This window comes from Dolichospermum compactum NIES-806, assembly GCF_002368115.1.
GTDB lineage: Bacteria > Cyanobacteriota > Cyanobacteriia > Cyanobacteriales > Nostocaceae > Dolichospermum > Dolichospermum compactum.
In genome coordinates this window covers 2843760-2901430 of sequence record NZ_AP018316.1, presented here as the reverse complement: position 1 = coordinate 2901430, position 57671 = coordinate 2843760, and the positions used below count along the sequence as shown (strand labels likewise).

At 38.8% G+C, this 57671-nt stretch carries 60 protein-coding genes and 4 pseudogenes (1 of these 64 only partly in view); 30 read left to right on the top strand and 34 right to left on the bottom strand.

Annotated elements, in window-relative coordinates; all coding sequences use genetic code 11:
- A protein-coding gene (locus CA730_RS13740) for a YaaW family protein (protein WP_096668069.1) crosses the window boundary here: on the bottom strand, positions 1-637 show its 5' portion. Its footprint begins 206 nt before the window's first position; the window shows 637 of its 843 coding nt (coding positions 1-637); it begins with the start codon at positions 635-637; its stop codon lies off the left edge, out of view.
- 240 nt (positions 638-877) lie between these two features.
- Between CA730_RS13740 and CA730_RS24405 the strand changes: the two genes are divergently transcribed.
- Complete coding sequence (locus CA730_RS24405) at positions 878-1024, top strand: hypothetical protein (protein ID WP_157749975.1); 147 nt, start codon at positions 878-880, stop codon at positions 1022-1024.
- Between the two features lie 158 nt (positions 1025-1182).
- Here the strand turns inward: CA730_RS24405 and CA730_RS13735 are convergent.
- From CA730_RS13735 to CA730_RS13700, 9 genes and pseudogenes are all read right to left on the bottom strand, one after another.
- Positions 1183-1740: pseudogene (locus CA730_RS13735) on the bottom strand (mucoidy inhibitor MuiA family protein); the annotation flags it as partial.
- A 125-nt stretch (positions 1741-1865) separates the two neighbouring features.
- Positions 1866-2804 (bottom strand): LysR family transcriptional regulator, encoded by a 939-nt coding sequence (locus tag CA730_RS13730; RefSeq protein WP_096668067.1) that lies wholly within the window; start codon positions 2802-2804, stop codon positions 1866-1868.
- Between the two features lie 116 nt (positions 2805-2920).
- Positions 2921-3046, bottom strand: a complete 126-nt coding sequence (locus CA730_RS26065) for a hypothetical protein (RefSeq protein WP_269076467.1) — start codon at positions 3044-3046, stop codon at positions 2921-2923.
- A 57-nt stretch (positions 3047-3103) separates the two neighbouring features.
- On the bottom strand, positions 3104-3892 hold the full coding sequence (locus tag CA730_RS13725; RefSeq protein WP_096668065.1) for a BMC domain-containing protein: 789 nt from the start codon (positions 3890-3892) through the stop codon (positions 3104-3106).
- 100 nt (positions 3893-3992) lie between these two features.
- On the bottom strand, positions 3993-4802 hold the full coding sequence (locus CA730_RS13720) for a transferase (protein ID WP_096668063.1): 810 nt from the start codon (positions 4800-4802) through the stop codon (positions 3993-3995).
- Positions 4803-4918: 116 nt separating this feature from the next.
- Positions 4919-6574, bottom strand: coding sequence for a ribulose bisphosphate carboxylase small subunit (locus CA730_RS13715; protein WP_096668061.1), 1656 nt, complete (start codon positions 6572-6574; stop codon positions 4919-4921).
- 115 nt (positions 6575-6689) lie between these two features.
- The gene (locus tag CA730_RS13710) at positions 6690-6995 is read right to left on the bottom strand and encodes a EutN/CcmL family microcompartment protein (protein ID WP_015080436.1); all 306 of its coding nucleotides are present in this window, start codon (positions 6993-6995) and stop codon (positions 6690-6692) included.
- Positions 6996-7001: 6 nt separating this feature from the next.
- Positions 7002-7346, bottom strand: coding sequence for a carbon dioxide-concentrating mechanism protein CcmK (locus tag CA730_RS13705; RefSeq protein WP_015080435.1), 345 nt, complete (start codon positions 7344-7346; stop codon positions 7002-7004).
- 93 nt (positions 7347-7439) lie between these two features.
- Positions 7440-7748: a carbon dioxide-concentrating mechanism protein CcmK gene (locus tag CA730_RS13700; protein WP_027401081.1), complete on the bottom strand. Its 309-nt coding sequence runs from the start codon at positions 7746-7748 to the stop codon at positions 7440-7442.
- 656 nt (positions 7749-8404) lie between these two features.
- Here CA730_RS13700 and CA730_RS13695 point away from each other — a divergent pair.
- From CA730_RS13695 to CA730_RS13685, 3 genes are all read left to right on the top strand, one after another.
- Complete coding sequence (locus tag CA730_RS13695) at positions 8405-10261, top strand: NAD(P)H-quinone oxidoreductase subunit F (protein WP_096668059.1); 1857 nt, start codon at positions 8405-8407, stop codon at positions 10259-10261.
- A 131-nt stretch (positions 10262-10392) separates the two neighbouring features.
- Positions 10393-11889, top strand: coding sequence for an NADH-quinone oxidoreductase subunit M (locus CA730_RS13690; RefSeq protein ID WP_096668057.1), 1497 nt, complete (start codon positions 10393-10395; stop codon positions 11887-11889).
- A 77-nt stretch (positions 11890-11966) separates the two neighbouring features.
- Positions 11967-13097, top strand: coding sequence for a CO2 hydration protein (locus tag CA730_RS13685; protein ID WP_096668055.1), 1131 nt, complete (start codon positions 11967-11969; stop codon positions 13095-13097).
- A gap of 136 nt (positions 13098-13233) precedes the next feature.
- Here CA730_RS13685 and CA730_RS13680 read toward each other — a convergent pair whose 3' ends face one another.
- Positions 13234-13812 carry a protein kinase domain-containing protein gene (locus tag CA730_RS13680; protein ID WP_096668053.1) on the bottom strand — a complete coding sequence of 193 codons (579 nt, stop codon included), beginning with the start codon at positions 13810-13812 and terminating at the stop codon, positions 13234-13236.
- 491 nt (positions 13813-14303) lie between these two features.
- Here CA730_RS13680 and CA730_RS13675 point away from each other — a divergent pair, with 491 nt between their 5' ends.
- Positions 14304-15317: an IS701 family transposase gene (locus tag CA730_RS13675; protein ID WP_096665083.1), complete on the top strand. Its 1014-nt coding sequence runs from the start codon at positions 14304-14306 to the stop codon at positions 15315-15317.
- Positions 15318-15512: 195 nt separating this feature from the next.
- Here CA730_RS13675 and CA730_RS13670 read toward each other — a convergent pair whose 3' ends face one another.
- Together CA730_RS13670 and CA730_RS13665 are read right to left on the bottom strand one after the other, a co-directional pair.
- Positions 15513-16886 (bottom strand): DUF2330 domain-containing protein, encoded by a 1374-nt coding sequence (locus CA730_RS13670; RefSeq protein WP_096668051.1) that lies wholly within the window; start codon positions 16884-16886, stop codon positions 15513-15515.
- A gap of 9 nt (positions 16887-16895) precedes the next feature.
- On the bottom strand, positions 16896-17738 hold the full coding sequence (locus CA730_RS13665) for an RnfABCDGE type electron transport complex subunit D (RefSeq protein WP_096668049.1): 843 nt from the start codon (positions 17736-17738) through the stop codon (positions 16896-16898).
- A 102-nt stretch (positions 17739-17840) separates the two neighbouring features.
- Here CA730_RS13665 and CA730_RS13660 point away from each other — a divergent pair, with 102 nt between their 5' ends.
- Positions 17841-18500, top strand: a complete 660-nt coding sequence (locus CA730_RS13660) for a polysaccharide deacetylase family protein (RefSeq protein ID WP_096668047.1) — start codon at positions 17841-17843, stop codon at positions 18498-18500.
- 444 nt (positions 18501-18944) lie between these two features.
- Here the strand turns inward: CA730_RS13660 and CA730_RS13655 are convergent, their stop codons facing one another.
- Entirely contained in the window at positions 18945-19166 is a 222-nt protein-coding gene (locus tag CA730_RS13655; RefSeq protein ID WP_027402377.1) for a type II toxin-antitoxin system HicB family antitoxin, read from the bottom strand.
- A gap of 587 nt (positions 19167-19753) precedes the next feature.
- Between CA730_RS13655 and CA730_RS13650 the strand changes: the two genes are divergently transcribed.
- Both CA730_RS13650 and CA730_RS13645 read left to right on the top strand, forming a co-directional pair.
- Positions 19754-20041, top strand: a complete 288-nt coding sequence (locus CA730_RS13650; RefSeq protein ID WP_096668045.1) for a type II toxin-antitoxin system HigB family toxin — start codon at positions 19754-19756, stop codon at positions 20039-20041.
- Between the two features lie 133 nt (positions 20042-20174).
- Positions 20175-20576: a helix-turn-helix domain-containing protein gene (locus tag CA730_RS13645; protein WP_096668043.1), complete on the top strand. Its 402-nt coding sequence runs from the start codon at positions 20175-20177 to the stop codon at positions 20574-20576.
- 295 nt (positions 20577-20871) lie between these two features.
- On the opposite strand, the gene CA730_RS13640 is transcribed toward CA730_RS13645, so the two are convergent.
- The 3 genes from CA730_RS13640 to serS all read right to left on the bottom strand — a co-directional run bounded on the left by CA730_RS13640 (position 20872) and on the right by serS (position 23896).
- Positions 20872-21465 carry a hypothetical protein gene (locus tag CA730_RS13640; RefSeq protein WP_096668041.1) on the bottom strand — a complete coding sequence of 198 codons (594 nt, stop codon included), beginning with the start codon at positions 21463-21465 and terminating at the stop codon, positions 20872-20874.
- A 264-nt stretch (positions 21466-21729) separates the two neighbouring features.
- Complete coding sequence (locus CA730_RS13635) at positions 21730-22467, bottom strand: hypothetical protein (protein ID WP_096668039.1); 738 nt, start codon at positions 22465-22467, stop codon at positions 21730-21732.
- A 148-nt stretch (positions 22468-22615) separates the two neighbouring features.
- Positions 22616-23896: a serine--tRNA ligase gene (gene serS, locus CA730_RS13630; RefSeq protein WP_096668037.1), complete on the bottom strand. Its 1281-nt coding sequence runs from the start codon at positions 23894-23896 to the stop codon at positions 22616-22618.
- 225 nt (positions 23897-24121) lie between these two features.
- On the opposite strand from serS, the gene CA730_RS13625 reads away from it, so the two are divergent.
- Entirely contained in the window at positions 24122-24703 is a 582-nt protein-coding gene (locus CA730_RS13625; RefSeq protein WP_407919803.1) for a Uma2 family endonuclease, read from the top strand.
- A 20-nt stretch (positions 24704-24723) separates the two neighbouring features.
- Here the strand turns inward: CA730_RS13625 and CA730_RS13620 are convergent, their stop codons facing one another.
- Positions 24724-25296, bottom strand: coding sequence for a DUF3611 family protein (locus tag CA730_RS13620; protein WP_096668033.1), 573 nt, complete (start codon positions 25294-25296; stop codon positions 24724-24726).
- A gap of 122 nt (positions 25297-25418) precedes the next feature.
- Between CA730_RS13620 and CA730_RS13615 the strand changes: the two genes are divergently transcribed.
- Positions 25419-25952: a cofactor assembly of complex C subunit B gene (locus tag CA730_RS13615; RefSeq protein WP_096668031.1), complete on the top strand. Its 534-nt coding sequence runs from the start codon at positions 25419-25421 to the stop codon at positions 25950-25952.
- 461 nt (positions 25953-26413) lie between these two features.
- On the opposite strand, the gene CA730_RS13610 is transcribed toward CA730_RS13615, so the two are convergent.
- Positions 26414-26743: a DUF3155 domain-containing protein gene (locus CA730_RS13610; protein WP_096671524.1), complete on the bottom strand. Its 330-nt coding sequence runs from the start codon at positions 26741-26743 to the stop codon at positions 26414-26416.
- Between the two features lie 300 nt (positions 26744-27043).
- On the opposite strand from CA730_RS13610, the gene CA730_RS13605 reads away from it, so the two are divergent.
- The gene (locus CA730_RS13605; protein WP_096668029.1) at positions 27044-28399 is read left to right on the top strand and encodes a sensor histidine kinase; all 1356 of its coding nucleotides are present in this window, start codon (positions 27044-27046) and stop codon (positions 28397-28399) included.
- A 155-nt stretch (positions 28400-28554) separates the two neighbouring features.
- Here CA730_RS13605 and CA730_RS13600 read toward each other — a convergent pair.
- A pseudogene (locus CA730_RS13600) lies at positions 28555-28857 on the bottom strand (S-layer homology domain-containing protein); the annotation flags it as partial.
- 82 nt (positions 28858-28939) lie between these two features.
- Positions 28940-29620: a conjugal transfer protein TrbI gene (locus CA730_RS13595; protein WP_096668027.1), complete on the bottom strand. Its 681-nt coding sequence runs from the start codon at positions 29618-29620 to the stop codon at positions 28940-28942.
- Positions 29621-30253: 633 nt separating this feature from the next.
- Here CA730_RS13595 and upp point away from each other — a divergent pair.
- From upp to CA730_RS13575, 3 genes are all read left to right on the top strand, one after another.
- Positions 30254-30904, top strand: coding sequence for a uracil phosphoribosyltransferase (gene upp / locus CA730_RS13585; protein WP_096668025.1), 651 nt, complete (start codon positions 30254-30256; stop codon positions 30902-30904).
- A gap of 76 nt (positions 30905-30980) precedes the next feature.
- On the top strand, positions 30981-31316 hold the full coding sequence (locus tag CA730_RS13580) for a hypothetical protein (protein ID WP_096668023.1): 336 nt from the start codon (positions 30981-30983) through the stop codon (positions 31314-31316).
- 102 nt (positions 31317-31418) lie between these two features.
- Positions 31419-31697: a YggT family protein gene (locus tag CA730_RS13575; protein ID WP_027401027.1), complete on the top strand. Its 279-nt coding sequence runs from the start codon at positions 31419-31421 to the stop codon at positions 31695-31697.
- 55 nt (positions 31698-31752) lie between these two features.
- On the opposite strand, the gene CA730_RS13570 is transcribed toward CA730_RS13575, so the two are convergent.
- The 4 genes from CA730_RS13570 to gatB all read right to left on the bottom strand — a co-directional run bounded on the left by CA730_RS13570 (position 31753) and on the right by gatB (position 36916).
- A complete protein-coding gene (locus CA730_RS13570; RefSeq protein ID WP_096668021.1) occupies positions 31753-32184 on the bottom strand; it encodes a hypothetical protein in 432 nt (143 codons plus the stop codon).
- A gap of 868 nt (positions 32185-33052) precedes the next feature.
- A complete protein-coding gene (locus tag CA730_RS13565; RefSeq protein ID WP_096668019.1) occupies positions 33053-33670 on the bottom strand; it encodes a Uma2 family endonuclease in 618 nt (205 codons plus the stop codon).
- Positions 33671-33781: 111 nt separating this feature from the next.
- A complete protein-coding gene (gene argJ, locus CA730_RS13560; protein ID WP_096668017.1) occupies positions 33782-35023 on the bottom strand; it encodes a bifunctional ornithine acetyltransferase/N-acetylglutamate synthase in 1242 nt (413 codons plus the stop codon).
- A gap of 411 nt (positions 35024-35434) precedes the next feature.
- Positions 35435-36916 carry an Asp-tRNA(Asn)/Glu-tRNA(Gln) amidotransferase subunit GatB gene (gene gatB / locus CA730_RS13555; protein ID WP_096668015.1) on the bottom strand — a complete coding sequence of 494 codons (1482 nt, stop codon included), beginning with the start codon at positions 36914-36916 and terminating at the stop codon, positions 35435-35437.
- 470 nt (positions 36917-37386) lie between these two features.
- Between gatB and CA730_RS13550 the strand changes: the two genes are divergently transcribed.
- On the top strand, positions 37387-38487 hold the full coding sequence (locus tag CA730_RS13550) for a serine/threonine-protein kinase (protein WP_096668013.1): 1101 nt from the start codon (positions 37387-37389) through the stop codon (positions 38485-38487).
- A 361-nt stretch (positions 38488-38848) separates the two neighbouring features.
- Here the strand turns inward: CA730_RS13550 and CA730_RS13545 are convergent, their stop codons facing one another.
- The 5 genes from CA730_RS13545 to CA730_RS24395 all read right to left on the bottom strand — a co-directional run bounded on the left by CA730_RS13545 (position 38849) and on the right by CA730_RS24395 (position 40668).
- Positions 38849-39124, bottom strand: a complete 276-nt coding sequence (locus tag CA730_RS13545; protein WP_096668011.1) for a type II toxin-antitoxin system RelE family toxin — start codon at positions 39122-39124, stop codon at positions 38849-38851.
- Positions 39117-39368, bottom strand: coding sequence for a type II toxin-antitoxin system Phd/YefM family antitoxin (locus CA730_RS13540; RefSeq protein WP_096668009.1), 252 nt, complete (start codon positions 39366-39368; stop codon positions 39117-39119). The genes CA730_RS13545 and CA730_RS13540 overlap by 8 nt, the downstream gene beginning before the upstream one ends.
- Positions 39369-39793: 425 nt before the next feature.
- The gene (locus tag CA730_RS13535; RefSeq protein WP_096668007.1) at positions 39794-40189 is read right to left on the bottom strand and encodes a type II toxin-antitoxin system VapC family toxin; all 396 of its coding nucleotides are present in this window, start codon (positions 40187-40189) and stop codon (positions 39794-39796) included.
- A 3-nt stretch (positions 40190-40192) separates the two neighbouring features.
- Complete coding sequence (locus CA730_RS13530; RefSeq protein WP_096668005.1) at positions 40193-40414, bottom strand: antitoxin family protein; 222 nt, start codon at positions 40412-40414, stop codon at positions 40193-40195.
- Between the two features lie 38 nt (positions 40415-40452).
- Positions 40453-40668, bottom strand: coding sequence for a hypothetical protein (locus tag CA730_RS24395; RefSeq protein ID WP_231939834.1), 216 nt, complete (start codon positions 40666-40668; stop codon positions 40453-40455).
- Between the two features lie 129 nt (positions 40669-40797).
- Here CA730_RS24395 and CA730_RS13525 point away from each other — a divergent pair, with 129 nt between their 5' ends.
- From CA730_RS13525 to CA730_RS13515, 3 genes are all read left to right on the top strand, one after another.
- On the top strand, positions 40798-41607 hold the full coding sequence (locus tag CA730_RS13525; RefSeq protein ID WP_096668003.1) for a DUF3800 domain-containing protein: 810 nt from the start codon (positions 40798-40800) through the stop codon (positions 41605-41607).
- Positions 41608-41922: 315 nt separating this feature from the next.
- Positions 41923-42213, top strand: a complete 291-nt coding sequence (locus CA730_RS13520; protein WP_096668001.1) for a hypothetical protein — start codon at positions 41923-41925, stop codon at positions 42211-42213.
- The gene (locus CA730_RS13515; RefSeq protein ID WP_096667999.1) at positions 42210-42650 is read left to right on the top strand and encodes a type II toxin-antitoxin system VapC family toxin; all 441 of its coding nucleotides are present in this window, start codon (positions 42210-42212) and stop codon (positions 42648-42650) included. Before CA730_RS13520 ends, CA730_RS13515 begins: the two co-directional genes overlap by 4 nt.
- A 209-nt stretch (positions 42651-42859) precedes the next feature.
- Here CA730_RS13515 and CA730_RS13510 read toward each other — a convergent pair.
- From CA730_RS13510 to CA730_RS13495, 4 genes and pseudogenes are all read right to left on the bottom strand, one after another.
- Positions 42860-43798 (bottom strand): annotated as a pseudogene (locus CA730_RS13510) (transposase); the annotation flags it as partial.
- A gap of 94 nt (positions 43799-43892) precedes the next feature.
- Entirely contained in the window at positions 43893-45296 is a 1404-nt protein-coding gene (locus CA730_RS13505) for an NAD(P)(+) transhydrogenase (Re/Si-specific) subunit beta (RefSeq protein WP_096667997.1), read from the bottom strand.
- Entirely contained in the window at positions 45293-45586 is a 294-nt protein-coding gene (locus CA730_RS13500) for an NAD(P) transhydrogenase subunit alpha (RefSeq protein WP_096667995.1), read from the bottom strand. Before CA730_RS13500 ends, CA730_RS13505 begins: the two co-directional genes overlap by 4 nt.
- 147 nt (positions 45587-45733) lie before the next feature.
- Positions 45734-46888 carry a Re/Si-specific NAD(P)(+) transhydrogenase subunit alpha gene (locus CA730_RS13495; protein ID WP_096667993.1) on the bottom strand — a complete coding sequence of 385 codons (1155 nt, stop codon included), beginning with the start codon at positions 46886-46888 and terminating at the stop codon, positions 45734-45736.
- Positions 46889-47728: 840 nt separating this feature from the next.
- On the opposite strand from CA730_RS13495, the gene CA730_RS13490 reads away from it, so the two are divergent.
- From CA730_RS13490 to CA730_RS13435, 12 genes and pseudogenes are all read left to right on the top strand, one after another.
- The gene (locus CA730_RS13490; protein ID WP_096667991.1) at positions 47729-48235 is read left to right on the top strand and encodes a DUF2808 domain-containing protein; all 507 of its coding nucleotides are present in this window, start codon (positions 47729-47731) and stop codon (positions 48233-48235) included.
- 188 nt (positions 48236-48423) lie between these two features.
- Complete coding sequence (rpmH, locus tag CA730_RS13485; RefSeq protein WP_015209090.1) at positions 48424-48558, top strand: 50S ribosomal protein L34; 135 nt, start codon at positions 48424-48426, stop codon at positions 48556-48558.
- Positions 48559-48588: 30 nt separating this feature from the next.
- Positions 48589-48978 carry a ribonuclease P protein component gene (rnpA, locus tag CA730_RS13480; protein ID WP_096667990.1) on the top strand — a complete coding sequence of 130 codons (390 nt, stop codon included), beginning with the start codon at positions 48589-48591 and terminating at the stop codon, positions 48976-48978.
- Positions 48965-49351: a PH domain-containing protein gene (locus CA730_RS13475; RefSeq protein ID WP_027401334.1), complete on the top strand. Its 387-nt coding sequence runs from the start codon at positions 48965-48967 to the stop codon at positions 49349-49351. Before rnpA ends, CA730_RS13475 begins: the two co-directional genes overlap by 14 nt.
- Positions 49352-49690: 339 nt before the next feature.
- Complete coding sequence (gene yidC / locus CA730_RS13470) at positions 49691-50836, top strand: membrane protein insertase YidC (protein WP_096667988.1); 1146 nt, start codon at positions 49691-49693, stop codon at positions 50834-50836.
- A gap of 2 nt (positions 50837-50838) precedes the next feature.
- Positions 50839-51354 carry a Jag family protein gene (locus CA730_RS13465; protein WP_096667986.1) on the top strand — a complete coding sequence of 172 codons (516 nt, stop codon included), beginning with the start codon at positions 50839-50841 and terminating at the stop codon, positions 51352-51354.
- An 86-nt stretch (positions 51355-51440) separates the two neighbouring features.
- Entirely contained in the window at positions 51441-51944 is a 504-nt protein-coding gene (locus tag CA730_RS13460) for a YceD family protein (RefSeq protein WP_096667984.1), read from the top strand.
- Positions 51945-52358: 414 nt separating this feature from the next.
- Positions 52359-52652, top strand: coding sequence for a hypothetical protein (locus CA730_RS13455; RefSeq protein WP_231939832.1), 294 nt, complete (start codon positions 52359-52361; stop codon positions 52650-52652).
- A gap of 29 nt (positions 52653-52681) precedes the next feature.
- Entirely contained in the window at positions 52682-53743 is a 1062-nt protein-coding gene (locus tag CA730_RS13450; RefSeq protein ID WP_096666161.1) for an IS4 family transposase, read from the top strand.
- Between the two features lie 11 nt (positions 53744-53754).
- Complete coding sequence (locus CA730_RS13445; protein WP_231939831.1) at positions 53755-54525, top strand: serine/threonine protein kinase; 771 nt, start codon at positions 53755-53757, stop codon at positions 54523-54525.
- A 58-nt stretch (positions 54526-54583) separates the two neighbouring features.
- Positions 54584-55000, top strand: a pseudogene (locus CA730_RS13440) (Uma2 family endonuclease); the annotation flags it as partial.
- A 405-nt stretch (positions 55001-55405) separates the two neighbouring features.
- Positions 55406-57562 carry a polyribonucleotide nucleotidyltransferase gene (locus CA730_RS13435; RefSeq protein WP_096667982.1) on the top strand — a complete coding sequence of 719 codons (2157 nt, stop codon included), beginning with the start codon at positions 55406-55408 and terminating at the stop codon, positions 57560-57562.
- The last annotated feature ends 109 nt before the right edge of the window (positions 57563-57671 follow it).

Below are 57671 nucleotides of genomic sequence, written 5' to 3'. Positions count from 1 at the left end.
TTTGTAAGGCCACATAGTTTTGAAACTGTTTAGTAGCTAATCCTGTACCTGTAATTGCTGCTTCTTTAGCCACTTGATAGGTCGCAAAATGAATAGCAAATTGACGGGCGATTTGTTGCAAAACAAAAGTTTGGATGACAGAAGTTACAGCCAAGGCACTACCACCTTTAAATATTAATCCTAAAGGATCACGTTGCAATGACAATGGTAATGGTTGTTTAAACGTTGATTGTGATAATTGACGTTGGACATTAATAGTTAATTGTTGCTTTTCTGTTTTTGGCAACTTTTTCCAAACCTTTCCTAGTAGATGCAAAAATACTTCTGCTTCTAAATCAATTGTTGTTAAGTCTTGATAATAGTGAATTTTCAAATATTTGCATACTTGAATTAGGGCTTGTCGGTAAGTTACTTTATCAGTACGTCTGCGTAATACAGTGATACCATCAGCCGCTAAAAACCGAAAACGATCTTCTATTGCATCTAACCAAGCTTGATGATCTTGGCTTTGCACTGTCATGGGTTCGGGTGTGTGAACATAATCGAAGGGGTTAAACTTGCGACTAAACAGAATAGCTGTCAAGTCCTGTAGTTCCTCTTCGGTGGCTAATTCCAATACCGCCCTGAGTTCTTCCAATTTCTCTTCCTCTCTTCTGTAGCCAGTAATCTGTACCTTATTCTACTATCTTGTCAATCAAAAATTTCTCAATAGCAACTGAGTTGAGCCTATAGGTTGGCCAAATTTATTAGGACTTACGCATTGACAGGATCAACCAAATATGGGGTATGGGTTTCGGGCATTTTAACGTGATTTTTTGATGATTTTTGAGCGATAGCGAAGCGCTGCTGCAAGCAATTCGCTATTGAGCAAAAGTTAATGTCTAGCGCTAAGGGTATCATAGCTAGAGATATCAAAGTTCCTGACATAAAAAATGCTTTCTTCATCCCCTCCTTCTTAAGAGTTGCTGGTAGAGACTTGGCACAAGAGTTTGATAAAGCTCGTTTGAAAGATAGAGATAATTAACTTAGAGGTTGTTTGAAAACTTTTTCGTGTGGTATCTGACACCCGCAGATCCCCCTAAATCCCCCTTGAAAAGGGGGACTTTGAGGAATTTAGCCCCCCTTACAAAGGGGGGGTGGGGGGATCTCGATTAATTCTGATACTTTGATTTGGGGTGTTTAAATTTTTTGTAAAGCAGTACGGAGTGTTTGTAATTCTTTTTCTAATTCTAACAGTTGCGCTTTACATTCTCCCGCAGCGATCGCATATTCGCAATATTGACTCCCCAAAAAGTTGAGAAAATCCAGTATTTCACTCAAGCTGAGATTTTTTCTCGCTAAACTTTGGGAAAATGTTCCTTCGGTTTTTTCCCGTGACCCCGCAATACAATTAGATTGTAGCAATAAAGCATCTATTTGCGCTTGCAAATGCCGCTTTTGAGTTTCAATTTGTTGAACTTCTCTTGTTAGCTAAGTGGCTTCTTTCCCTATGGGTTCAGTAGTTTGTCGGCGATCGCATCTCACCCCCAACAATTTTAGCACTGCTGTCCCCACACTACTCACTCTCATAGAATCAGTGGCTAGAGTTACTGGCAATGGGGTAATTACTAATTCCTGTTCTTCTCCAGATAAGGAGACCACTGCTCGTCTTGTCACCCAAGCTTGGTAATTATAGACTGTGACGGCGACAATTTGGCTGTCTAAGATTTTCTGCCCAAATGGTGTTCCTGGGTTTACCACTGCCAGTTTACTCCAATACTTAATGATGCTATTGATTATTTTTTAATTGTTACCTATACTTACGTCAAGTCATTGATAACTTTGAGATACATAGCCAACTGATTATGTATCTGTGCCGGCTTGATCTAAAGATTGGTTTCTACCGTATGATCTAATATTAAACCACCTTGCTCAGTAATTTTTTGCGCTGCCTCTAACAGATACTCATAATAGGTATGAGCAATAATAGATAACTGCTTACCGGCGGGATAAACCATATACCAAGTGCGTTTAATGGGGAAATGTTGGACATCTAAAATGCTAAATTCCGCAATGTCTGTGAGTAAAGTATGACGGGATAATACGGATATACCTAGACCACCAGCGATCGCCTGTTTAATCGCTTCATTACTCCCCAACTCCAACTTTACCTTCACCTTGATCTCGTGTTCCTCAAACAGACTTTGGACAGCACTGCGAGTTCCTGAACCCGGTTCCCGCATGATAAACGGTTCTTCTCCCAAACGTTCAATCGGAATATTTTTTTCCTTCGCTAAAGGATGATTCGCAGGTGCAAGAACTACCAAAGGGTTTTCTAAAAATGGCTGGAAATTCACATCAAAGTGTTCAGGAATTTGACTCATAATATACAAGTCATCCAAATTACCCATCATCCGATCTAAAATCAGTTCATGATTTGTAACTTGGAGAGAAATATCAATTCCAGGGTAAAGCTGACAAAAAGGACCCAACAATCTGGGAATAATATACTTAGCAGTCGTAATTACCGCCAGTCTTAGTTGTCCTTGTTTTAATCCCTTTAAATTTGCAATAGTCATTTGAAACTTGTCTATAGTCTCAAAAATTTGCCGACAAGTAGCAAATAATTCTCGTCCCGCTTCCGTCAAGTATAAACGCTTCCCCACCTGCTCAAATAATGGCAAACCCACCGATTTCGTCAACTGTTTGATTTGCATAGATATGGTAGGTTGAGTCAAAAACAACTCTTCCGCAGCGCGTGTAAAACTACCATGTCGGGCAGCAGCCTCGAACACCTTTAACTGGTGTAACGTCGCTTGGTTCAAGCTAATTCTCCTCTGATAACAATTTGTAGATAGGGCTTAGTATCGCGTAACACTAAGGATTTTTTAAGTGTTATTTATACAAAGTTCTGAACCTTAGTATATATAAAAATGTATCTTCAGAGTTGACTGATAGCGTGGCGTAAGCCGTAAAAGTTTTTTCGTGGAGTCCCATCTACTAATTCCATGGGATAGTCAGGATATGCTATCTGTATTTCTTCTAGTTCTTTCACTGTCAAAGACATGATGGTTTTCTCCTGAAATACTACGGAAACACTCTAAAGTCCCTATTCCCTGTGATATTATTCATCATTCCAAATTTCTTCCTTAACTCTCACAGGCAGTTTTGCCAAATCAGGCAACTCTATCGCTTCCACATCCGTTATTTTATCTTTAATATTAATAGGTATATTAACTGGTTGACGTTCTTCCATCCAGCAACTAGCCACAGGCAAAGTTTCTTCCAACTCATCTAACGGACGAGGAATCACCATAACTGCATTTAACTCACCAATGCGTTCCGCTTCAAACATTCCCGCTTCTACTGCTACCGCCACATTAGCCACCGAACCGCGAATAATTGCCGTACACAAACCAGCGCCAATCTTTTCATAGGATGCTAATTGGACATCAGCAGCTTTAAGCATGGCATCACAAGCCCCAACCATAGCGGGAAATCCGCGAGTTTCCACCAACCCAATCGCTTGATTACTCAAACGGCTGTATCCACCACCATCTCCCATAAATCGAGTCAGACGGTTAATAGGTAGAATTATATCTAAATTAGGATAAGGACGCGCAATCACCAAACTAGACACCAACTGTCCAAACTGTTCAGCCGTTTGCACACCAGCTTCCACAGCCAAGCGGACATCAGCAATGCCACCTCGGACAATTGCTGTACAATGACCACTACCAATTTTTTCATAGCCAACTAAGTGGACTCCAGCCGACTTCAACATCATGTCAGCCGTGCCAACTATAGCGGGGAAACTCAGGGTTGATACCATACCCAAAGCAGTATCTTTGAGGCTATCACGGCGAGGCGCTGCGTGAATCGTACTCAAAGCGTGTTGATTATATGTTTCCATTTAAATTTTCCAGGATAAGGTTCGTATAGCGTCTTCAATCACAGAAGAATGAAAACTAGCATTTCAATATGGACTTAAGTTCACACTTCATACTTAACACTTAACCTGAAGAATTGTCAGGGTTTTCGTTACCCAAGGATTGTCTATGGGGAAATAATGTACTCAGCAGCCTATTTATGCTACCTTGTCCATAAATTTGCGTGCCAAAAATATTGTGAGTTTCTAGATCAGACTCACTGGGTTCTAAGTCCTCAGAGCTAGTTTCTGTAGACTCTGGGAGCGGAGTTTCGACGGGGGTCGAATCACCAACCACAGCCGTTTCTGACTCTGGTGGAGACTGGCTTTTCGGTGTAGGTGAAGGTGGAGATACAGGCGTAGATTGGTGTTTAAACTCCAGAAAAGCCGCAACCGAGAGTTGAGTTGAGGAAAATCCTTTTTCCTGTTCCTCTGGTTTTTCTGGTTGAGAATGAGGAGATTCTAGTTTTTCGGCTGATTCTTCTGATTTCTTTGGTTGAGAATTAGTAGATTCGGGTTGTACCGTTGACGGTTCAACAATCTGCCGACTAGTATCTCCCAAAATTGAACCAGAAGGAATAACTTGACTTGGTGCTACGGAACAGTTAAAAACCGTTGTCGCTGCACCAATACAAGCATTAGCCCCAATTTTGCCTTCACCCACCATCAAGAAACCGGCTCCCAGGTTTGCTCCTGCTTCTATTTCTAGAATACCCTCACTTACTTGGAGAATTGACCCCATACCCAGACATACACCAGCGCCAATCACAATCGTACTATTAGTAACTGCTTGCAAAATTACCCCAGGAGCTATTACCGCGCTAGGATGAATAATTACGTCGCCATGAATATGAGCATCAAATCTATAGCCCAGGCGTAGCAGCGATACAGACATGGAATTTATTACCTCGGAAGCCGGAAGTTGTCAGTTGTCAGTTGTCAGTGATTACTTGGAAGAAGGAAGAATGAAGAAAAATTTTCCCCCTGCTCCCTGCTCCCTGCTCCCTGCCTCTATGGACGTTGGATAATTGCTTCTAATACGCGGCGTTTCGCTTTGGGGTCAGTCCCAACTAAACGCACATATTCCCCTGGGTATTCAGAGATGTATCCTTCTAAAGCAGCGATCGCTTCTCTTTCAGATGTAGCCTGAATTTGACCGGCAACTGTCCAAGTACCTGTGCGGAAACGGCGTTGATCTACGTGTTCCACCGCAATTTTTGCCCCACTGGACAATAGTTGGCGCAATTGACCTACTATTTCCGCAGTTAACCGGGTGCTAGTAGCTGTCGCCGTTGCAGTGGCAGAACTTGTACTGGTAAATGATTTTGTGCTACCAGAAGATGCTACTTGTCCGTTTGGTCTTTGGATAATTGCTTCCAATACACGGCGTTTAGCTTTGGCATCAATCCCAATCAAACGTACATATTCACCTTGATGTGTTTCAATACATTCTTCCAAAGCAGCTACAACTGCTTGAGCCGAATTAGATTGAATTGGTTCACAACTGTTCCAAGAACCTGTACGGAAGCGACGCTCATCTACGTGTTCTGTCCCAATTTTGAAACCACCAGCCAAAAGTTGTCGGATTTGATCTACAGTTTCCGCACTCAGTTTGGCACTACCAACAGCATTACCGTTGCCATTACCGTTGTAACTACCAGCAGATGCAGCGGCAGGGGCTTTAAAGCTAGATGTACCAGCAACAACACCTTCAGGACGTTGAACGATTGTTTCTAATACCCGTCTTCTGTTATTATCAATACCAAATAGACGCACATATTCGCCGCTGTGGTCTCTCAAACAAGACTCTACAGCCGCAACAGCTTCACCTAAAGACCGAGTTTCAATTGCTTGACAACTTTGCCAAGAACCTGTACGGAAACGTCTTTGGTCTACGTGTTCTGTCCCAATTTTAAATCCTTGTTCTAGTAGATAACGTAATTGATCTACTGTTTCTGCACCCAAGCTATAGCTCACCACGTCACTACTCCTTTCTAACTCTTCAACTTCAATACTTGTATAAGATTTAGCACCAGGAAGATTAAGTTCATCCCGAATGGGCGCAATACACTTGCTATCCGCAGCACAGTGATAACCAGCCCGTAAAGCCTGATTAATCCCTACTACATGGTGAGCAAATTCTTGATCCTGTGCTTGTACATCAGGCAATCTATCCGCTTGCTGCTGGGTCGTAATTATTGATCCAGAAGCTACGTATTTACCCGGTGGAATTTCCACATCTTGAATTAGGGCGTGCATCATCACAATGCAGCCTGCACCCACCTTGGCATTAAATACCGTAGAACGAAAGCCTATAAAACAACTATCGCCAACGTAAGCAGGTCCATGAATCAGTGCCATGTGGGTAATAGAGGCACTTTTTCCAACCCATACTGAGTATTCCTTGCCATCGTCACCAATGACTCTGCCTTGCTCTAACCCATGAATGACGACACCATCTTGAATATTGGTATTTTCACCAACACTAAAAGGTGTACCTTCATCTGCTCTAATCGCAGTCCCCGGCGCAACAATTACATTTGCACCTATATTGACATCACCAATGAGGTTACAAGAAGAGTGTACAAACGCAGTTTCATGGATTTTTGGTTCTGCTAAACTCCTTGACCATGGGGTTGGGGGTGCCGCCGTGCTGCGGACTACCATTGCGAGATTCCTCCTGAAATAAGCTTTTTGTCAGTGGTCAGTTGTCAGTTGTCAGTTGTCAGTTGTCAGTTTTTACTTTTTCTCTGTTCCCTATCACCTGTCACCTCTTCCCTGACTATCTATACTGGTCTTTTTTGCTGTAAATTACACGATCTTCAACGTAAATGGTGTCTATAATTGCCACTACTGCTGCGTCTAACGGTCGTTGTTCATTACCTGATAATTGACGAGCAGCACTGCCACGACTGACAAGTACCCACTCATCCACTCCTGCCCCTACACTGTTATCGGCGGCTACCTCGTATACTGGCAGGAGATTGCCATTTTCATCTATTAATTGCAACATTAGTAGCTTCACACCCCGCAGACTGGGATCTTTTTGGGTGCTAGTTACTGTGCCACGAACTCTGGCAATTTGCATTATTAATTATGGTCTTCTACCGAAAGGACGGATTGTGTTAACACCTTCCCGGAATTGTTCTACATCTTCGGTATAACGAATGGGGAGGACATATTCCAAGTTTTCGTGGGGACGGGCAATGATGTGGGTGGATAGGACTTGTCCACCGTTGACGCGCTTAACTGATTCTACGCCAGCACCTACGGAAGCTTGAACTTCGGAAACGTCACCACGCACGATAACTGTTACCCGACCACTACCAATTTTTTCATACCCGACTAAGGTAACACGAGCAGCTTTTACCATCGCATCAGCAGCTTCTACTACGGCTGGAAAGCCTAGAGTCTCTACCATTCCTACTGCAATTGACATTTGTTTTTGTCCTTAAATTAAATTTTTACTTGTACCAGATTTAAACTCAAGCAAGCAGCCCTGTTAATGTTTTTCGTTTAAACAGTAATTAGACTAAGCACGGAACTGTTCTACAGCTTCTGTATAACGAATTGGCAAGACATATTCTAGGTTTTCATGAGGACGGGCAATGATGTGGGTAGATACCACTTCACCACCGTTGACTCTTTTAGCTGCTTCAATGCCGGCTGCTACTGAAGCTTGAACTTCAGAAACATCTCCTCTCACAATAACTGTAACGCGAGCGCTACCAATTTTTTCATATCCTACTAAAGTCACACGGGCAGCCTTCACCATTGCGTCAGCAGCTTCTACTACTGCGGGAAAGCCTTTAGTTTCAATCATTCCAACTGCAATTGGCATCGCAGAACTCCTCAAAATTTAATCGAATTAGAACTGTGGGTGGAAATTTTGGACGGGGATGCTCATCCTGATCCGAAAATACCGCCACATTTAAGCATAGGAAACCTTGGCATCCCTGGCAACATAAATTACTATAATAGTTTGTAATAAAATATATTAAAAAAAGTTAACAAAAGTTCATACGGTCTTTTATGAGATTAAAATTCACTGATCCCTAGAGTGACAACTTATGCTTTATAATTTCTTTATCACTTTGAGAATTACTATAGTTCATAGTCTAAGCTAATTCTTTGATGAGAAGGATTGGTGAGTGCTATATATGGGATGGACTGGCTACTGGCTATATCTTTCCTGTGGTTCGCTATTGCCATAAATAGTGGGTAAAAATCTGCAAATTTTACCAACGTACTTAAAAAACAAATTTAAAAAAAGCAGAAAAATAAAAAATGTTGTTCAAAAATTATTAGAATATCTAAAATGTTAAATTATATTTAATGGCTCGACAATAGGCTAATCTAAAGTAAATGTGCTTAGGCATATTGAGCTAAAAAAAGTTAAGAAAACATAGATTTTCTCAAAGATATTGTTTTTTGAGCAAATGATTATTTAAAGGCTGTTTAAGAGAATCGGAACTGAGTTGTCAAGGAAAATATTAGATGAATGAGTTTCTATTTTTAACGAGTTGGTTCGTGCCTCTTTATAGTTTACTAGGGGCAATTTTAACATTGCCTTGGAGTATAGGAATCATCCAGCGTACGGGACCTAGACCTGCGGCTTACTTGAACTTATTGACTACCATCTTAGGTTTTGTCCATAGTTTATTAGTATTTAAAGATATCTGGAATCGAGAACAGGAGAATTTAGTAATTACTTGGTTTCAGGCTGCTGATTTTCAATTATCTTTTGCTTTAGAAATTTCTGTAGTCAGTGTTGGGGCGACAGTTTTAATTACTGGATTAAGTCTATTGGCGCAAATTTACGCACTAGGCTACATGGAAAAAGATTGGTCTTTAGCCAGATTTTTTGGTCTAGTCGGATTTTTTGAGGCTGCTCTGAGTGGTCTAGCAATTAGTGATTCTTTGTTTCTTAGCTATGCGTTGCTGGAAGTTCTCACCCTTTCGACTTATTTACTGGTGGGATTTTGGTATGCTCAACCGTTGGTAGTGACGGCGGCGCGAGATGCCTTTTTAACGAAGCGGGTAGGAGATTTGTTGCTGTTAATGGCTGTGGTGACTCTTTCTACTTTGGCAGGTAGCTTAAACTTTTCGGATTTGTATGAGTGGGCGCAAACGGCTGATTTAAACCCTGTAACAGCAACTTTACTCTGTTTGGGTTTAATTGCCGGGCCTGCTGGTAAGTGCGCTCAATTTCCCCTGCATTTGTGGTTAGATGAGGCGATGGAGGGACCTAACCCAGCTTCGGTAATGCGAAATTCGTTGGTGGTAGGTGGGGGCGCTTATTTCCTCTACAAAGTCCAACCATTATTATCCTTGTCCCCTATTGCCTTAAATACTTTGGTGGTTGTGGGGGTAATGACAGCAGTGGGGGCGACATTGGTATCTCTAGCCCAAATTGATATTAAGCGATCGCTCTCCCATTCCACCAGCGCTTACATGGGATTGGTATTTTTGGCGGTAGGCTTGGAACAAGGTGGAGTAGCGTTAATGTTACTTCTGAGTCATGCCATTGCCAAAGCCTTATTATTCATGAGTTCCGGTTCAGTTATCTACACTACCCAAACCCAAGACTTAACGGAAATGGGGGGTTTGTGGTCAAAAATGCCAGCTACTACCACAGCTTTTATAGTCGGTTCAGCAGGTATGGTAACACTACTACCCTTGGGCAGTTTTTGGGCAATGATAGCATGGGCTGATGGCTTAGTAAAGATTAGCCCTTGGGTAATTGTAGTTTTAATCTTAGTTAATGGCTTAACGGCTTTGAATTTAACTAGGGTATTCCGATTAGTATTTTGGGGACGACCACAACCAAAAACCCGCCGCGCACCGGAAGTTGGTTGGCCAATGGCATTACCAATGGTGACTTTAACTATCCTGACGCTATTGTTACCCCTAATGCTACAACAATGGTATTTATTACCTAGCTGGGAAAGCCTAGATTGGTATGTAGTCGGATCTTTAGTAGCTTCTACCATTGCTGGGGTGACTATTGGCGCAACAATTTATCTGCACAAGGCTTGGTCAAGATCGAGAATTTTGGTTTGGAGAGTTATCCAAGACTTATTAGGCTATGATTTTTACATAGACCGCATTTATCGTTTAACGATTGTAAGTGCTGTGGCGCTGTTATCTCGGATATCCGCGTGGAGCGATCGCTTTTTGGTAGATGGTCTAGTGAACTTAGTCGGCTTTGCGGCGATTTTTAGCGGACAAAGTTTAAAATACAGCATTTCTGGTCAATCTCAAGGCTATATGTTGACAATCTTGGTTGTTATTAGCCTCCTTGGTTTCCTCATTAGTTTGTCCTTGGGTTTATTCACTAAATTACCTTTTTAGGTAATGGGTAATGGGTAATGGGTGATTGGTAATAGGTAATAGGTAATAGGAAAATTCTTCCTCCCTGCCCCCTTCTCCCTGCTCCCTGCTCCCTGCCCCCTACCTCCCCTACCCTCTATTCCCTAACTTTCATGCTCAGTACATTGATTTTACTGCCGTTAATTGGTGCAGCTTTTATTGGTTTCTATCCTTTTACCATCTCTGGTAAATTAGCGCGAATCATAGCTTTCGTTTTTAGCGTAATTATTTTCTTATGGAGTATTTTTCTGGGAATTCAGTTTAATCCCGGAGAAATTGGTCAACAGTTTGCTGAATCATTACCTTGGGTAGATGCTATTGGCTTAAATTACAATCTGGGTATAGATGGTTTATCTCTACCGTTGCTAATTCTCAATGGACTATTAACTTGCATTGCTATTTATAGTAGCGATGAATCCCAACAACGTCCAAGATTTTATTACTCTCTCATTTTGCTCTTAAGTGCTGGAGTAACTGGGGCATTTTTAGCACAGGATTTATTATTATTCTTCCTGTTTTATGAATTGGAATTAATACCTCTATATCTGCTAATTGCGATTTGGGGGGGTGAAAAACGAGGTTATGCAGCCACCAAATTTCTGATTTATACAGCTTTTTCAGGAATCGTCATTTTAGCCAGTTTCCTGGGGATGGTGTGGTTGAGTGGTTCTCCCAGTTTTGGACTAGCAACATTAAATGCCCAATCTCTACCCTTAGCAACGCAAATTTTACTGCTTGTCGGAATTTTGGTAGGTTTTGGGATTAAAATTCCCCTCGTTCCCTTCCATACTTGGCTACCAGATGCCCACGTTGAAGCCTCTACACCAATATCTGTGTTGTTAGCTGGGATATTATTAAAATTAGGGACTTATGGCTTACTGCGATTTGGGATGAACTTGTTACCAGATGCTTGGGCTTATGCAGCGCCTTGGTTAGCCACATGGGCAGTAGTTAGTGTTTTGTTTGGGGCATCTTGTGCGATCGCCCAAACGGACATGAAAAAAATGGTAGCCTATAGTTCCATCGGTCACATGGGCTATGTCTTATTAGCAGCCGCCGCATCCACACCCCTCAGCGTCTTGGGTGCAGTTATGCAAATGATTAGTCATGGGTTAATATCCGCCATGTTATTTCTGTTGGTGGGAGTTGTCTATAAAAAAGCTGGTAGTCGGGATTTAAATGTCATTCGGGGACTACTTAACCCAGAACGAGGTTTACCAGTGATTGGTAGCTTAATGATTTTTGCCGTTATGGCTAGTGCTGGTGTACCGGGAATGGTGGGATTTATTTCCGAATTTATTGTTTTTCGGGGCAGTTTTGCCGTTTTTCCGTTACAAACATTATTAGCCATGCTCGGAAATGGTTTAACTGCGGTTTACTTCCTAATTCTCTTAAATCGTGCCTTTTTTGGACGGTTATCAGCAGCAGTTACTAACTTACCTCGTGTGTATTGGAGCGATCGCATCCCTGCCATCATTTTAGCCGTAACTATCGTTATTTTTGGTATTCAACCCAATTGGTTAGTCCATTATACCCAAGCCACAATTACCACAATGGTAAAAACTAATCATCATCATCTAGTAGCAAATCGGGAACTATTGGATTCTTAACCAAAACAAGCTCATCATAGCCATCAAAAAAATCCCAAAAATCATAGTTCAGACATTTGCATTTCAGGAGAATTGACATGATAACAACTCAAAATAACCCCACTTACAACCCCCTAGCTGAATATATTCACCGCTTACAAACTGGCGAAGCATTACTGAAAGATAGTCCCGAAAACGTTTTAGAAGTTGTCGGTATTCTCAAAAGTTATGGTGTAGTTTTAGATGCCTATTCTAAAAATCTTATTTACATTGCTGAACATCAATTTCTCATATTTTTTCCCTTCTTTAAGTATTTTGATGGCGATATTTCTGTTCCTAAATTATTCCGCCATTTATGGCATGATCGGATTAATTTTGAATATGCTGAATATTGCATGAAAACCATGATGTGGCATGGTGGCGGCGGTTTAGACGCATACTTAGATACTCAAGAATTTCACGATAGAGCTAAAGCTGTTATTGCTGCTAAATTTAAATATAATCCCCTAATTTGGGGAATAAATGAACTGTTTCCCGAATTTTTAATAGAACAGTTACGAGTCTCTGCTTATTACACTGGGTTAGGTCAATTTTGGCGAGTCATGGCGGATATGTTTCTGAGGTTATCAGATCGCTATGACAACGGTGAAATTAAATCAATTCCCCAAGTTGTAGAACATATTAAATTGGCTTTAGTTGCAGATGCCATGAAACCAATTACATATAGTGTCAAAATTGGCGATAAAGTATATGATCTTATTCCTCAATCAGTTGGTTTAACCTTCCTTGCAGATACCGCAATTCCCTATGTAGAAGCAGTATTTTTCAGAGGTACACCATTTTTAGGAACAGTTTCCTTAAACGCCCAAGCGTATCAAGTTCCCCCAGATCAATCTCGGTTCCAATATGGTGCATTATACGCAGATCCTTTACCTATTGGTAGTGCAGGTATTCCTCCCACTTTGTTAATGCAGGATATGCGCCATTATTTGCCAGAATACTTACATAATATTTATCGTCGCAGTCTCAGAAGTGAAGATGATTTGCGGGTACAAATTTGTATGAGTTTCCAAAAGTCTATGTTTTGTGTAACTAGTGCCGCAATTTTAGGACTTTTACCTTATCCTCTAGATAGTCAAGATCCATCGGCACAAAAACATAATCAAGTTTATTTAGAAAAGTGGATGTCAAGATTAGAGAATTCTCAGTTATTAGAAGTGAATAAATAGGTAAAACTCTTGGAAGATTTTTGGTCAGAATCAGGATGTCCAGGATTTGAGGATTTTCAGGATGTTATTTGATGATGGTTGGTTATTCTTGAAGGATTTTTTGGTCAGAATCAGGATGTCCAGGATTTGAGGATTTTCAGGATGTTATTTGATGATGGTTGGTTACGCACAAGTCATGGAAGAATGAACCACGAAGGTACGAAGAAACGAAGGTAAGAGGTTTTACAGAGATTTTCCTATTTTTACTATGGACTATTTGTAAAACTGGTAATAAATCAAGTAACAAATCCCGAATTTTTTGTTCGTTAAAATTTCCTTGATTCGCTAACTCAATTAATAAATTTTCACCTTCAATAAAATCTTGAATTAAATATAAACAATCATCCTCATCAAAATAAGCTTGTAATTGGGGAATTTGGGGATGTTTGAGGTCTTTTAGTTGGTTCGCTTCTTGTTCAAATAACTCCTTGGCTGTTTTTAAGGCATAGGTACTTTGAGTTTGAGGTGCAAATTGTTTAATAACACACTTCTCATTTAATTTATCAACATCTTCAGCTAAATAAGTCTTCCCAAAACCACCACCACCCAAAGGTTTAACAGGACGATAACGGTTTCTGAGAATAACCAAAGGAACACCGCTGTTAGGACAGAACTTTGTCGTATCTGGTATGGGTGGATTATGACAGTCTGCATTTAGACAACATATCTGAGTCATGTTAGGTTGTGGTAGATACGTTGAGATTTAGAATATATACAAGAATATACTCGCTAATTACGCAATTAGACCACAAATTAGCTCATATTTCTTGTTTTTCTTCCTCTCACCCTTTACATCTTAACGTTTTAGCATCACTACCTTAATAATTCTTAACCCCATTTTCTCAAAAAAGTTTAACCTGGCATTTTCACCCAAAATTATTGAGAATACCTGCGAATGAGTCAACGTATTTTCAAGGGTCTTGACTTGTGAGAGGGTTATGTTGTGATAGTCTTGAGAAAAATCCAAGGGTTTGATATTATCTAAATTAAACAGGACTTACGCAACTGGCACAGCGATCGCTAATTATTAGTATATGTGTACTGCAATAATGAAGATGTTATTGAATCAGACTGATTGAGAATTGTTAATAGTAATAGATTAAATAAATGACGGGTATTAATTTTATGAGAGAATGATGATAGGGTGCATTAAGAAATTAATTAACGATGAAATTTACTAAACTTAATTACTGCCAGTATTTACTTAGCAGTCAAATCAACTACACAATGACTAATCTAGCAGAACATTTAGACAATATTAGTCACGATAAAATTAATTATTATTTAAAAAATGAGAAATTGACTCCTCGGTTACTTTGGGATAATGTGAAAGATATAATTGTCCGGGACGAGAATGCTTATATTATATTTGATGACACAGTTTTAAACAAAAGATTTTCAGAAAAGATTGAAATAGTGCGAAGGCAATATAGTGGAAATGAGCATGGCATCGTCAAAGGAATTGGAATAGTCAATTGTATATATGTTAATCCTAAAACTCTCAAATTTTGGGTAATAGATTATCGTATTTTTAACCCTGACAATGATGGTTTAAGTAAAGTTGACCATGTGAAAAATATGTTGCAAGGGCTTGTATATCAAAAGGTTCTGCCATTTGATACAGTTTTAATGGATACTTGGTATGCAGTTAACAATTTAATGCTTTATATTGATAGTCTAGATAAAGTTTATTATTGTCCTTTAAAGATTAATCGTTTGGTTGATGATAGTTTTGGCAAAGAAAAATATAAAAATATTGAATCATTGTCATGGAGTGAAGATGAGTTAGAATGTGGTAAAATTATCAAGATAAAAGCATTCCCCTCCGAGAAAAAAGTGAAGCTATTCCGGGTTACTATCTCTACCGATAGAACGGACTATATCGCAACTAATGATATATCTCAAAGTTCTATGGATGTTACACAACAGGTGTGTAAAATCCGTTGGAAAATAGAAGAGTTTCACAGGGAGATAAAACAATTAACTGGCATTGAATCATGTCAGTGTCGCAAAGGTCGTCTTCAAAGAAATCATATAGCTTGTGCTATGTTGGTTTGGCTAAGACTAAAAAACTTAGCTTACAACACAGGTCAAACTATTTATCAAATTAAGCATAATTTGCTTTCTAATTATTTAATAGGACAACTAAAACGTCCAGATATTGCTATGTCAATGGTTTAGTCTTTAGGCGCTCGGTGCAGCGTAGCCGCACCATCGCTTGTGCCAGTTGCGTAAGTCCTATTAAAATAACTCCTAATAGAAGTCAAAAACCAAAAGTTTGTAGGTTAAATTGACTTTTATTTAGAAAAGATCCTAAATTAATATCCCCGACTTCTTTAAGAAGTAGGGGATTTGACCCTTGCAAATCCAAGAAATTTACAGACCAAACCAAGCTAACAATCTATCCCACCAAGAAGTGGAAATATTTCCTCCAGTTAATTGCATTTTTTGGCGAATATTTTGAATATTCCAGTTGGTAAGTCTAGCGAGGGTTTGGGCTTCTTTTTCAAATCGTTGATTTAATGAACTTTTATATTGTCTTCCCGCACTACATTGAAGATTACCTGTAAATGGGTGTTGTAAAATATAACGTCCTTGAAAGGAATCCCGTTGGGAAGTTGCTTGAAACATCAAATCTTCAGGAAACTTATTTCTGGTGTAGCGAACGTGCAAGCGAGTAATAAAAACACTACTACTAGGAAAACGAGAACGAAAACTGGGAGCTACTGGTCTATCACTACTATTATTATCTAACCAAAACACGCCCGCTTGTTTTAATTCTTCATTATTGAGTGGTTCAGCCGAACAAGGATCACAACTACTCATATCCCAAGCATATTCTAAAAATCCGACTTTCTTATCTTCTTTGGTGTAAGAAGTTTGGAACATGGATTTATAAAAATCACCAAATTCATTTTTGACAAAAATAGGAATATTCACATCTGAAGGAACTTTAACAGTGCGATAATTAGTAATTTCTGCCTGTCCTTGAGGTGAGAGAATATAAACAATTAAATCTTGTTCTTTAGTGGCATTAATCATTCCTAAACGAATGGGTAACATGAACTTGGGTGATTCGTAGGAAATTTGTAAAGGACGCAGTAATTGATAACCTGATTCGGCAAATTTATCTAAGTTGACTTTAGCAACAAAGAATTTCATGGAAGAACGAATGTATGGTTTTAGTAATTCCTTTGCCCCTTTAGGAATTTTATAACCATTGCGATTTAGCCAAATTTCTAGCCCACCAGATTCCTTAGCACTGAGGATGACAATATCATATTCACCAACATTAAATTTGGCTTCAACAGTCACGCCTAAACTGCTATCTTTCCTCATGCTATTTTCTGCACTACTCATTCTTCCTGCTGCTTGTGGTGATGGCATATCCGCCATTTTTTCCATGACTGCACAGGGGTCAGAATCAAAATATTCAACTAATCTTGGCGCACTGAACGCATCTAATCGTTCAATAATTTTTGGTTCGGCTACATGAACTTGTTCTTTTTTTAAAACAGTGGGAACAGGAATAACAACAGCAAAATCTTTAACATCTCCTTGAAAATCATTAGCCATTGTTAAGACGGTAAGATTCCCATCTCTAGCAAGTATGACTTGAGAAGCTTGGTTATAGAGTTTTGTATCAGCTTTAGCTACATAAAAACCACAGAAAGCCCAAGCTGTAGGCGCAAAACACAGCACTGCTAAAAGTGCAGAGATTAAGGGCATAAATAGGCGTAAAAGTTGCATTTTGATACCTTAATTGATGATAGTTAATTGCTTATTTGCTGCTGGTAATTTTGGTTGCTGCCACCAAGAAAATCTCGGTGTCACCCAGAATCTATCTAGTAAAATAGTTAAGGGTGCGAGGGCAAATAAAGACCAAAAAACAGCGGTGGAGATAAAGAAGAAGTTCCGCAAAATAAATGTTAACAAAGCAATAGATATTGCCCAAATTATTCTACTCATGGGGGCGTTGGGAATTGAACGCGGATCTGTCACCATAAACAGAGAAAATAATAGTAAAGATCCACTAATTAAATGATGAAAATAAACGTCCCAAGTCCAACCTAACCACATATTTCTGATGGCTGCTAATAGGGAATAGGCAGCTAGAAAAGCGGCGGTAGTATCCCAGCGACCAATGCGCTGTAAAATCATGCCTCCAGTCCCTACAAATAACAACGCATACCACCATTCTTCCCCCCATTGTCCTGGGGATACCCAAGCGTCATTAGTGAGGGTAAGCACAGCAATAATGCCAAAATTAGCAGGGTTGAAAAAATGCTTTTCCCCAAATTGGAAAATAAATTTACTAGCTATGGCTGCAAACCCAGCTAAAGCCATTGTTGACCAATGATCAGCGCGTAGTAATAAACTCAGTCCCAAAGAAGTAATTAAGGGACTACGGATATTAATTGTTTGAATTGTATTTTCAGATTTAGTGAGCAATGAGCAGATGATTTGAGTTATGATGCAGGAGGCGATCGCCACAAGCACAAATTCTGGATGTAATGTCCAGTCTCGCGTCGCAATTCCCAAAATCAGGAATAAACTCAAAAACAGAATTTGATAATCTCGAATATCTTTGCACAACGTCATTTTCCGCTGACGGGATTACCCGCAGATTTTTTACCAATTTAAACCAGTGTGATCATAAATTAGACTGTTGTTACAGTTTTTGTTACAAATTTATTTTTAACAATGGAATTTTCTCCCCTATTTCCCCTTGTTTATCGGCTTCTTAAACCCACTTTTCCCCATTGTCTATGGTGTGGAAACTCCAACAAGAAAACTATCGCCCTTACCTTTGATGATGGACCTCATCCCCAATACACACCCCAAGTATTATCGGTTTTAAAGCGTTACAACATTACCGCTAGTTTTTTCTGGTTAGGAAATTGTGTGAATCGGTTTCCAGAAGTTGCAAAAACAGTCAGCACACAAGGACACTGGATCGGATTACATGGTTATGAACATGATTCTTTTCCCTTCCTTTCCCCAAACCAACTCAAACAAAGTTTAGAAAAAACCCAAGTCGCTATTTACAATGTTTGTAATTTATCACCCGAACAAGTACGAGATGTGCGTCCTCCCAACGGATTTTTCACCCCTCAAACATTAAAATTATTTCAACAGTGGAATTATCGTCCAGTGATGTGGAGTGTAGTTCCTGAAGATTGGGTTCATCCTGGTGTCAATGTTGTGGTAAATCGAGTTATGAAACAAGTTAAAAACGGTTCATTAATTGTCTTGCATGATGGCTATTTTGGCGGTAAAGATGTGGCAGAAATTATTAATATTTTGATTCCCCAATTATTACAACAAGGGTATGAATTTGTGACTGTTAATAGTTTATGGTAAACATTTGAACATCTGGACGTTTTAGTTGCTGAATTAAATAATTAGACAGTAAATTGTGCTTGATTTTTATCCCCCTGACTTATAATTTTCTCATAAACTCTTGCCAAAAATCACCCCATCATTTAATCTTCTTAATTTTAGCTTTGAATTTTTTGGATGTTCCGGGTAAATAATACTTATATACTATTCAATACTCATTGCTTCCCTGTCTCTCGGCGATAGCGAAGCGTTCCGTAGGAATCGCTTGTGCCAGTTGCGTAAGTCCTGACATTTTCAGAAATTGCATTTTGTCAGAATCAGGATGCACAGGATTTGAGGATATACAGGATGTTTTTTATATTCATCTACATTTTCAGAAATTCTACTAATTCAAGTATTCCAGAATATCAATATCAAATACAATCCTGTTAATCCTTTAATCGGTGGAAATCCTGATTCTAAAATTTATACGCTACTTAGAGCTTTCACTTTTGCAATAGCACCTTCAATATCTGGCAATTTTTGACCATATTTTTCGGCTGTTTCTAACCATAAGTTTCGCACAATTATCAATTCTTGTAAGGTTTCTTCTAAAGTTTCACCCTGTGCTAAACATCCTTTTAATGCGGGAATTTCTGCTACAAAACCGCCTTCTTCACAAGGATAAACAACTATGGGATAATTCATGATTACGCTCCTTCTATTAATTCTATCTAAGAAAAACTCCTCTAACTCTAAAAGTTTACGAATATCACTAAACTTTACATTGTTGGGGCTATTTTTTAATTTTTCAGTTAGTTTATCTTTTTTGACCATTTTCTGCTAGTAAAAATTTTAACATTATTTGTCTGAATCAGGATGCTCAGAATTTGAGGATGTACAGGATGTTTTTTAATATATATCTACATTTTCACGAAATTGCGCTAATTCAAATATCCCACAATATCAATATTAAATACAATCCTGTTAATCCTGTAATCCTGGTTATCCTGATATGACTTGCGCCACGCTGCGCTATCAGACAGTTAAATATTAATAAAAAATGGTGCTGTACTTTCGGAGAACGCACCCTACAAGATGAGAAATCCAGGAGTAGCGTAACGTTTACGCGGTGGTAATTTCAACACTTCGCCTAATTGAAATGAATTTCCAAAAATTCCTGTACAGAGGCTTGACATTTGGTTCTCTTTATGAGAACATAAAGTTATACCGACCAAAAAAACAAGGTAAAGCAGATATGTTTAAACTAAAAAAATCGAATTTAATAATATATTATGAAAGTAATTGGCATCGAAAACCTAACTGAATTTAGTAAGATTCATCCAGATGCTGAAATTAGTCTTAATGTTTGGCTCCAAACTGCTCAAAAGGAAGAATGGAAACACATTATAGATGTAAGGGAAGTTTATCCACACGCAGATTTTGTACAAGGGTACACAGTTTTTAATATAGGAGGAAATAAGTTTCGGTTAATTACTAAAATTACCTATAAAGTCAAGACCATTAAGATTGAGGATGTATTAACTCATAGTGAATATAATGAAGATAAGTGGAAAAAATAAGGAATAATTAGAGGATTATTAGAGGATTTCGCTTCTCAATAGTCTAATTACACTACTCAGAAGCTCATAAACATCTAGGATATGGCTTTACTATGTCCCTAGTGAAAACATTCTACCCCAAAGGGGGTTGTATATGACAACTACACTAAACAAGGAAGAATACATTAAGCTACTTTCTGAAACTGTGCCACGTATAATTGACACAGAAATAGAACATAAGCGTCTACTAAATGAAGTAGATAAATTTATGGATTTAGGGGAAAATTTGACAGATGAACAAGCTGAAGTTTTACAGTTGCTAGTAACACTAATTGAGCAATATGAAAATAGAGTCTATCAGATGAAAGCTATAACTCCCCTAGATATATTACATGAGTTAATGTCAGTAAGAGAACTCAAACAAAAGGATATTGTCGAGATTTTTGGCTCAAAAGGTATTACTTCAGAAGTAATAAATGGTAAAAGAAGTATTAGCAAAAATCAAGCCAAAGCATTGGGAGATTTTTTTCATGTATCATATTCTTTGTTTTTGTAAGCAAATGGGGATAATAGCTTACTTTCTGAATCACTTCTAATGCTTTAATTGTAGCTGAAAATGGTCTGAATCAGGATGTCCAGGATTTGAGGATGTAGAGGATGTTTTTTTCATATTCATCTACATCCTCAGAAGTTGCGCTAATTTTAATATTCCAGAATATCAAAATTAAATATTATCCTGTTAATCCTTTAATCCTGGATATCCTGATTCAGACAGTTAAATTTTACTAAAAAACAGTGCGTTACATTTCATTATCGCACCCTTTAAAAATTTCTATTGCAAGTAACGAGATTTATTGTGTATAATTTGTTTCTACTAATTTAGTAGGCTTAAATTTTTTTGTATTATAATTTGGAGAACATAAACCATATATGCTCATACTAACCCATATAATTGCAGAAAGACATAAAAATAAGAATATAATAAAATGTAGAAAATTAATAGAACGTGAGAAAGGTGCTAAAAAAAGAATTAATATGAAACTAGATATAAACATTACTAAAGAAATAAGACAAATTTTATCTACATTCTTTTCAAATTCTAGATTCTTAAGAAGTTTTTCCATTTCTTTTTTATGATTTAAAAAGTCTAATTCCACAGTAATATCTTTAACAAAAATTCTTTGATAATCTCTATGATAGGCTTGATAATATTCTTCATAATCCCAGCCACCAAGATTATCCTTGTAATAATTAGTCTTTGATTTTAAAACAGTTTCATAAGAATCATTTATATCTAAAATAATAAAAAAATCATCGCTATCATCAAGCTTAATCTTTTTATTTAAAATATATTCATCAGGGGTGAATTTTACATTAAGAAGTTTTTTTATAACAACACCATCAGATAATTTAAAATAAACATTATAATCAGAATTATTTGACATATTATAAATCGCTCCAATGTTTCCTCTTCACTATAATATTATACAGCAAATTCATCTATAGTCAACATTTTCAGAATTGATAAGTATTTAGGGCTTCTATGGGGTCTTGACATCAGATCATATTTACCAAGTTGGCAAAGTGGGATGCACTGAGTGGAATTAATGGAAACAATAGTATTTACTCTTAATCCAGATTGATGGCACGGTGATGCCAATTTTAATAGAAAGAGGTGCATTACATTTTATTAACACACCCTACAAGATTTAATAATTACATTCTAAAAAAGGATCGTCTTGATCTTTTAAATCTTGCCAATTAAAATCGTATCGTAATTCTGGCGGAAAGTTTTCCGGAAACGTAACCTTAAAGTAACTACCAATAGTATCTTTTGAAGATTCTAAAGCTAAGAAAGCACTTCCTGGAGAAAAGTCCTCAGTTCCAAACTGTGATGATAAAAGTACAAGCAGACCACAACAGGCATCTATTAGATTCTCGAAATTTGCTTGTTCAAAATTAGAATGCCGATCATGTTTGGTGTTATTGTAAGCTTGATACCAAGATAGAGGATTATAATTCGTTGATAACCAAGATGAAAAAGGTTTTCGTATCTTGTGTTGTCCCTTCCAGTAAGGAACTTCTACCTCATAAGAAGAAAGTAGATGCGTTTTATTAATTTTATAGTAGTCGTTTTTAATATTCATACAACTTCTACTGTATCCATTTTCTCTAAGAATGGCCTTAAAATTTGCTTCCACCTCTATACACGCTCGAACCAAAAGAGCATGAATTCTATATGAAAAGCATTCTAGATTTTGGTCTGATGGTTCAATATAATCAAAGAGTTCTTGCAGATCATTTTGTAAGAGAAGAAATCCACGAATATAATTTTTAGGAGATTGAGCAAATTTGGAATGGACTATGTACTGAGAACGTCCACCCTCAGTGTAATGGTCATCCACAAATTGACGATAACTTCTCCGATATGGGCGATTAACTGACATTATAGTTACTCCAATTTGTAGCGGTTTTTTAATTAAGATATACGCCTACTGATTATAGCAACATCCTAACAAAATATATAGACAAAAAATTCTGTATAACCACTATTGACAATAAATAATTATACAGAATTTCAGATAGATAAAATATCTACAAAACCTCCCTACCCAAATAAACCTGCAAAACCTCCGGTACTTTAATCGTCCCGTCAGCTTGCTGATAATTCTCCAAAATCGCCGCCATAGTCCTACCTACAGCCAAACCAGAACCATTTAAAGTATGCACAAACTGCGTTCCTTTCTTACCAGCTTCCTTAAAGCGAATATCCGCCCTTCTCGCTTGAAAATCAACACAATTAGAACAACTAGAAATCTCCCGATACTTGCCAGCAGAAGGCAACCATACCTCTAAATCATAGGTTTTTGTTGCCGAAAAACCTAAATCAGCAGTACATAAATTAATCACCCGATAAGGCAATTTTAAAGCCTGTAAAATACTCTCTGCACTGACTAGCAACGTCTCCAATTCATCAAAAGAACTTTCCGGTTTTACTAATTTCACCAACTCAACTTTATTGAATTGATGTAACCGAATTAAACCCCGCATATCCCGGCCATAACTTCCCGCTTCCCGCCGAAAACATGGCGTATATGCAGTATGATAAATTGGTAATTCTTCCGCGTTGATAATTTCCTCTCGATAAAAATTAGTGACAGGAACTTCCGCAGTAGGAATTAACCACAAATCATCTTCTGCACATTTAAAACTGTCCTCTGCAAACTTGGGTAATTGTCCTGTTCCCGTTAAAGAATCAGTATTAACTAACAACGGTGGACTAACTTCTATATAGCCATTTTCAATATGTTTAGAAAGCATAAATTGGATTAATGCTCTTTCTAAAGCAGCACCTGCACCTATCAAACTTACAAACCGAGTTTGGGCAATTTTTACCGCTCTTTCAAAATTCAAAATTCCCAACTTTTCGCCGATTTCCCAATGGGGGACAATGTTGGGATTTTCGGGTTTATATTCATCTCCCCATGTTTTCACTTCTTGGTTATCATCTTCACTTGTACCAATGGGGGTAGAATCACTGGGTAAATTCGGAAGTGCTAAGAGTAATTGGTGAATTTGGGCTTTTAATTCTTTTTCCTGGGGTTCTAATGAGCTTAATGTGATTTTGAGGCTGTTTCCTTCTTCTTTTAAAGCCAGAATTGACTCATCTTGAGGATTAACACCAGATCTTACCTTTTGTCCCACCAGTTTACCAATTTCATTACTGCGGGCTTGGAGTTCGTTGCGTTTGACTTCCAGTTCCCGTTGTTGTTGGCTCAAATCTAATATAGGCTGAATCTCGTATTTACCACTACGAGTATTCAACTTTTCTTGTACTAATTGGGGATTTTCTCTAATTTGTTTAATATCCAGCATTGGTGAATTTCGTTAAGTTTTGTCAATTGTACTTGATTGAGGTGATTAAGTGTAGGGGCTTAACAATGCTAAACCCTATATACCACTAATGCCATGTTTCCTATCTGTGTTTATCTGCGTTTATCTGCGTTTAATTATAATCAGTAGCAAATCTACAAAATATAGTTGATAATTAGTTCAGATACTCTTCTCCATTACCTAAGCGTTAAGGAGTTTTCAGCAATGATGACAACTCAATCAGTTATTTTAAATATCAAAAATGTAGAGTTAAGTGATGAACAGTTTTATCAACTATGTCAAATCAATGAAGATTGGAAACTTGAACAAACTGCTAAGGGAGAATTGATAATTATGCCTCCAGTTGGTGCAATTAGTGGTAATAGAGAGTCAGATTTTAATGGTTATGTTTGGTTATGGAATCTTCAAACCAAACTCGGAAAAGTATTTAGTTCTTCTACTGTTTTTACTCTACCTAATGGTGGTAAACGTTCTCCTGATGTGGCTTGGATTGCTAATGAACGTTGGGAATCTTTAACCATTAAAGAAAAAGAAAAATTTGCTAAAATTTGTCCTGATTTTGTCATAGAATTGCGTTCTCGTACAGATTCTTTAAGTCAATTACAGGAGAAAATGCAGGAATATCTTAATAGTGGTTTACGTTTAGGTTGGTTAATTGATCCTCAAAATCAACAAGTAGAAATTTACCGTCAAAATCAGTCTGTAGAAATAGTATCATTACCGACAAGTTTATCGGGAGAAAATGTTTTACCAGGATTTATTTTAGAATTACCTGTTTTCAGGGATTAAGATACTACAAGCACTGTCAATTATGGTTTATTAATCCGATTTATTAACCACAAGGATGCCAATAACCCAGCAAAATGCGCTGATACGGTGTTTGTATTTGCCTGGACTATAAGCATATCCAATCCGCTAATAATCCGAGTCGGGTCAAATAATTGAGTAGTTACTGCTTGAGGAGATATAGACCTGGCTACTAGTGTACCAACGATCGCTTGCGCTCCCAATAAAGTGACTAATATTCCCCCTAAATTTATCCATAGACCTAAACGTAATACCTGCACAGTTTCCACCTTACGAGGGCGATTAGTGGGATTAGGGGATTCTAATTTCTTGCCAATTCTAGTGTAGCGATAAGCTAAGTAAATACCAGCACCCAACAGAAGTATGCCACAAATTGCTAAAAACACGCCAAAGCCCGTTCCTGGATTGTTACTGGGGCTACCTGCTTTTTGACTAAAAATGCCAAATAACAAGACAATTATTCCAGAAATTACACCTAATACCAACTGAATCCATAAACTAATCCAACCTGCTAGGCGAAATTGTTGGGCTATAGCCCGAAGGTTATATGATGGTGTTTCGGAGTTTTGCGTCATATAAAAATTAAAACTTAAAAATTAAGAACAACTTCCGTTTGTTGTTTGTTAGCTGTTACCTATTTCCAGAATAATTGATAATGGGTTAAGTCTACTGAAAATTTCAGACGTAAAAATTAGTTATGAATTCTACTGTTTCTCAATCTACGTTCCTCTTAACTTTTCTGTTATCAGTTGGATTATTTTTCTTTATACGCGCTTCGACTAAGGATCGTACAGAAGTGATGCAATTGACTTCAGAACAGGATGAGAATACATTAATGGCTGCATTAAAGGAGTATTTTCGCTCTCGTGCTTATCGAGTTTCAGCGGTAGATTCTGCTAAAAATCAAGTCACTTTTGAAGGATTGGTTAGCCCTAGCTGGTTTCTAGCTATATTTTTGACTATATTAGCAGCCGTAGGTTTGGGTTGTTTGGCGTTGGTTCTATCAATGCTTTTGCCCGATTTTGGCCAATTTTTTCTAGTAATAATCCTGTTTTCGCCTTTAAGTGGATTATTGTACTGGAAAAAATCTGGAAGACTTGAGAAGGTGTCACTCAAGATGGAAAATATCCCAAGTGGGCAAAACTTCTCAAGTACAATCACTGTAACTGCCCATAGAGATGAACTGGCTGAGTTACAAAGGGCATTACAGCTAAAGACGCTGGACACTTGATTGATTTTGGGGGTGAAAACTAGCATTATCTACATTCATGTAGGCTTCTGACTCAAGTTTTGAGGAAATCAGCAGTAGGGGAGAAGAGAAAATTCTGCTAGTGCCGTTAATCTTCCTGATGCTTGGTATGTCATGAGGAAAAATTTAAATTGGCGGACAGAGTTTGATAGTAGTCCAAATTAGTGAGAGCATAAATAATTCATGCTTCGTTTTTTGGATGACCTTGGCTCTGTCGCTATTCTCTTTTGTATAAGCTGATAACAAACTGATTCATCTAATCTGTTGTAGATTAATGAAGGATTAATTATGCCATGACTTGAGAGAATGTATTTAAACCTGACTGGCAATTTCAACCAAAAAATTAAAAAAAATGAAATTTTTGAACAAACTGGTAACAATTGCCAGTTAATTATTCACAGATTCAGAAGTCACATTTACAAGATATGATGGTCATTTGTTGTTTAGTTACTAGCAACAGCAACAGCGACAGGTTCTGGCGCTGGTGCTGTTGGTGATTCTAAAATCCTGAGACTAGGGAACAAAAAATGATTCTCTTCTACGTATTGAGCGCCAAACAGACCTTTTTCCGCCCAGAAATAACGGTCCGTTGTATGTTCATTGCGTTTTACTAGTAGCAGCGCAGGTGGCAAAATACCTTCAGCTTGAATGAACTTTCTTGCTGCTGTCACAGGCTTATCTTCGCCACTTTCAATGCTGTACTGAGGGATATGCTCAAGTATGCGCCGTCCTTCCTGCCTACGACGGCTCTTCCGCTTGCGTCTCCTTGCCAACCTATTGTCCTCCTGTTTCAAGCTATAGACTGTAGTTATGGCTACAAAATCCGTCGTCATCATATAAGTTCTATCTTAAAAAATCAAGAGTTTTTAATGTTTTGATACAACTGGGGGAAAACTCTGAAAAATGAAGAATTAAAAATTAAAAAAATTGCTGACTTTTCAGCCATTACTCCTTACCAATCATCCATTACCAGACTAAACTAGATAGCTATAAACCTTGATTGGGGACTGGGGACTGGATAATTTCCTTGTTCCTTCTTCGTTCTTCCTGACTCCTTCTAGATTCCTGAACTCATGCTAATGTCTGCCAGTTCTGATTTTCTTGCTCTATGTCGAGAGCAAATGGATCTGCTAACCCAAGGGATGGGAGCAGGCTTTACTGTTGTTTATTTGACACAAGAACTAGTAGAAAAATCTACAGGGGAGGCGCAACTAATTCCGGTAATGGTGTATCCAGAGACTATAGCATTAAATTCCAGTGATGAATATAGTGAAGTGGGGGAAGGTTATCCTGTAAAGTTAGCTAATGTTTTATCGTTACCCAATCAGCAAATGAGATTGTTAAAACCGACTCCAATATCCTCCCATGAATCAGCGGAATCGGCAGCAACAGGAAAACAAAATTTACACAATGCACAAGATGAATATTTGCTTAGTCATAACCAAATTGTTTTACCTTTGATTTATGAAGGTGTGATGATGGGGTTATTGGTGACGGCGAGGGAAGATAGGGAATGGAATGAACGCGAGGAAAGGGAGATTGAACGCATTGCTAAGACTTTAGCGATCGCTTGCATTTTAGACCAGCGCCAGGCATGGTTGCAACATCAACTCCAGCAGGAACAAATTCTCCAAGAGAGACAACGGGATTTATTAGATAATCTCTTACATCAATTTCGTAACCCCTTAACTGCTGTCCGCACCTTTGGGAAATTACTATTTAAACGAATGCTACCGGTTGATCCTAATCGGGAAGTCGCCACCAGTATAGTCCGGGAGAGCGATCGCTTACAAGAACTATTAAAACAATTTGATCAAGTAATTGATTTAAATACAGCAGATTTAGAACCTTTACCTCTACCAGAATCAAAAGTAGTTATTAACGCAAATGTGCAAAAAGCAGCTAAACCTGCGTTATTATTACCCGGAACAGGAGAACAATTAACTAATTGTTTCTTAGTAGATTTATTAGCACCTTTATTAATATCTGCACAAGCCATTGCTCAAGAAAGAAATTTACAATTAATCACAGAAATTTCTCCTCACTTACCCTTAGCAATAGTCAATGAGAAAGCCTTACAAGAAGTCTTGAGTAACATCCTGGATAACGCTTTAAAATATACGCCATCTGGAGGTAAGATATTAGTCCAATGTGGGCAACAAAAAGGAAATTTACAAGGTATTGCTATTAGTGATACAGGTCCAGGTATTCCTCCAGAAGACTTAAAACATCTAGGAGAAAGACATTACCGAGGTGTACAGGCAAAAACAGAAATTCCGGGAACTGGCCTAGGAATCGCCATTGCTAAACAGTTAATAGTAGAAATGCACGGAAACATCGAGGTTTTTAGTCCGGCAATCAACTCAGTCATCACATCACCTTATGCCCCAGGAACTACCTTTATAATTTGGTTGCTGGCCGTTAATTAGCTGACAGGAATTTATGATTTTAAGTAAGAATTTGACACTAACTAATCACAATCATTTTTAAAACATATCTTCAAGGAATTTGCAAGTCTTGACTTATTGTTAATTTTAAATCCGTATTAGGTTCAATCAGGATTAAATCAACACTATTTTTCCCATTTATTAAAAGCCTTATTGAGCATAGCCGCAAATTGAGCGCGGGTTACTGCCTCTTCGGCACGAAAACTACCATCAGGAAAACCAGCAATAATACCTCGTCTTGATAATTCTTGAATAAATTGTGATGCCCAGTAGCTAGATTGAACATCAGTAAAAGAGGTTTGAGCAAAAACTTGATTTGCTATAATTAAAGGTAAAGTGGCAGTAGATGTGATACCTAAAGCCATAAATAATGCTGTTTTTGATTGTAAATTCTTCAAAGTAACTATCTGCTCATGTCTTTTTTTTGTTGCTAAGAACATAGACATTTATAAAAATAAAGCGATCGCTTACCATGATTCAGCATAAAATCGCCTTATTACTTGTATCATGAAATCCAGTCTATTAACGAGTTATCACTAAAGTTGAAGTCAGCGTAATATCTAAATCCTGTTCTGGTCTTAGCACAAAAACAGCAGCTTTTGGTTTCCGTAATAGTATACTAGCTAAAGCCCCCGCTGCTGCACCACCTACAGGTTCTAAAACTTCAATTTTCTTGTTACCAGTCACCAATGAAATCAGACTAGCAGCACCCGCACCAATCGCAGCATCAGTTAATATTTGTCCAGTGCTTGCTCCCTTAGTAATTGTTTCTGTTTGGGTGATAGTTTTAGAGTTAGCATAAATCTGTTGTCGTTGTCCAGAAGGAAATACTAATTCTCTGGCTACAAAACGAACACCTTGCTGATTATTATTGGTAGATCGAGTATTTAATCTTACTGGTTGTAATTCCCCAATAACCTCACTATTAGCAGGAATTAAAATATTTCTGTTACTATCAGTAACATTGTCAGCTATTTTCAGAGTTAAAGCCAATGTTTCACCCGGTTTGACAATAACCTTCTCTTTTTCGTAAATAACAGGTAAAGTCGCACCAGAGCGAATACTAATTGTCCGTGATTGATTGAGATTGTATCCTTGTGCCATAACCGGACTAAAGGATAGTAAAGGGGTAGCTGCACCTGTGGTAATAGCTATAGCCATGAGTGCAGCGGTGCTAGATTGCCAACGGATAGAACGACTCATGATAAGATTGCCTATAATATGTGATATGTGAGATGACGTGGACTAGCTGGGATAGTTTCTGGGCAATTGTTAATTTAAGCATAAGGTAAGCATTCAGCTATCAGTGGTCAGCAGTTATTAAAACATTATCCAATTACTTGCAGCAACAAAAAAAGAACTGCCTTTATTTGAGAGATTACGTTTTATAGATAAGGAATCTGCCGAAGATAATATCTCTTCATTAGTTACTCGCAATGTTGATGATTTTAAAATAACACCAGCAGGACTTACGCAACTGGCACAAGCGATCGTTATAGAAGGAAGTGGTCATTTTAAATCAGACCAAATACATTTGAACATCTGGACGTTTTAGTTGCTGAATTAAATAATTAGACAGTAAATTGTACTTGATGTCAGCGGGGAACTCTTTGAATTTTTTGGGATGTTCCGAGTAAATAATACTTATATACTATTCAATACTCATTGCTTCCCTGTCTCTGGGCGATAGGGAAGCGCGACCTAGGAATCGCTTGTGCCAATTGCGTAAGTCCTGCTTTCTTCTTTCTCCTGACTCCTGACTCCTAACTCCTGACTCCTGAATTCTGCTATGATGTTGCAGTAAAAAGACAATTATCCAGCCGCCATTTTCTAGCTATGACGCAACAACTCCGTGTTTATGTTCCACCTCATCCTTTAATTCAGCACTGGTTGGGAGTTGCTCGTGATGTAGCTACACCATCTGTATTATTCCGTTCTGCTATTACTGAGTTGGGTAGATGGCTAACGTATGAGGCTGCTAGGGAGTGGTTGCCGACTCAAGAAACAACGGTGCAAACGCCTCTGACGACCTGTGTAGCCACTTTTATTAATCCTCAGATACCTGTGGCTGTTGTGCCGATTTTACGGGCTGGTTTAGGCTTGTTAGAGGGAGCGCAGGGTGTACTACCTTTGGCATCAATTTACCATTTTGGCTTGGCGCGAAATGAAGAAACTCTGGAACCTACTTGTTATTTAAATAAATTACCCGAAAAATTTGCCCCCGAAACGCGGGTTTTAATTACTGAGCCGATGTTGGCTACTGGAGGCTCTATAATGGCAGTAATGGATGAATTGACCCAAAGAGGTGTTGATCCGGCGTTAATTCGGATTATATCTGTAGTTGTTGCTCCCCCAGCGTTGAAAAAATTGGCTGCTGTCTATCCTGGCTTAATCGTTTACACCGCTACTATTGATGAAACGCTTGATGATCGGGGGTATATTGTCCCAGGATTAGGGGATGCGGGAGATCGCATTTTTGGAACTTGAGCTAGGATGCCGCTAAGGACGGAAAATAGCTAAAGTACGGTCAAAGTTGCTTATTTTCGAGAAAACGGTAAAAAATATGAGTCAGCAAGATGGTTTTGCTAGTGGTTTGTTATTGGGGTCATTGATTGGGGGTGTAGTTGGTGGTATTTTAGGGGCGGTGATTACTTCGCGCTTAGATGCTAAGTTTGCAAATGAAGAGCATGAAGGGTTAACTGCTGGGGAAAATGATGGACAGACAGGGACTAAAAAGCGGCAGATGAGGGCTTCTGGTCATGAAAGTTTGGAAATAGAAGCAACCAGGCGATCGCTCGAAGATAAAATTGCCCAACTTAATGCCACAATTGATGATGTGCGGAAGCAATTAGGTAATGTCAACAGCAACTCATCCCAGGAAGTTAATGAGCATTCTTAAGCTTTCCCTTTGTTATATTGATTGGCTACACAATGGGACGTGAGCTAAATTAAAATCAATCAAGAATCTATGTTTGACATTTAACAGGAAAGTTACCCATCCATGAATTTACTAATTACAACTCTAGCTACCTTTGTCTCTCTTTACAGCTATTTGCTGATTATTCGAGTCTTGTTGACTTGGTTTCCCACCATTGAATGGTCTAATCAACCATTTGCAGCTTTAAGCCAAATTAGTGATCCCTACCTCAATCTATTTCGTTCCATAATTCCCCCCTTGGGTGGGATGGATTTCTCCCCTATCCTGGCATTTTTGGCATTGAACATAGTTGGTGGTATTTTAGATAGTTTAGCTCGTGCCACCTTGGTACAAGGATTTTAAGCCCCAACTTACGATTTTCAATGTAAGGACGTTCCCAGGAACGTCTCTACAACTCTTATCTTCTGACTCTTCCACTAAATCCAGCAGCTTTAAATTGTTTAAGTTGTAATGGTAAAGGCTGATTACTGGGGACTGTGATTCTAAATTCAAAATCGCTAACTCCGGGAGAAACTTCGGCGATTAAACCCAGACGAGTCCGATTTTGTAAGGTTGAGTCACCATTAGCATCATATATACGCCCAAAAATATCCGCATCATAAACAGTTTTGCGGGTGCTGTTTTCCGCTTTACCTGTAACGATGAAGCAACTGGCAGTATTTGAACCGCTACTACCTACTATTCCACTGGACAGTTCTGATGGACATTCGTGATAGGAAATATCAGATAATTTAATCTGTGTTAATGCTAGGGCTGTGGGTGTCCATATCCAGGAAAGTAACCCCATTAGCCCAGCTATAAAAATTAACTGCATTGAGCGTAACCGCATAAAATACACCTTTGATTGGAAATTTACGAAAGCCGGCGTTGCTGTTTAAGAGTACAATTTTACCTCACGCAGAGTCGCTCCAGAGTAAAATTTCCAGTTATTGATTTTTGGTGTTACATGATATAGACATCAAATTCCGCTAAGGAACTTCCAAGAAAAAAATTATCCCAATAAATGAACAAAAGAAGTACAGAGGCACAGAGAACACAGAGAGAGAAGAAATAGAGAGAGTTTTTGCGTTAGTTTTGGGACATATTTTTATTTGGAAGTCTCTAAAGCTATTTTAGGAATAAATTATAATTAAAACTTATAAAAATATAATAATACTTTTAATATTCATAACTCATTACAATTCAAGTTTAGATTTTCTTAATAATTAATTGAGAATTATTTTTATTTAGTAACGGGCTTGCAATACTTTTGGCGGTTTGCTATAATCATCAAGATTTTCATAATTCGGTTTATATTGTCAATTTTATGTCTGTCTGACAATATTATCCTCAAAATCCTTTATTTATAGTCGTTTCAGAAATCAATATCTAGAAATAATACAAAACTTCATAAATTAGCAGCAATTTTTGAGAGAAATTTAGACAAAAATTAGCCAAGAAATTATGGAAGTTGACTGGGAGAAAAATGTACTGTTGACAAATAAGTTAATTTATGGTACGTAAACCGTGCGACTTAACGGAAGTTTTCTTACCCAATAATCAATCTAAGTAGGGGAACACAATAAAACCAAACTTTGTAAAGAAACGTAAAATCGCTGAAAACTTCTTTACTATTGCCTATTGCCTTGCTATAACAACAATTTTCAACGCCAAACTACTTATGTGATGGAAAAATTTATTCATAATTTATGATTTTATTATACAGAAGCTTGAAAAATTTGATTTGCTGTAAGATCTAATCCAGGAAAAGTTTGGGAAATAATCCGTTCATGATCTCTAAACTTACTAATTTGATATTCTCCATCAACCAAATTACAAACAGAGATTGTCGGTTGTTTAGGATTACCAATAAAATTTCTTCCACCTAAAGCTGCATAATCTACAATCCAATATTCAGAAATTCCCATTTCCTCATAATCAGCATATTTCAAATGGTAATCATCACGCCAATTAGTTGAGACAATTTCAATCACCAAAGGTATAGATGCACCATTACTCAGGATAGATTCTTTTTTCCATAATTTTTCGTTTACTAGATTTTCACGATTTAGCACTAACACATCTGGAAAATAACCAGAATCTTTACCTTCTGGTCTAACCAGAACTTGGTTGGGAATTAAATAGGGAAGTTCTAACCGCTCAATTATACCACTTAGCTTGATCGTTAAAAACCCTTTTGATTCTTCGTGTTCTCCTACTGGTTGTGCCATTTCAATGATATTCCCATTATGTAGTTCGTAACGTACCCCGGTATTTTCAGGAAGCCCAGCGACAAATTCTTCAAAGGTAGTAACTTTAGATAAAGTTTGAATCATGGGTGTTGAGTATTGGTGACAATAAAAATATTATAGCGGCATTGTCAAACCTCAACTCAGATTAAGAACTATTGGCGTTGCAACTAGAAGTTAAGCAGCAACGCCGATTTTTTAGGTTGTATACTCAGCGTTAATTTTCACATAATCATAACTCAAGTCACAACCCCAAGCCTGACCTGTGCCATGACCATTACCAACACCGACGGAAATTAACACGGTGTCTGATTGCAGATATTGACCATTAGCTGCTGCTTTCAAATATGCACTAGCTGCGGCTTTATCAAAAGGTAAAGGTTGACCAGTTTCAAATAGTAAAATATCCCCTAATTTAACAGAGAGGTTTTCTTGTTCAAATCGGACTCCAGCGCGACCGGCAGCAGCCGCTATCCGTCCCCAATTGGGATCATGACCAAAAATGGCGGCTTTGACTAAAGATGAACCTGCAATGGTTTTGGCGATTTGACGGGCTGATAATTCATCTTGAGCGCCACTGACTTGGACTTCTATTAAACAAGTTGCCCCTTCACCATCACGAGCGATCGCTTTCGCTAAATGCTGGCATACATAAGTTAACATAGCTTCTAGATTCTGGGCTTCTGCCCCCATTTCGGTAATTGCTGGGGTGCGAGATTGACCATTTGCTAAAGCAATTAAACAATCATTTGTACTTGTGTCACCGTCGACGGTGATAGAATTGAAGCTTCTATCTGCGGCTCTGGTTAACATTTGTTGCCAAAGCGTCGAAGAGACCGCCGCATCACAGGTAACAAAGGCTAACATTGTCGCCATGTTGGGGTGAATCATTCCTGAACCTTTAGCAATACCACCAATTCGCACTGGACGGTCATGGATAATGGTTTCTAAGGCGATGGATTTGGTGATTAAATCTGTAGTCACAATTGCTCCTGCGGCTGCGTCTGAACCTGTTTCTGATAGTTCTGCAACTACTTTGGGGATACCACCCCGCAAAATATCCATTTTAATCCGTTGACCAATTACGCCGGTGGAAGCTAATAAAATGGATTCTGGGTTAATACCCAATTCTTGACCTAACAAGTCTGCACATTCTTGAGCATCTTTAATGCCTTGTTCACCTGTTGCGGCGTTGGCTTGTCCTGCATTGCAAAGGATGGCTCTAGCGCTATGTTTCCCTTGTAATACTTGACGACAGTAATCTACACAAGCTGCTTTAACTTGGCTAGTGGTAAATACACCAGCAGCGATCGCCTCCACATCTGATACAATTAAGGCTAAATCTGGTAATCCCGAAGCTTTTAGTCCCGCTGTAATTCCCGCTGCTTTATACCCCCGCGCTGCTGTCACACCACCAGTAATTATTTGCCAATCTGCCATATTTTTGCTCACAATTATCTATATCGCGTTTGCTGCTCAATTACTTTCCGCCTCTGGTTTGATATCAGCGTCCAGTATTTATGTCTATAAGTGAGTTTATCTGTTGATGACAATCTTTTTTTAATCACGAAAATTAAACCTAAAACAAATAAAAGAGAGCCACTTGGATAGCTCTCTAAAATCATCAGGGTGCATCTACTTAGCACATTATATGATTCTAGCACCAAGGGGTCAAACCCCCTATTTTTTATTTTTGTCAGTTGTCAGTTGTCAGTTGTTCCCTATTACCATTACCCATTACCATTACCCATTGCCTCTAAAAAGAAAGAGAGCCAATTTAAACTAGCTCTCCCGATAATCAAGTTGCGTCTTATTGTCACATTATATCATTCTCAGGATGGGGGTGTTACCCTACATTGGTGCATTGAGTTTCTCTTCTACCAATTGATTGGTGAGTTTGGGTTCTGCGCGTTTATCGGTTTTTTTCAGGACTTGTCCCACGAAAAAGCCTTTGAGGTTGGTGTTACCTTTGCGGTATTTTTCGACTTGTTGAGCATTAGCGGCGATGATTTCATCAATGATAGGTTCAAGAATGGTACGATCTGAAATCAGTTCTTGACCAGCAAAGGCTTCTTCTGGGGAAACACCATTGAGTAAATCTGTGAGTTTTTCCTTAGCTTGAGCGTTGCTGATTTTCCCATTTTCAATGCGAGTAATCACATCAGCTAGGTTAACAGCAGTCAGTTTAATTTCGGAAATGGTGAGTTTTTGTTTGTTTAAGTACCCAGCGATATCTTGAGTAATCCAGTTAGCCGCAGATTTGGGATTTGCACCTTTAGAGATTGCACTTTCAAAATAGTCCGCAACTGGTTTATCCTCAGTTAAGACTCGCGCATCATAAGCCGAAAGTCCCAAATCATTTTCATAATAATGGCGTTTGCTCGCCGGTAGTTGGGGTAATTCACTTAACCATGAATCCAATTCTGTTTGGGTGACTTCAATGGGCGCTAAATCAGGTTCAGGAAAATAACGATAATCACTAGAACCTTCTTTCACTCGCATACTGCTGGTACGTTGTGAACCTTCTTCCCAAAGCCGAGTTTCTTGAACAATCTTTTCTCCTGATTCAATAGCCGCGATTTGGCGCTCAATTTCATAATCAATCGCTTTTTGAATCGCACTAAAGGAGTTCATATTCTTAATTTCTACCTTAGTGCCAAATTGCTCACGTCCCACCGGACGGACAGAAATATTCACATCACAACGCAGAGATCCTTCTTGCATATTCCCATCACTGACACCAAGATAGCGCACAATCCGCCGCAGTTCTTGGGCATATTCAGCCGCTTCTTGTCCTGTCCGCAAATCTGGTTCAGAAACAATTTCCACCAAGGGAATCCCCGCACGGTTATAATCTACGAGGGAATAGGTAGAACCAGAAAGTCTTTCACTCCCTGCGTGGACGAGTTTTCCCGCATCCTCTTCCATGTGTAAACGAGTAATCCCAATGCGTTTGCGGCTGGGGTTTCCCGCTTCATCTACCAATTCAATTTCTATCCAACCATGTTCAGCTATGGGTAAATCATATTGAGAAATTTGGTAATTTTTGGGTAAATCAGGATAAAAATATTGTTTGCGGTCAAATTTACTATACCGAGCGATTTGACAATTCAAAGCCAAACCAGTTTTCACGGCGTATTCGAGAACTTTGGCGTTAAGTACGGGTAAAACTCCTGGTAAACCCATGCACACAGGGTCAATATTAGTATTGGGGTCAGCACCAAAAGCTGTGGAACTGTTGGAGAAAATTTTGGTATTGGTGCTGAGTTGACAATGGGTTTCTAAACCAATAATCGCTTCATATTCAGTTTTTACGGGTGTGGCTGTGGTCATATCCAAATTTTACAGTTTTTCTGATTTGGTACTATTTTAACGGTTTTGTGTTGATATTAAGGGTAGGGCGCTATTGATTCAGGAAGTAGGGGCGCAAGGCCTGCGCCCATTCAGAAGTCAGAAGAGAATGAGGGGGGGTAATAATCTCTTGTGAGCTAAGGTATTGAAATTCATAACTACTTTTTTGCAAAGCACAAGCCACAATAAGGATAAGTATCATTTATTTTGATTATGGCTTGCTGATAGCGTAGCGATCGCCATATAAACCAAAAACCTAGATATATTAAAAAGTTCTGGGTTAAAAAAGATGAATCAGGTGCAAGGAATACGCTTTGAAACCGTTCATTTACCTATCACTTTCCCCGATTTGAGACTATTCCTACTATATTCTCCTTCTTCTTCCTCCTCCTGACTCCTGACTCCTAACTCCTAACTCCTAACTCCTAACTCCTAACTCCTAACTCCTAATTATGAGTTATTGTCTCAATCCCCATTGTTCTCAGCCAGAAAACACTGATAATGTTAAGTTTTGTCAAACCTGTGGCACAAAATTACTCCTAAAAGAACGCTACCGTGCTATCAAACCCATCGGACAAGGTGGTTTTGGGAGAACCTTTCTAGCTGTAGATGAGGATAAACCCTCAAAGCCACCCTGTGTAATTAAGCAATTTTTTCCCCAAGCTCAGGGGACAAATACGGTACAAAAGGCTATAGAGTTATTTAAGCAAGAGGCTATACAGTTGGATGACTTGGGACAACATTCCCAAATTCCTGCTCTGTTGGCATATTGTAGCCAAGATGACAGAAAGTATTTGGTTCAGGAATTTATTGATGGACTAAATTTATACCAAGAACTAGAACAAAATGGGGCCTTCAATGAAACGCAAATTCGGCAATTACTGAATGATTTATTGTCAGTGCTGCAATTTTGTCATGGTAAACAAGTTATACACCGAGATATTAAACCAGAAAATATTATTCGTCGTCATAGCGATCGCAAATTAGTTATAGTTGATTTTGGAGCCGCCAAATCCGCCACAGGAACAGCCCTAAATCGCACGGGAACAAGCATAGGTAGTCCTGAGTATGTCGCTCCAGAACAAATACGTGGGAAGGCACTTTTCGCCAGTGATATCTATAGTTTAGGGGTAACTTGTATCAATCTGTTAACAGAGCGATCGCCTTTCGACTCCTACGATACCCATAACGCAGCTTGGATATGGGGACAATATCTAAAAACTCCTGTGAGTCAAGAATTGAGTCGAATCATTAACAAAATGGTAGAAACCATCCCCAGTCACCGCTATCAAACAGTTGATGAAGTGATCAAAGATTTGAAATTTCAATCATCATCTTTACCCCCCAAACAAATAACTCCACCCATATCTCCACCTCCTGCTTTGGTGAAAACTTCCAGTCAAATTGAGAAAGAATTACAAGAACTAAAAACTCAATTTACAGGTGGTAATGTTCAACCCAAAAACGTTAATTCTCAACCACAATCTCCTAGCAATAATCCTATAGATAAAGAATTAGAAGAATTAAAATCCAAGTTTCTTAATAATGATTAATAAGTGGGAAAATATCTGCTTCCAACGAAATTTATGCTGAAAATTTTCATTATACATGAAACAAAAATCCCCAATATTGGCATTGTTCGGGAGCATTATGAATTCGGGAATTTTCACCAATTACAAATTCTTGAATCAGGGTTAAATTAATGCTTTTAGCGTATTGTAAAAATTCATCCTACGGGTACGGGTACACTGAAAAGTATTTTGAAAGATGCTGGTTTGACTAAAGGAGATTTAGATTAATTTCGCTATCGCACCCCTTCAACCTCCCAAACAGCAATTCCTAGGTCGCGCTATCTCTTCGAGACGCTACCGCGAACGCTATCGCACCCCTTCAACCTCCCAAATAGCGATCAAGTTACAAATTCTTATAAACTTCATCATCATTACGTTTACCAACTCGAAAAACATCAACTAATTTATTATCGTCATCAATGGTATATAAAATTCTGTATTCACCCTGATCAATACGATAACCACCTTGATAACCTTTTAAAGCTGCATAGTCTTGAGGACGAGGATGACCCTGAAGCGAGAGAATTTTTGATACAACTTGTTTATATTGTTTTGGCCGTAAGTCTAATAAGTCTTTTTCCGCAGTTTTAGCAATCCTCAATGTATAACGTTCACTCATTGGGATATTTAGCTATGATTTCTTCTATAGTGGTAAATCCTTCGTTTTCTTCTATTGCACGTCGTAGTTTAGCTGAATCTATTGCATCTTCTATTGCTTCTAATAGTTTTAAATCTTCAATACTAATTATCGCTACCGCAGCTTTACCATGACGCTGAATTAAAATTCTTTCTCCACGATATTCTGCACGGTTCATAATATCGGGAAAATTAGCGCGCGCTTCACTTGCACTGATGACAGACATAGCACCTCGCAAAATTTATAGGGTTACATAAGATTATAGATTATTTGTCTGTTTTTGACAAATTGTACAAAATTTAAGTTTTTTAGCGATCGCATCCCTTCAACTTCTCAAACAGCGAACTGACAAGTCAGCACTTGCGCTATCGCACCCCTCCAACCTCACCAAAAGCGATCGCACCCCTTCAACTTTCCCAACATCCTTTTTTAACGAACCACAGAGACACAGAGGACACAGAGGACACAGAGAAATAGCGATCGCATCCCTTCAACCTCACCAAAAGCGATCGCACTCCCTCCACTTCCCAAAAGTGATCGCACCCCTTCAACTCCCCAAACAGCGAACTGACAAGTCAGCGCTTACGCTATCGCACCCCCTCAACTTCCCAAACAGCGATCGCTATCCAGAGACAAAAGAAAAACGATACATTACGGAACGACTTGAAAAACACCAAATTGACGAAAATGATAATCAAATGAAAATGCTTGGATAATATCTAACTTGTTCATGACAACTTTACTACTACAATCTGTGAAACTCCATTCTTTGTCAGAATAATCACGAAAAATCTGCCAAGTTGAGCGAATATCTTCTTCTGTTAAATAATATATAGTTGCTAATTTGCCTGAGAAGAAAGCTTCACCTAAAATAATTTCTCTTTTGGTTTCTCCTCTTGCTCTTAATAAAGTTAATGTTTCATCAATTACATAATCAGTTGTTACTAAAGAATGTGTATTATTCGTTAACCATAAAATAGCGTTTTTATGGTTGGAATCTGAAGGAACAACACTAGCAAACAAAGCACCCGTATCTACAAAAATCATAAACTATTGACAATATAAAACTTGATCATGATCTTTGCCGTCAAAAGGATCTGTTTTTCCCTCTAAAGGAAGTTCAGCAATCTCTTGTAAAATTTCTAATGTTTTTTTCTGTTGATAATTAGATTCTAGAGGAATGATAATTACTTGGACTTTACTTCCTTCTGCTAGTTTTATCGGTTGTGATAATCTTAATGTTCCTTGTTCATAAATGGCTTCTACTGGCATAGAATTTATTCTAGAATTTGATTATTTGAATTATAGCACTATCTCCTAAATCCCATCATCCTCAAACAGTGATCGCACCCCTCCAACCTCACCAAAAGCGATCGCACTCCCTCAACTCCCCAAACAGCGATCGCATCCCTCCAAACTTCCCAAACAGCGATCGCATCCCCTGAACTTCCCAAACAGCGATTCCTACGGAGCGCTTCGCTATCGCACCCCTTCAACTTCCCAACATCTCTTTTTAAACGAACCACGAAGACGCGAAGAACACGAAGGAAGAAGAGAAGAAAGAGCGAATTTTATATTTTCTAGTCAAGTATCCCTTTTTGCCATTAAATATGTAATACTATTAGGAAATTTATTAAATGTAACAAAATTAAAAAATGAATCAACAAGATAATATTGAATTTATTATATATATTGATGAATCTGGTAGTGCCAAACCAAATCCTAAAGATCAATGTCCTATTTTTGCTATGGGTGGGGTTTTGATTAAAAGGAATGATGAACAAATAATTAAACAATTAGTATCAGATTTTAAAACTCGCTGGAGTATTCTTCAAGAACAACCTTTGCATGGTAACGAAATACGCTCCAAGAAAAAAGGCTTTGCTTGGTTAGGTAAACTATCAAAAGTAGAACAAGAGCAATTTCTGGAAGATTTAACACAAACTATAATTAGTTGTCCTATAGTTGTTCATTCTTGTGTTATATCTCGACAAGGATATCTCAATCGCTATTTAGAAAAGTATGGTGAGAATACTTGGGAGATGATGAAAAGTGCATTTTCTATTTTAATAGAACGTAGTGCTAAGTATGCAGCTATTAATAATGGTAGTTTAATGGTTTATTTTGAAGCAGCAGGTAAAAATGAAGATAATCTGCTAAAACAATATTTTTATGATTTAAGAGCTAAAGGTCAATCTTTTAATGTTGCAACATCTGATAAATATTCACCTTTATCTGCTAATGATTTATCAAAACTGTTAATAGGAATAGACAGCAAGACAAAAGCTAATTCGATCATGCAAATTGCTGATTTGTGTTTGTACCCAGTTGTTCGGAGTAAAGACAATCCTGATAATCAGGCGTTTTTAGCTCTTAAAAATGCTAACTTGCTTGTGGATTGTAGGTTACAACAGGATCAAGTTACTACTTTGGGAATTAAGTATTATTGCTTTGATAGTCCCTAAAAACAACAAAACCGCTACGTGAGCGGTTTATGATGCGGCAGTCATACGACTACCCCCAGGCTATGCCTACCCTTATATTATCTTCTGATTTGTTAATTGTCAATATGGTAGAGCGAACTGCTTGCAGCAGCGCAACGCTTACGCATTCCCTCAACTTCCCAACATCCTTTTTTAACGAACCACGAAGACACGAAGAGCGCGAAGGGAAGAAAGAAGAAAACAGTGTAATTAACATCTGCTTAAATCTGATATACTTTTAATATATCAAGTTAATCATAAGTTTTACTTGATATTAATTAACTAGAATCTAAGAATATGAAACAATATAAAACTATACAGCTACAATTGAAACCAGAAATAGAAGCTCGTCTGATTACCCAAGCTACTAAACAAGGTTTATCAATTGAATCTTATCTTGAATCTTTGATTGAAGATAGTTTAAAAAATCAAGAGGAAAAATCTTTTTCTCAAGTAACAACTGAGGAAGATTGGGAAACAGCACTAATGCATTTAATCAATAGTTCTGCTTTTGCTGTAGCACCACCACTTTCAGATGCGGCTATTAGTCGAGATAGTATTTATACCAGAGAAGATGAAATGTTATGAAATATCTGGTAGATACTAATATCTTACTGCGTTTAGTACAAAAAAATAGTCCCATGCACCTTGATACTCAAAGGGCAATTTTAAAGCTCAAAAAGCAAGGTGAATTTTTATGTATTATTCCACAAAATATAATTGAATTTTGGGCTGTTGCTACAAGACCTCTTGATAAAAATGGATTAGGTTTATCTATTACTCAAGCTGAAGAAGAAAGCGAAAAACTTAAAAAGATATTTATATTGGAGTTAGATACACCACAAATTTTTACTGAGTGGGAATCTCTGGTTATTAAATATCAAGTGATGGGAAAACAGGTGCATGATGCACGTTTAGCTGCGGCTATGGTAGCTCATAATATTACACATTTATTAACATTTAATGTTGATGATTTTAAGGGTTTTTCGGATATTGTAGTTGTTGATCCACGTAGTATTGTTTAATCATATTGGAAGAGTGATCGCACTCCCTCAACTCCCCAAACAGCGATCGCATCCCTCCAAACTTTCCAAACAGCGATCGCACTCCCTCAACCTCCCCAAATAGCGATCGCACCCCTTCAACTTCCCAACATCCCTTTTTTAACGAACCACGAAGACGCGAAGAACAGATAATAATTACTTATGATTAGCTGGTTAATAATTTCTTGACGCTAACCGGATGGAATATAAATGCTTTCAACGACTTGATATTTCCTCTGTAGGGCTTGAGATAAAAAGGCTAACATCTGTTTGAATGTAAAAAGTGTGCGATAAATTAATCTACTACCTTTCCTTTTCCGACTGATTTTGAGCCATAGTAGATTCACCCAGATGTTAATTAGAAGAAAGGATATTCCAATGAATAGTAATCTCAAGACTGGATTTTTGTTATTCGTCTTAATTCGACAAATATTTTTCAGACGATAACTAGTTTCAATGCCAAATCTTTTTCGATAATCTTGATAGATGTAATTTAAATTTGTTTTTACCTTATAAGCAACATAAACAAAATATTGAACTCCATACTTTTTATGCTTTCCCTTTCTATATTTACAGACAACCCATAAATCAAATGTGACGAAATCATCTTTATCTCTTGTAATGGTATAGGTAGTTTTATAACTTTTTTTACCCTTGAGGAATTGTTTGATTCCTCCTTTTTTTCCAGTCTTGATAGCGGGCATAAGAAAGGGAATATCTAATGCCTGTAACCATATAATTACAGGAGTATTAAAAAATCCCCTATCCAAATAGAGTTTTTTTACATTTATTTTTAGGGATTCAAGTTCGGCTAATAAATAAGTAATTAAAGCCACACTAGTATCTAATTGGCGAACACCTCTTATTGCTAGAGTTACACGCTTATTATTACTAATAACATATAAAGTGGCATAGGCATAAAATGAATTAGTACCAGATTTAGCTTCACTTCGATATATGTAGGGTAATTCTGACGATGTTGGTTGACCATAATAACAAATTAAATTTAAATCAATCGCTATTTTTAAACACCGTTTTTTTAATCCTAAAGGAATTCGACTTTTTAATGCTTGATTGATTTGCGCTTCTAATTCCTCAAAATTGTTAATTTTATTGAGATGATATCTAATAAAAAACTTGCTCCGGGAATATCAAACCCCCAAAGCAAGCTAATTTTCTTTATTTCTTTCTTCGTGTTCTTCGTGTCTTCGTGGTTCGTTTCTCTTAAAGCTGCTTCACCTCACTAACCAACTTAGCCACCATATCCTTAGCGCTACCAAACAACATCGTCGTTTTAGCCTTATAAAACAACTCATTATCCACACCAGCAAAACCAGCACTCATACCGCGCTTAATCACAATAGTTTGCTTTGCGCGATCAACCTCCAAAATCGGCATCCCATAAATAGGACTATTTTTATCACTACGCGCCGCCGGATTGACCACATCATTAGCACCAATCACCAACGCCACATCAGCCTGTTCAAACTGGGGATTAATATCCTCCATATCATACAACTGCGTATAGGCCACATTAGCTTCCGCCAATAATACATTCATGTGTCCCGGCATTCTCCCCGCCACCGGATGTATCGCATATTTCACATCCACACCCATGCGCTCTAATTGATCAGCCAACTCCCGGACGCTATGCTGTGCTTGAGCAACCGCCATACCGTAACCTGGGACAATCACCACAGAACGGGCATAACCCAACATCATCGCCCCTTCTTCCGCATCAATACTGCGAACAGGTTGATCACTAGCACCAGCAGCCGCACCACCACTAGAAGTAGAGACAGAACCAAAAGCACTAAATAAGACACTGAACAAAGAACGGTTCATAGCCTTACACATAATTTCCGTCAGGATTAAACCAGAAGCCCCCACCAAAGCACCGGCTATGATTAACATATTGTTCATCACCACAAACCCAGCCGCAGCCGCAGCCACACCGGAGAGGGAGTTTAACAGAGAGATTACCACCGGCATATCACCCCCACCAATGGGGAGGACGAACATCACACCCAACACCAAAGAAACAGCCACCACAGCTAAAAATACGGGGAGGCTATCTGGTGTCCTGATTAAATAGGCACTTCCCGCTAAATAAGAACCTAAAAGCAGGATGTTAAAAGGTTGCTGCAAAGGAAAAGTAATGGGAGTACCGCTAATTAAACCTTGCAATTTGGCAAAAGCGAGAAAACTACCTGTTAAAGTCACGCCACCAATTAACACATCCAATAACATAGATATGTTGACATCGAGGGGGATAGGCTGTGAACTATCTAATAACCGCCAAAATTCAGCCACAGCGATAAGTGCGGAAGAAGCACCACCCAAACCGTTGAGTAAACCCACCATTTGGGGCATTTCCGTCATTTGCACTTTGTAAGCAATAACAGTGCCTATTACCGAACCAATAGCCAAGCCTACCAAAATCATCTCATAATTTAATACGTGCTGATCTAGCATTGTGGCGACAATTGCTAATAGCATCCCCACCGCAGCGACAAGATTACCGTTTCTTGCACTAGCAGGAGAACCGAGTTTTTTCAAACCCAGGATAAATAATGATGCAGCGACTAAGTAAGTTAGCTGAATCCCAGTTGGTAAAAAGTCGCTCATGCTTTAATTTCCTTTTTTTTAAACATTTGCAGCATTCTGTCAGTAACTAAAAAACCGCCGACAACGTTAACCATTGCCAAAATTACGGCGATTAAACCGAGAATGACTGATAAATTCGTGTTTCTTTCCCCAGCAGCCAGGATTGCACCAATTACGGAAATACCGGAAATGGCGTTTGAACCGGACATTAACGGGGTGTGTAATGTGGGGGGAATTTTGTTGATGACTTCAAAGCCTATAAAAGAGGCTAAGACGAGGACAAATAAGGCTGGAAGTAATGCTTCTGTCATGTTGATTTTTGGATTTTTGGATTTTTGGCTCACGCAGAGGCGCAGAGGCGCAGAGGCGCAGAGAGCAAGAATAAGTTATTAGTCCGCGCAGGCGGACTTTGCCTGTGTAGCCGCGATTTCTAATCGCCTGAGCTTTGTTTGTATCAACTAAACCGCTACCGCTTGCAAAGCGTCTTTTACTCGTTGGTTTCTAATTTCTCCACCATGAGTAACACAAGCAGCGTCAACGATATCGTCACCAAAGTTGATTTCTAAGGCTTTATCTTTAATCAACAGTTGCATTAATGAAGTAACGTTCTTTGCATACAGTTGGCTGGCGTGTACTGGCATTGATGAGGGTAAATTAATTGGTCCGATAATTGTTACCCCGTTCCAAATAATATCTTTACCTGCTTCTGTACAAGCGCAGTTTCCACCTTGTTCTGCGGCTAAGTCTACTATTACTGAACCGGGTTTCATTTGCGCTACCATTTCTTCTGTCACCAGTCTGGGGGCTTGTCTTCCTGGTACTTGGGCGGTGGTAATGACGATATCGGAGTTTTTGACGTGGCTGGCTACTAGTTCTTGGGTACGCTTTTTACTGTCCTCTGAAATTTCTTTGGCGTAACCACCGGCTGCGACGGTTTCTTCTTCGAGTTTGACTTCGACGAATTTCGCCCCTAAGCTTTGCACTTCTTCTTTGACGGCTGGGCGGATGTCAAAGGCTTCTACTACTGCTCCTAGCCTTCTTGCGGTGGCGATCGCTTGCAATCCTGCCACACCTGCCCCCATAATAAATACTTTGGCGGGAGCAATTGTCCCTGCCGCAGTCGTCAACATGGGAAAATATTTCGGTAATGCCGCCGCCGCAATCAATACGGCTTTATAGCCCGCCAGAGAAGCCTGGGAAGACAAGGCATCCATGCTTTGCGCTCTGGTGGTACGGGGGATTAATTCCATACTCAAAGCTGTAATTTGCCGATTTGCTAATTGTTGGGCAATTACGGGATTTCCCAGAGGATTGAGGAAGCTAATTAATACAGAACCGGATTTAAGTAACTCAATTTCTGTCCGGCCATCTTCTCTGGTTTGGGGTGGGCTAACTTTGAGTAAAATATCTGCTTCACTCCATAATTGAGCAGAATTGCCGATAATTTTAGCACCTGCTGCTTCATAGTCAGCATCGCTGAAAAATGCTTTTTCTCCCGCCCCTGCTTCTACCCAAACGTCTAAACCTTGTTTGACTAATTTGGCTACGGTGTCGGGAATTAAAGCTACACGCCGTTCACAAACTTCTATTTCTTTCGCAACTGCTATTTTCATGAAATCTCCTAGAAATAAATACTTAACATCACCCGTTAACTATTAATTAAGCTGTGGGGATGATTAACCATGAATTACCTTTGTAGATAGAACTTTCGACCTTTTTGTTTTTGCTATACTTGGGATCTATTCACAATCTCAACTTGATAATATGCAAATATCATCCTTGCAAAATAGCTATAAGTAGAATTAGTTATCGCACATCCTATGCCGATATCTACATTTTGTATATTGTTCTTCAGATTATTTTATATTTGGGAAAAATCTCACTCTAAAAGTTTTACTTATTTAAAATATACTTGTATACTAAAATATTTATAATTAGCAATAAAAATTATCCTTTAGCAATATATCAAAGATACAATCTGGATTTTATCCCACATTCCGCACCCCCCGGTGTCACAATCGGTTTTTTATGATTTTTATCCCCATTTAATGTTGTATTTTGTACCAAAACCAAGAAATATTGGTAGGCGATAGCGAAGCGCTGCTGCAAGCAGTTCGCTAAAACCAAATCTCCAAACGACCAATTTTCGTTGTGTGACAGTTTAGGGTGCGGAAGGTAGGTTTTATCTCTTGTCGGCAGCGTCAAACCCGATAAACACCTACTCACAATAATTTATTCCCAAAGCCAAAAACAACACAATTTCGTTTATTTACCTCATCGCAGGTTGGTACAGTGCGTAAACCCTATAATAATTTTAACTTTAGGAATGGAAGTTTTCGCTAAAAAGGCACTTTTATCTTTCACTAACGTCAATTGTCAAGCATATAGTAGTAAAGTTTAGTTACAAATACTGATACTTCGTTACAAACTACCAACTAGAGGAAACATAATTTATGAAACGCCTACTTTCTGCCTTAGCTGTGACTAGCTTTTTATTAGCGGGTTTACCAGCGATAACTTTAGCCCAGAATGGCTTAACACTTTTTAGTGGGGTCAAAAGTGAAAATCAGTTACCCTTTCGGTTAGATTTTGGCGGACAAACCAACAGCACAGATCGTTATATACTCAGAGTTCCTGCCAAACAAATGAAACTCGCAGTAGCTCAATTTGCCATTACTTATCCTGATTATTACAAGGGAACTTTTGATCCCAAAAGTGTTGAAGTCTTAGTTAAAGGTAAAAAAGTCCCCCTATCGGAAGTCAAATGGGATAAAGAAGGTGGTGTGATTCAAATATTTCCTGAAGAACCAGTTCCCGCCGGTCGCAAAGTCGAGTTAGTCTTATCCAATGTACAGAATCCAGCTTTTGGGGGAGTTTACTATTTCAAATGTCAAGTTCTTTCTCCAGGTGATGTCCCATTACTACGTTATATTGGTACGTGGATTATCAGTATTACTTGAACAGGAAACAGGGAAGAGGCAAAAGACAACGGACAACGGACAACGGACAACGGACAACGGACAACGGACAACGGACAACGGACAACGGACAACGGACAACTCCATCCAGAAATATGTTTTTATTGCCTGTAAAGTGGTAGTATATCAGATTGTGACTTTTTATGAAAATCGCCTAAGAGGAGAAACGTATGCAAAGAACACTGGGCGGCACTTGCCGTAAGAGAAAAAGAACATCTGGATTTCGTGCCAGAATGCGGACACCAGACGGCAGAAACGTGATTAGTGCCAGAAGAAGAAAAGGAAGGCATCGTCTGAGCGTTTAGGGTAATAAAATTCAGCAATTAACAACTGTTGTGGCTTTGCCCAAAGCATATCGTCTCAAATCCCGTCAGGATTTTCAGGCAGTTTTCCGAGAAGGAATTCGGCGACATAGTTCTCATTTCACCCTGAGAGCTTTAAAACCTACTCTTGCCACAGAACCTTCTTTGGATACTGCCCCCCCTAGCACAAAAATTGGGATTGCTATTAGTACAAAAGTTAGTAAACGCGCCGTTGTTCGCAACAAAATCAAAAGGCAAATAACAGCAGCATTACACCAATTATTGCCTAAATTACTCCCAGGATGGCGGCTAGTATTAATTGTGAAACCAACAACAATAGAATCTGAGTGCGAAACCCAGAAATTTCTGCAAGAATTAGAGCAGTTGTTGGCACAAACTGAGGTATTAAATGGGTATTCGTGAAGAAGTTTATTATGAGGGTGGTCCCCACATTGGGGATTTGATTTTTAACCTGCTCATTGGGCTAACAGTAGTAGGTATACCCTTAGCTGTGGGAGCAATAGTCAGGGCAGTGTGGCTACGCTTCCGCATCACAGATCGAAGGATATGTGTAACTGGTGGTTGGATGGGACGCGATCGCTATGATGTAATTTATTCAGAAGTAGTGAAAGTTGTCAAAGTTCCCCGTGCCATCGGACTATGGGGAGATATGGCAGTCACCCTCAAAAATGGTACTCTCATCGAAATGCGGGCTGTTCCCAATTTTCGGGAAGTCTACGACTACATTAATGAAAAAATTGCTGCTAAAAATCCCCAATATAGCAATCCTAAATGAGTCACGTTAACAAGCTATCAGCATTCAGTCATCAGCTAGTAAGCTAATTCTGGTTTTAAATTCTTATGGAGATGGGGTTTAAATCCCTTTTAAAAAAGCCGCTGACGGCTGACGGCTGACCACTGACGGCTGTTTTAACATTCACATTTTTAGTTGATGTGTGGCTATCCTTAACTTCTATAGCTTGTGGATAGTCACAGCAATGCTTAACAAAAACCTCTACAATATAGAGCAAAAGCTTGGGAGAGAACCGCCTCTAATCAGAGGATAGGCTTAACTAAGTGTCCCACTCCCAACCGGGGTGGGAGTGTCAAAGTACCGCAGGTTGAATTCAGAATAATGGATTTTGGTATCGGGTTTCTCTCGAACAACGTGATGTTGCCAATCATAGACCTTTTCTATGGTTTTGTCCCTAGCTATGGGTTGGCGATAGTAGCATTAACATTGATTATCCGCTTTGCACTCTATCCCCTGAGTGCCGGCTCTATCCGTAGTATGCGACGGATGAAAGTTGTGCAGCCTCTAATGCAAAAGCGCATGGCAGAAATCAAAGAACGCTATAAAGACGATCAGCAAAAGCAACAAGAGGAAATGCTCAAGGTCCAAAATGAATTTGGTAATCCTTTAGCAGGATGTCTCCCTCTACTTTTGCAGATGCCAGTATTACTAGCACTGTTTGCCACTTTGCGGGGTTCGCCTTTTTCCGGCGTTAACTATTCCGTTAACCTGCAAATCTTCCCTGAAGAACAAATTGAGCGCATTCAACCTCAAGCCTTTGCCACTTCTCCGCAAAATATTTATATTGCTGATGGAGAACATACTCCCATTTCTGCCATCTTACCAGGCGGTAATAAGTTAACAGTGGGAGAAAAGACTAAGATTCAATATCAAACAGTGGAAGGTAAACCATTTGATTCGCTCTTAGTAGAACACCCTGAAACTAAATTGACACCTGAATGGAAAATCACTAAAGGTGAAGAAAGGGTTAAAATTGATGCCGAAGGCAATATAGAGGCTCTAGAACCCGGAGACGTGACCATTCAAGGCACTATTCCCGGACTAGCAGCAGATAAAGGATTTCTCTTTATTGATGCTTTGGGTCGAGTTGGAGCTATTGATGCTGATAACACAATCCACTGGGATATTGTGGGGATGATTGTCTTCTTTGGTATCAGCCTTTATGTGAGCCAAATGCTGTCTGGACAAAATTCCAGCGGTGGCAACCCTCAACAAGATACAGTCAATAAAATTACCCCTGTCATCTTTTCTGGGATGTTCCTATTCTTTCCCCTACCGGCTGGGGTACTTATGTATATGGTAATTGGTAACGTTTTCCAAACCGTCCAAACCTATATTCTCTCCCGTGAACCTCTACCAGAAGAAATTCAGAAAATCGTAGATTCACAAGAGAAAGAAGCCCAAACCATCGAAGTAAAAGCGTTGCCATTTGAACCCAAAAGTTCTAAGAAAAAGGCTACCGGTTGATTATGAGCGACATTTCTATGCAGAGTAGTGAACAATGGCTACAAAATTTTCTACTTCTGACTGGTGTATCTACTCAAGTACGGGCTAATTTAGAAACTAAGCCATCTTCAGGACAAGATGCACCAGCAGAAGAAAGCTACTGGTTGACAATAGATCAAACCAATTTAACATCAGAACAAATTAGGATTTTAATTGGTGCTGGTGGTTCGGTGCTAGATAGTATTCAGTATCTAGCAAATTCCGTTCTAAACTTAAATCAACCAGAAGAAAATCAGACAGCTTACACGATTGAATTGAATGGTTATCGGGTGAGACGAGAAGCCGAAATCCGCACTTTAGCTGAAACTGCTGCCGCAGAAGTCCGTTTTTCTGGAAGAGAGGTAGAACTTCAATCTCTCAGTTCCTCAGAACGCCGACAAATCCACACTTTATTGCAGGAATTTTCGGATTTAGAAACCTTCAGTCGCGGCAAAGAACCTCATCGTCATTTAGTTGTTCGTCAAGCAGTCACACCATAATTAGGGAATAGGGGATAGGTGATGATTTTATCAATCACCATTTACCCATTACCAATGATCAACTTTGATGGTATTTCACAAATCCTATGGACGCTATTTTTATTCCGCAGCTATCTAAAGCCCCGGAGCGGACAGAGGAAATTCAAGTTCAAGAGTTTCTGCCTGGACTAGAAACATTGACACCCGTTCGCGGAGTTATCCAGGTTAAACATCAGGGTAACTATTTAGAAGTTTCATCTCAGGCAGAAACAATTGTTACCTGTACTTGCAACCGCTGTTTGCAGCAGTATAACCATCGTCTGGTTCTTGATACTCAGGAAGTTATTTGGTTAGATGAAACTGCTAATCAAACGGAAGATTTGCCTTTAGAAATGGAAGTTGCTGTAGAGGATTTACTGGAAACCTTAGCACCTGATGGTCATTTTGATCCCGGTGAATGGCTCTATCAGCAGATGTGTTTAGCACTGCCTCAGCGTCAATTATGTAACCTTAATTGTCCAGGTATTTTGAATACTGTTGTTTCTGAACCACCTACGGATAGCCGTTGGGCTTTATTAGATGCTTTGAAAAAACAACTTCCAGATAATTAGTAAATTTACTATTTGGTGCGTTATGGCTTAATTATTTATGGCTCGGTAAAAGCTGTTAATACTTTATTAAGCTCATCAAGGATTCTTTATCTTTGTGGAGTTTTTAATTACAGAGAAATGAACCATGTTCGCGTAGGGTCCCGTTAGGGATAGGAAAGAAACCTGAATTCGGTGTAAGAAAATCAGTTAGGACTTACACACTGTACAAATTTACCATGATATGAATGAACGAAATTGCGTCGTTTTCGGCTTTGGGAATAACTTATTGAGTAGGGTGCGTCAGATAGAGGGAATCTGTTTTTTTGTCAAGATATCGTGTCTGACGCACCCTACAAGGGATAAAATTTACGTCACATATTTGGGGAATCTTGTCAATGCGTAAATCCTATATTATACTTGTTCCTTTTTAGAAATATGAGCAGCTACCCAGATTTCCAAGAACAAGGCTATCAGGTTATTAGAGAACTAGGACGCAACCGCGAAGGTGGTAGAATTACTTGGTTAGCAACAAATCTTAACACAAACCAACCAGAAGTAATCAAACAGTTTTGTTTTGCTCAAGCGGGTTCAAGTTGGTCTGGTTCAGAAGCCCACGCACGAGAAATACAGGTACTTAAAGGATTAAATCATCCTGGTATTCCCAGTTCTCTGTACAGGACAAAAAATAGAGAAAAAGCTTGCAAAGGAAACAGAGAAAGGGTTTCATAGAAAGTTACCACACAATCAAAGAAACCCCTATGAACCAGATTAACCTATTACGAGACACACTAAAACCACATTTGGAATGGCATGGAGCGCGTCTAAGCTTTTTAGCGTTATTTTTAATATCTTTATTAAGAGTAAAGACAGTGAACTTGGTAGAATTAGCAACTGGTTTTCGCAACTGTGCTAAAAACGAATCCAATTACAAACGGTTGCAAAGATTTTTCCGAGATTTTGATATAGATTATGCAGTCATAGCGAAAATGATTGTAAAAATCATGAACATTCCCCAGCCTTGGGTGTTAAGTATTGACCGGACTGAATGGCGTTTTGGTCAAATATGGTTAAATATCCTCATGTTGGGAGTAGTACATAATGGTGTCGCTTACCCCCTAGTTTGGCAGATATTGGAGAAGAAAGGTAACTCCAACACGGATGAACGAATGGATTTACTTGACCGATTTGGACAACTGTTCCCAGATGCACAAGTTGACTATATCAGTGCTGACAGAGAATTCGTGGGGGCAGAATGGTTAAGTTATTTACTGCTTGAACCAAATATTCCATTCCGAATCAGGATTCGTCACACTGATTTAATTAGTGATACAGAAAAGACTCTTCCAGGTAGCGTCATTTTTGCTCATCTGGCTGCGGGTGAATCTCAGGTTTTATCTACTCGTCGTTGGGTCTGGGGTCGTTCAGTTTATGTAGCTGGTTTACGTCTTGATGATGGCAAGTTATTAATCGTGATTTCTGATACTTCTCCCCAAACCATAATTGCTGACTATGGCCGTCGTTGGGGGATTGAAACTTTGTTCGGTATGTTTAAAACTCGTGGTTTTTGCTTGGAATCTACACATTTTATTGATTCTAACCGATTGAGTAAGCTCTTAGCTTTACTGTCATTAGCTATGTGTTGGGCTGTCAAGACTGGAGAATGGTTGCATCAACACCAACCTATCAAAATCAAGAAACATGGACCTTTTGCTAAAAGTGTTTTTCGTTACGGTTTAGATTATCTGCGTTCTCTTGTTACTGATTTAGATTTGAAATATGACGACTTTCTTCTCTCTCTCAATTTTTTGTCCTGTACTTAGTTCCCAGTTACTTGCATTCCTTTGAAACCTCCGATGGTTTTTGTTTAGTTCAAGAGTATATTCATGCTTCTACTTTAGCAGAACCTCGCAGCTTTTCACCAGAGGAAATTAAACAAATTGCAGTTAAGATTTTAGAAATTCTGGTATATTTACAAAATCGGATGCCGTCGGTAATTCATCGAGATATCAAACCAGAAAACATTTTAGTAGATGAACAAATCAATGTCTATTTAATTGACTTTGGTTTTGCTCGTATTGGTAGTCATGATGTGGCTGGAAGTAGTGTATTTAAAGGAACTCCTGGTTTCATTCCGCCAGAGCAAATGTTTAAACCGACAAATGCTACAGATTTGTATGCTTTGGGTGTAACTTTAATCTGTTTAATCACAGGAGTTAAGTCAACAAAAATAGATCAATTACAAGATGCAGATGATCCTTATGTCATTAATTTCCGTCATCTTTTACCCCAGGTAAGTTTGCGGTTTATCGGTTGGTTAGAAAAGATGGTACAACCGAAACAAAAAGACCGATTTACTAATGCAGAATTAGCTTTAGAATCACTCAAACCCCTTGATGTTATTCGTGTACCAAGGGTTAATTTTAGTGAGACGGTTTTAGAGTTTAAAGCGAATAGGCTGGGGGAAAAATTAAGAAGGGATATTACTATAGAAAATTCTATACCAGATACTTTATTAGAAGGTAAATGGGAAGTAGCACCCCATCCTCAAGACCCACCACATACACCAGATAATCATGCTTGGATTTCAGTTAAACTATCATGATGATTACTCAAGAATTAGAATGCAAAGAAAATATCTCCCCAGATGTAATATTTCCCCCAAACGCAAAACCCGTAAAAGTTGGGTAGTTTGGGAAGAAGATGGTAAATATCCTAATTTCATTTTAGAAATTCTCTCACCAACTACAGCTAATACAGATAAAGAATATAAAAAAGAACTTTATCAAAATACTTTCCGCACACCTGATTATTTTTGGTTCGACCCTTATACACTAGAATTTGCAGGTTTTCATTTAGTAGACGGAGAATATCAACCTTTAGAACAAAATCACCAAGGACAGTTGTGGAGTCATCAGCTAGGGTTATATTTAGGAATTTATCAAGGACTATTACGGTATTTTACGCCAGAAGGAGAGCTAGTTCCCACACCTGAAGAAACCGCAGAAAAAGAAGCGAGAAAATCAGAACGTTTAGCAGCAAAACTGCGGGAATTAAATATAGATCCTGATACAATTTAATCCTGTTGTTGGGTTAAGCAACAGCGTAACCTAACAGGTGAAATGGTTTCCCCTGAGTTTAACATAACAGAATAGATCAACACTTTTCTTTTGTGTCAACAAAATATGAATTTATAATCCAGGATTTAAAAAGAGTGTCAAGAAATGATATGCGTTTTTTTACCATTACTTTTTAATGACAGGGTAGGATGCAATACAGCTAATTGCATCTTAATTGCTTGATTAAATATTATTAAATCGTTCTGAAAAATATAACTTAGGGAACAAACCCAGATATGAAGCCCGTTGTACACATAACTTAAAGAATTTTGTTTTATGTTTGTTCATTACAGAAGCCGTCTAGACTGCATAAATGTTAGGATTGCCACAGAGTGAGAATCGCGTAAGAGAAGGAAAAAAAACTGAATGGCAGAATTTGAAAAGTCAATATCCTTTGATGGACGGGATATTCGACTGACGGTTGGCCTACTAGCCCCCCAAGCAGGTGGGTCGGTTTTGATACAATCAGGAGATACAACTGTTTTAGTAACGGCTACAAGGTCAGCAGCGCGGGAAGGCATTGATTTTTTGCCACTGACCGTTGATTACGAAGAAAGATTGTACGCAGCAGGAAGAATTCCTGGGGGAATTATGCGCCGGGAAGGTCGTCCACCGGAAAAGGCAATTCTTGCCAGTCGTCTGATTGACCGTCCACTCCGTCCTTTATTCCCTTCATGGTTGCGGGATGATTTGCAAGTTGTGGCAATCACCATGTCAATGGATGAGCAAGTCCCCCCCGATGTATTAGCAGTTACAGGTGCTTCAATTGCAACACTGATTGCCCAAATTCCTTTTAATGGACCAATGGCCGCAGTGCGAGTAGGCTTAGTGGGTGATGATTTTATTATTAACCCTACCTACGCAGAAATTGAAGCGGGAGATTTGGATTTAATCGTTGCCGGTTCTCCAGATGGGGTAATCATGGTGGAAGCGGGTGCAAATCAATTGCCAGAGCGAGATATTATTGAAGCGATTGATTTTGGCTACGAAGCAGTTCGGGATTTAATTCAAGCACAGTTAGATTTGCTGGATGAACTAGGTCTAAAACTTGTGCAAGAAGCACCACCAGAACCAGATCAAACTTTAGAAAACTATATCCGCGATCGCGCCAGTGATGAGATCAAAAAAATCTTGGCGCAATTTGAGTTAACTAAAACTGACCGTGATATTGCTTTGGATGCAGTTAAAGATAATATCTCTAATGAAATCAAGGCTTTACCAGAAGAAGACCCCATTCGCATCGCTGCCACAGCCGACTCCAAAGCCCTTGGTAATACCTTTAAAAGCATTACCAAATACTTCATGCGTCGTCAAATTGTCGAAGATAACGTGCGCGTAGATGGTCGTAAACTTGATGAAGTTCGTCCTATCTCTTGTCGAGTTGGGATTATACCCAAGCGAGTACATGGTAGCGGTTTATTTAACCGGGGACTGACTCAGGTACTATCCATGTGTACCCTTGGTACTCCTGGAGATGCCCAAAATCTGAACGACGACTTGCAACTAGAACAAACTAAACGTTACCTGCATCACTACAACTTCCCTCCCTTCTCTGTCGGTGAAACCAAACCATTACGCGCCCCTGGTAGACGGGAAATTGGACATGGTGCATTAGCAGAACGGGCATTATTACCTGTATTACCACCCAAAGACAAGTTCCCCTACGTAATTCGCGTAGTTTCAGAAGTGCTTTCTTCCAACGGTTCAACTTCAATGGGTTCAGTTTGTGGTTCTAGTTTATCCCTAATGGATGCAGGTGTACCCATTACCAAACCTGTGAGTGGTGCGGCAATGGGCTTGATTAAGGAAGGGGACGAAGTGCGAATTCTCACCGATATCCAAGGCATTGAAGACTTTTTGGGTGATATGGACTTCAAAGTTGCTGGTACAGATACCGGAATTACAGCTTTGCAAATGGATATGAAAATATCTGGTTTGTCTTTAGAAGTAATTGCCCAAGCTGTCAACCAAGCTAAACCTGCTCGGTTACACATTCTGGAAAAAATGCTCCAGACGATTGACACCCCCAGGGAAGAAACTTCACCCTTTGCCCCACGTCTGTTAACAATTAAGATTGATCCTGACATGATTGGTCTGGTGATTGGACCTGGTGGTAAAACCATTAAGGGTATCACTGAAGAAACTGGTGCAAAAATTGACATTCAAGATGATGGTACTGTCACCATTTCCGCCGTTGATGAAAACCGAGCTAAGAGGGCGCGGAACATCGTTCAGGGCATGACTCGTAAACTCCATGAAGGGGATGTTTATATCGGTCGTGTGACACGGGTTATACCCATTGGCGCTTTTGTGGAATTCTTGCCCGGTAAAGAAGGCATGATTCACATTTCTCAACTTGCTGACTATCGCGTTGGTAAGGTTGAAGATGAAGTAGCTGTTGGTGATGAGGTGATTGTCAAAGTGCGAGAAATTGACAATAAGGGTCGAATTAACCTAACACGCTTAGGTATTCACCCAGATCAAGCCGCAGCAGCACGAGAAGCAGCAGCGGTAAACCATTAAATCGCTGGTTGGATTTTAGATTTTAGATTACAGATCAATCGCAAATCTAAAATCCGCGATGCCTTGCTAGTAGGCATCGTTACGGTGATTTTGGTAGTAAGTTAGTTAT

Bases quoted from the DNA above. Each gene is read 5' to 3' on its own strand.
- CA730_RS24405 (WP_157749975.1), top strand. From the start codon at position 878: ATGTCTAGCGCTAAGGGTATCATAGCTAGAGATATCAAAGTTCCTGAC.
- CA730_RS26065 (WP_269076467.1), bottom strand. From the start codon at position 3,046: ATGTCTTTGACAGTGAAAGAACTAGAAGAAATACAGATAGCATATCCT.
- CA730_RS13725 (WP_096668065.1), bottom strand. From the start codon at position 3,892: ATGGAAACATATAATCAACACGCTTTGAGTACGATTCACGCAGCGCCT.
- CA730_RS13720 (WP_096668063.1), bottom strand. From the start codon at position 4,802: ATGTCTGTATCGCTGCTACGCCTGGGCTATAGATTTGATGCTCATATT.
- CA730_RS13715 (WP_096668061.1), bottom strand. From the start codon at position 6,574: ATGGTAGTCCGCAGCACGGCGGCACCCCCAACCCCATGGTCAAGGAGT.
- CA730_RS13710 (WP_015080436.1), bottom strand. From the start codon at position 6,995: ATGCAAATTGCCAGAGTTCGTGGCACAGTAACTAGCACCCAAAAAGAT.
- CA730_RS13705 (WP_015080435.1), bottom strand. From the start codon at position 7,346: ATGTCAATTGCAGTAGGAATGGTAGAGACTCTAGGCTTTCCAGCCGTA.
- CA730_RS13700 (WP_027401081.1), bottom strand. From the start codon at position 7,748: ATGCCAATTGCAGTTGGAATGATTGAAACTAAAGGCTTTCCCGCAGTA.
- CA730_RS13695 (WP_096668059.1), top strand. From the start codon at position 8,405: ATGAATGAGTTTCTATTTTTAACGAGTTGGTTCGTGCCTCTTTATAGT.
- CA730_RS13690 (WP_096668057.1), top strand. From the start codon at position 10,393: ATGCTCAGTACATTGATTTTACTGCCGTTAATTGGTGCAGCTTTTATT.
- CA730_RS13685 (WP_096668055.1), top strand. From the start codon at position 11,967: ATGATAACAACTCAAAATAACCCCACTTACAACCCCCTAGCTGAATAT.
- CA730_RS13680 (WP_096668053.1), bottom strand. From the start codon at position 13,812: ATGACTCAGATATGTTGTCTAAATGCAGACTGTCATAATCCACCCATA.
- CA730_RS13675 (WP_096665083.1), top strand. From the start codon at position 14,304: ATGAAATTTACTAAACTTAATTACTGCCAGTATTTACTTAGCAGTCAA.
- CA730_RS13670 (WP_096668051.1), bottom strand. From the start codon at position 16,886: ATGCAACTTTTACGCCTATTTATGCCCTTAATCTCTGCACTTTTAGCA.
- CA730_RS13665 (WP_096668049.1), bottom strand. From the start codon at position 17,738: ATGACGTTGTGCAAAGATATTCGAGATTATCAAATTCTGTTTTTGAGT.
- CA730_RS13660 (WP_096668047.1), top strand. From the start codon at position 17,841: ATGGAATTTTCTCCCCTATTTCCCCTTGTTTATCGGCTTCTTAAACCC.
- CA730_RS13655 (WP_027402377.1), bottom strand. From the start codon at position 19,166: ATGAATTATCCCATAGTTGTTTATCCTTGTGAAGAAGGCGGTTTTGTA.
- CA730_RS13650 (WP_096668045.1), top strand. From the start codon at position 19,754: ATGAAAGTAATTGGCATCGAAAACCTAACTGAATTTAGTAAGATTCAT.
- CA730_RS13645 (WP_096668043.1), top strand. From the start codon at position 20,175: ATGACAACTACACTAAACAAGGAAGAATACATTAAGCTACTTTCTGAA.
- CA730_RS13640 (WP_096668041.1), bottom strand. From the start codon at position 21,465: ATGTCAAATAATTCTGATTATAATGTTTATTTTAAATTATCTGATGGT.
- CA730_RS13635 (WP_096668039.1), bottom strand. From the start codon at position 22,467: ATGTCAGTTAATCGCCCATATCGGAGAAGTTATCGTCAATTTGTGGAT.
- serS (WP_096668037.1), bottom strand. From the start codon at position 23,896: ATGCTGGATATTAAACAAATTAGAGAAAATCCCCAATTAGTACAAGAA.
- CA730_RS13625 (WP_407919803.1), top strand. From the start codon at position 24,122: ATGACAACTCAATCAGTTATTTTAAATATCAAAAATGTAGAGTTAAGT.
- CA730_RS13620 (WP_096668033.1), bottom strand. From the start codon at position 25,296: ATGACGCAAAACTCCGAAACACCATCATATAACCTTCGGGCTATAGCC.
- CA730_RS13615 (WP_096668031.1), top strand. From the start codon at position 25,419: ATGAATTCTACTGTTTCTCAATCTACGTTCCTCTTAACTTTTCTGTTA.
- CA730_RS13605 (WP_096668029.1), top strand. From the start codon at position 27,044: ATGCTAATGTCTGCCAGTTCTGATTTTCTTGCTCTATGTCGAGAGCAA.
- CA730_RS13595 (WP_096668027.1), bottom strand. From the start codon at position 29,620: ATGAGTCGTTCTATCCGTTGGCAATCTAGCACCGCTGCACTCATGGCT.
- upp (WP_096668025.1), top strand. From the start codon at position 30,254: ATGACGCAACAACTCCGTGTTTATGTTCCACCTCATCCTTTAATTCAG.
- CA730_RS13580 (WP_096668023.1), top strand. From the start codon at position 30,981: ATGAGTCAGCAAGATGGTTTTGCTAGTGGTTTGTTATTGGGGTCATTG.
- CA730_RS13575 (WP_027401027.1), top strand. From the start codon at position 31,419: ATGAATTTACTAATTACAACTCTAGCTACCTTTGTCTCTCTTTACAGC.
- CA730_RS13570 (WP_096668021.1), bottom strand. From the start codon at position 32,184: ATGCGGTTACGCTCAATGCAGTTAATTTTTATAGCTGGGCTAATGGGG.
- CA730_RS13565 (WP_096668019.1), bottom strand. From the start codon at position 33,670: ATGATTCAAACTTTATCTAAAGTTACTACCTTTGAAGAATTTGTCGCT.
- argJ (WP_096668017.1), bottom strand. From the start codon at position 35,023: ATGGCAGATTGGCAAATAATTACTGGTGGTGTGACAGCAGCGCGGGGG.
- gatB (WP_096668015.1), bottom strand. From the start codon at position 36,916: ATGACCACAGCCACACCCGTAAAAACTGAATATGAAGCGATTATTGGT.
- CA730_RS13550 (WP_096668013.1), top strand. From the start codon at position 37,387: ATGAGTTATTGTCTCAATCCCCATTGTTCTCAGCCAGAAAACACTGAT.
- CA730_RS13545 (WP_096668011.1), bottom strand. From the start codon at position 39,124: ATGAGTGAACGTTATACATTGAGGATTGCTAAAACTGCGGAAAAAGAC.
- CA730_RS13540 (WP_096668009.1), bottom strand. From the start codon at position 39,368: ATGTCTGTCATCAGTGCAAGTGAAGCGCGCGCTAATTTTCCCGATATT.
- CA730_RS13535 (WP_096668007.1), bottom strand. From the start codon at position 40,189: ATGATTTTTGTAGATACGGGTGCTTTGTTTGCTAGTGTTGTTCCTTCA.
- CA730_RS13530 (WP_096668005.1), bottom strand. From the start codon at position 40,414: ATGCCAGTAGAAGCCATTTATGAACAAGGAACATTAAGATTATCACAA.
- CA730_RS13525 (WP_096668003.1), top strand. From the start codon at position 40,798: ATGAATCAACAAGATAATATTGAATTTATTATATATATTGATGAATCT.
- CA730_RS13520 (WP_096668001.1), top strand. From the start codon at position 41,923: ATGAAACAATATAAAACTATACAGCTACAATTGAAACCAGAAATAGAA.
- CA730_RS13515 (WP_096667999.1), top strand. From the start codon at position 42,210: ATGAAATATCTGGTAGATACTAATATCTTACTGCGTTTAGTACAAAAA.
- CA730_RS13505 (WP_096667997.1), bottom strand. From the start codon at position 45,296: ATGAGCGACTTTTTACCAACTGGGATTCAGCTAACTTACTTAGTCGCT.
- CA730_RS13500 (WP_096667995.1), bottom strand. From the start codon at position 45,586: ATGACAGAAGCATTACTTCCAGCCTTATTTGTCCTCGTCTTAGCCTCT.
- CA730_RS13495 (WP_096667993.1), bottom strand. From the start codon at position 46,888: ATGAAAATAGCAGTTGCGAAAGAAATAGAAGTTTGTGAACGGCGTGTA.
- CA730_RS13490 (WP_096667991.1), top strand. From the start codon at position 47,729: ATGAAACGCCTACTTTCTGCCTTAGCTGTGACTAGCTTTTTATTAGCG.
- rpmH (WP_015209090.1), top strand. From the start codon at position 48,424: ATGCAAAGAACACTGGGCGGCACTTGCCGTAAGAGAAAAAGAACATCT.
- CA730_RS13475 (WP_027401334.1), top strand. From the start codon at position 48,965: ATGGGTATTCGTGAAGAAGTTTATTATGAGGGTGGTCCCCACATTGGG.
- yidC (WP_096667988.1), top strand. From the start codon at position 49,691: ATGGATTTTGGTATCGGGTTTCTCTCGAACAACGTGATGTTGCCAATC.
- CA730_RS13465 (WP_096667986.1), top strand. From the start codon at position 50,839: ATGAGCGACATTTCTATGCAGAGTAGTGAACAATGGCTACAAAATTTT.
- CA730_RS13460 (WP_096667984.1), top strand. From the start codon at position 51,441: ATGGACGCTATTTTTATTCCGCAGCTATCTAAAGCCCCGGAGCGGACA.
- CA730_RS13455 (WP_231939832.1), top strand. From the start codon at position 52,359: ATGAGCAGCTACCCAGATTTCCAAGAACAAGGCTATCAGGTTATTAGA.
- CA730_RS13450 (WP_096666161.1), top strand. From the start codon at position 52,682: ATGAACCAGATTAACCTATTACGAGACACACTAAAACCACATTTGGAA.
- CA730_RS13435 (WP_096667982.1), top strand. From the start codon at position 55,406: ATGGCAGAATTTGAAAAGTCAATATCCTTTGATGGACGGGATATTCGA.